This is a genomic window from Dysgonomonas sp. PF1-14 (assembly GCF_029892965.1).
Taxonomy (GTDB): Bacteria; Bacteroidota; Bacteroidia; order Bacteroidales; family Dysgonomonadaceae; genus Dysgonomonas.
Map to the genome: position 1 here is coordinate 168,288 of NZ_JARXWN010000003.1, position 57,671 is coordinate 225,958.

The 57,671-nt window shown below is 40.6% G+C and carries 55 protein-coding genes and 1 pseudogene (2 of these 56 cut by a window edge); 14 read left to right on the top strand and 42 right to left on the bottom strand.

Annotated elements, in window-relative coordinates; genetic code table 11:
* A protein-coding gene (locus M2448_RS05160; protein ID WP_280645570.1) for an outer membrane beta-barrel protein crosses the window boundary here: on the bottom strand, positions 1-115 show its beginning. The gene continues 359 nt to the left of window position 1, outside the view; 115 of the gene's 474 nt are visible here — the first part of the coding sequence; its start codon is at positions 113-115; its stop codon lies off the left edge, out of view.
* A 267-nt stretch (positions 116-382) separates the two neighbouring features.
* Between M2448_RS05160 and M2448_RS05165 the strand changes: the two genes are divergently transcribed.
* Positions 383-724, top strand: coding sequence for a CidA/LrgA family protein (locus M2448_RS05165; protein WP_280645580.1), 342 nt, complete (start codon positions 383-385; stop codon positions 722-724).
* Positions 721-1,422: an LrgB family protein gene (locus M2448_RS05170; protein WP_280645569.1), complete on the top strand. Its 702-nt coding sequence runs from the start codon at positions 721-723 to the stop codon at positions 1,420-1,422. The genes M2448_RS05165 and M2448_RS05170 overlap by 4 nt, the downstream gene beginning before the upstream one ends.
* Here the strand turns inward: M2448_RS05170 and M2448_RS05175 are convergent.
* From M2448_RS05175 to M2448_RS05205, 7 genes are all read right to left on the bottom strand, one after another.
* Entirely contained in the window at positions 1,419-2,228 is an 810-nt protein-coding gene (locus M2448_RS05175; protein WP_280645568.1) for a hypothetical protein, read from the bottom strand. The two genes, M2448_RS05170 and M2448_RS05175, sit on opposite strands and share 4 nt — an antisense overlap.
* Positions 2,229-2,322: 94 nt before the next feature.
* On the bottom strand, positions 2,323-3,204 hold the full coding sequence (folD, locus tag M2448_RS05180) for a bifunctional methylenetetrahydrofolate dehydrogenase/methenyltetrahydrofolate cyclohydrolase FolD (RefSeq protein WP_280645567.1): 882 nt from the start codon (positions 3,202-3,204) through the stop codon (positions 2,323-2,325).
* Between the two features lie 104 nt (positions 3,205-3,308).
* Complete coding sequence (locus tag M2448_RS05185) at positions 3,309-4,421, bottom strand: Mrp/NBP35 family ATP-binding protein (protein ID WP_280645566.1); 1,113 nt, start codon at positions 4,419-4,421, stop codon at positions 3,309-3,311.
* Between the two features lie 153 nt (positions 4,422-4,574).
* Positions 4,575-5,321 (bottom strand): tRNA (guanosine(46)-N7)-methyltransferase TrmB, encoded by a 747-nt coding sequence (trmB, locus tag M2448_RS05190; protein WP_280645565.1) that lies wholly within the window; start codon positions 5,319-5,321, stop codon positions 4,575-4,577.
* Positions 5,322-5,514: 193 nt separating this feature from the next.
* Positions 5,515-7,338 carry an ABC transporter ATP-binding protein gene (locus tag M2448_RS05195; protein ID WP_280645564.1) on the bottom strand — a complete coding sequence of 608 codons (1,824 nt, stop codon included), beginning with the start codon at positions 7,336-7,338 and terminating at the stop codon, positions 5,515-5,517.
* Positions 7,339-7,560: 222 nt separating this feature from the next.
* Positions 7,561-8,319, bottom strand: coding sequence for a LytTR family DNA-binding domain-containing protein (locus M2448_RS05200; protein WP_280645563.1), 759 nt, complete (start codon positions 8,317-8,319; stop codon positions 7,561-7,563).
* Positions 8,316-10,124 carry a histidine kinase gene (locus M2448_RS05205; protein ID WP_280645562.1) on the bottom strand — a complete coding sequence of 603 codons (1,809 nt, stop codon included), beginning with the start codon at positions 10,122-10,124 and terminating at the stop codon, positions 8,316-8,318. The genes M2448_RS05200 and M2448_RS05205 overlap by 4 nt, the downstream gene beginning before the upstream one ends.
* 156 nt (positions 10,125-10,280) lie before the next feature.
* Between M2448_RS05205 and M2448_RS05210 the strand changes: the two genes are divergently transcribed.
* From M2448_RS05210 to rsmG, 4 genes are all read left to right on the top strand, one after another.
* Positions 10,281-11,456 carry a VWA domain-containing protein gene (locus tag M2448_RS05210; protein ID WP_280645561.1) on the top strand — a complete coding sequence of 392 codons (1,176 nt, stop codon included), beginning with the start codon at positions 10,281-10,283 and terminating at the stop codon, positions 11,454-11,456.
* An 18-nt stretch (positions 11,457-11,474) separates the two neighbouring features.
* The gene (locus tag M2448_RS05215; protein ID WP_280645560.1) at positions 11,475-12,437 is read left to right on the top strand and encodes an SIMPL domain-containing protein; all 963 of its coding nucleotides are present in this window, start codon (positions 11,475-11,477) and stop codon (positions 12,435-12,437) included.
* 167 nt (positions 12,438-12,604) lie between these two features.
* A complete protein-coding gene (locus M2448_RS05220) occupies positions 12,605-13,450 on the top strand; it encodes a DUF3298 and DUF4163 domain-containing protein (protein WP_280645559.1) in 846 nt (281 codons plus the stop codon).
* Positions 13,451-13,457: 7 nt separating this feature from the next.
* Positions 13,458-14,078 carry a 16S rRNA (guanine(527)-N(7))-methyltransferase RsmG gene (gene rsmG, locus M2448_RS05225; protein ID WP_280645579.1) on the top strand — a complete coding sequence of 207 codons (621 nt, stop codon included), beginning with the start codon at positions 13,458-13,460 and terminating at the stop codon, positions 14,076-14,078.
* 194 nt (positions 14,079-14,272) lie between these two features.
* Here the strand turns inward: rsmG and rplT are convergent, their stop codons facing one another.
* From rplT to def (M2448_RS05295), 14 genes and pseudogenes are all read right to left on the bottom strand, one after another.
* Entirely contained in the window at positions 14,273-14,617 is a 345-nt protein-coding gene (gene rplT / locus M2448_RS05230; RefSeq protein ID WP_006798843.1) for a 50S ribosomal protein L20, read from the bottom strand.
* 108 nt (positions 14,618-14,725) lie between these two features.
* Entirely contained in the window at positions 14,726-14,923 is a 198-nt protein-coding gene (gene rpmI, locus M2448_RS05235) for a 50S ribosomal protein L35 (RefSeq protein ID WP_280645558.1), read from the bottom strand.
* A gap of 51 nt (positions 14,924-14,974) precedes the next feature.
* Positions 14,975-15,616 carry a translation initiation factor IF-3 gene (infC, locus tag M2448_RS05240; protein ID WP_280645557.1) on the bottom strand — a complete coding sequence of 214 codons (642 nt, stop codon included), beginning with the start codon at positions 15,614-15,616 and terminating at the stop codon, positions 14,975-14,977.
* A 225-nt stretch (positions 15,617-15,841) separates the two neighbouring features.
* Positions 15,842-15,988 (bottom strand): hypothetical protein, encoded by a 147-nt coding sequence (locus M2448_RS05245; protein ID WP_280645556.1) that lies wholly within the window; start codon positions 15,986-15,988, stop codon positions 15,842-15,844.
* Positions 15,989-16,194: 206 nt separating this feature from the next.
* Entirely contained in the window at positions 16,195-18,147 is a 1,953-nt protein-coding gene (gene thrS / locus M2448_RS05250) for a threonine--tRNA ligase (protein WP_280645555.1), read from the bottom strand.
* Positions 18,148-19,108: 961 nt separating this feature from the next.
* Entirely contained in the window at positions 19,109-21,157 is a 2,049-nt protein-coding gene (locus M2448_RS05255) for a tetratricopeptide repeat protein (RefSeq protein ID WP_280645554.1), read from the bottom strand.
* A gap of 96 nt (positions 21,158-21,253) precedes the next feature.
* Positions 21,254-23,671, bottom strand: coding sequence for a tyrosine-protein kinase family protein (locus M2448_RS05260; RefSeq protein WP_280645553.1), 2,418 nt, complete (start codon positions 23,669-23,671; stop codon positions 21,254-21,256).
* 30 nt (positions 23,672-23,701) lie between these two features.
* Positions 23,702-24,448 (bottom strand): polysaccharide biosynthesis/export family protein, encoded by a 747-nt coding sequence (locus tag M2448_RS05265; protein WP_280645552.1) that lies wholly within the window; start codon positions 24,446-24,448, stop codon positions 23,702-23,704.
* An 85-nt stretch (positions 24,449-24,533) separates the two neighbouring features.
* The gene (locus tag M2448_RS05270) at positions 24,534-25,343 is read right to left on the bottom strand and encodes a polysaccharide biosynthesis/export family protein (RefSeq protein WP_280645551.1); all 810 of its coding nucleotides are present in this window, start codon (positions 25,341-25,343) and stop codon (positions 24,534-24,536) included.
* Positions 25,344-25,359: 16 nt separating this feature from the next.
* Positions 25,360-25,923: a peptide deformylase gene (def, locus tag M2448_RS05275; protein WP_280645550.1), complete on the bottom strand. Its 564-nt coding sequence runs from the start codon at positions 25,921-25,923 to the stop codon at positions 25,360-25,362.
* A gap of 7 nt (positions 25,924-25,930) precedes the next feature.
* A complete protein-coding gene (ruvX, locus tag M2448_RS05280) occupies positions 25,931-26,356 on the bottom strand; it encodes a Holliday junction resolvase RuvX (protein WP_280645549.1) in 426 nt (141 codons plus the stop codon).
* 240 nt (positions 26,357-26,596) lie between these two features.
* Positions 26,597-27,352: pseudogene (gene lptB, locus M2448_RS05285) on the bottom strand (LPS export ABC transporter ATP-binding protein); the annotation flags it as partial.
* Positions 27,353-27,424: 72 nt separating this feature from the next.
* Positions 27,425-28,444: a branched-chain amino acid aminotransferase gene (locus M2448_RS05290; protein WP_280645548.1), complete on the bottom strand. Its 1,020-nt coding sequence runs from the start codon at positions 28,442-28,444 to the stop codon at positions 27,425-27,427.
* 110 nt (positions 28,445-28,554) lie between these two features.
* Complete coding sequence (gene def, locus M2448_RS05295) at positions 28,555-29,145, bottom strand: peptide deformylase (protein ID WP_280645547.1); 591 nt, start codon at positions 29,143-29,145, stop codon at positions 28,555-28,557.
* A gap of 176 nt (positions 29,146-29,321) precedes the next feature.
* Between def (M2448_RS05295) and M2448_RS05300 the strand changes: the two genes are divergently transcribed.
* From M2448_RS05300 to M2448_RS05310, 3 genes are read left to right on the top strand one after another with little or no spacing between them, the layout of a single operon-like run.
* Complete coding sequence (locus M2448_RS05300) at positions 29,322-29,810, top strand: sigma-70 family RNA polymerase sigma factor (protein WP_280645546.1); 489 nt, start codon at positions 29,322-29,324, stop codon at positions 29,808-29,810.
* Between the two features lie 5 nt (positions 29,811-29,815).
* The gene (locus M2448_RS05305; protein WP_280645545.1) at positions 29,816-30,397 is read left to right on the top strand and encodes a hypothetical protein; all 582 of its coding nucleotides are present in this window, start codon (positions 29,816-29,818) and stop codon (positions 30,395-30,397) included.
* 20 nt (positions 30,398-30,417) lie between these two features.
* Complete coding sequence (locus tag M2448_RS05310; protein ID WP_280645544.1) at positions 30,418-31,344, top strand: TraB/GumN family protein; 927 nt, start codon at positions 30,418-30,420, stop codon at positions 31,342-31,344.
* Here M2448_RS05310 and M2448_RS05315 read toward each other — a convergent pair.
* Genes M2448_RS05315 through M2448_RS05325 form a run of 3 tightly spaced genes read right to left on the bottom strand, consistent with a single transcriptional unit; the run spans position 31,337 to position 34,742 of the window.
* Positions 31,337-31,747 (bottom strand): DUF2752 domain-containing protein, encoded by a 411-nt coding sequence (locus M2448_RS05315; RefSeq protein ID WP_280645543.1) that lies wholly within the window; start codon positions 31,745-31,747, stop codon positions 31,337-31,339. The genes M2448_RS05310 and M2448_RS05315 overlap by 8 nt on opposite strands.
* Before the next feature lie 3 nt (positions 31,748-31,750).
* A complete protein-coding gene (locus tag M2448_RS05320; protein WP_280645542.1) occupies positions 31,751-32,332 on the bottom strand; it encodes a CD225/dispanin family protein in 582 nt (193 codons plus the stop codon).
* 28 nt (positions 32,333-32,360) lie between these two features.
* Positions 32,361-34,742, bottom strand: coding sequence for a transglycosylase domain-containing protein (locus tag M2448_RS05325; RefSeq protein ID WP_280645541.1), 2,382 nt, complete (start codon positions 34,740-34,742; stop codon positions 32,361-32,363).
* A gap of 657 nt (positions 34,743-35,399) precedes the next feature.
* On the opposite strand from M2448_RS05325, the gene M2448_RS05330 reads away from it, so the two are divergent.
* Positions 35,400-37,067 carry a nucleoside kinase gene (locus M2448_RS05330; RefSeq protein ID WP_280645540.1) on the top strand — a complete coding sequence of 556 codons (1,668 nt, stop codon included), beginning with the start codon at positions 35,400-35,402 and terminating at the stop codon, positions 37,065-37,067.
* Between the two features lie 34 nt (positions 37,068-37,101).
* Here M2448_RS05330 and rnc read toward each other — a convergent pair whose 3' ends face one another.
* From rnc to M2448_RS05345, 3 genes are all read right to left on the bottom strand, one after another.
* Positions 37,102-37,884 carry a ribonuclease III gene (rnc, locus tag M2448_RS05335; RefSeq protein WP_280645539.1) on the bottom strand — a complete coding sequence of 261 codons (783 nt, stop codon included), beginning with the start codon at positions 37,882-37,884 and terminating at the stop codon, positions 37,102-37,104.
* A gap of 66 nt (positions 37,885-37,950) precedes the next feature.
* Positions 37,951-39,213: a beta-ketoacyl-ACP synthase II gene (fabF, locus tag M2448_RS05340; protein ID WP_280645538.1), complete on the bottom strand. Its 1,263-nt coding sequence runs from the start codon at positions 39,211-39,213 to the stop codon at positions 37,951-37,953.
* A gap of 21 nt (positions 39,214-39,234) precedes the next feature.
* Complete coding sequence (locus M2448_RS05345) at positions 39,235-39,471, bottom strand: acyl carrier protein (RefSeq protein WP_280645537.1); 237 nt, start codon at positions 39,469-39,471, stop codon at positions 39,235-39,237.
* 154 nt (positions 39,472-39,625) lie between these two features.
* Here M2448_RS05345 and purN point away from each other — a divergent pair, with 154 nt between their 5' ends.
* Positions 39,626-40,192 (top strand): phosphoribosylglycinamide formyltransferase, encoded by a 567-nt coding sequence (gene purN / locus M2448_RS05350; RefSeq protein ID WP_280645536.1) that lies wholly within the window; start codon positions 39,626-39,628, stop codon positions 40,190-40,192.
* Positions 40,193-40,203: 11 nt separating this feature from the next.
* On the opposite strand, the gene M2448_RS05355 is transcribed toward purN, so the two are convergent.
* The 14 genes from M2448_RS05355 to M2448_RS05420 all read right to left on the bottom strand — a co-directional run bounded on the left by M2448_RS05355 (position 40,204) and on the right by M2448_RS05420 (position 54,866).
* Complete coding sequence (locus M2448_RS05355; RefSeq protein ID WP_280645535.1) at positions 40,204-41,580, bottom strand: hypothetical protein; 1,377 nt, start codon at positions 41,578-41,580, stop codon at positions 40,204-40,206.
* 498 nt (positions 41,581-42,078) lie between these two features.
* Positions 42,079-43,116 (bottom strand): aspartate--ammonia ligase, encoded by a 1,038-nt coding sequence (asnA, locus tag M2448_RS05360; protein WP_280645534.1) that lies wholly within the window; start codon positions 43,114-43,116, stop codon positions 42,079-42,081.
* 164 nt (positions 43,117-43,280) lie between these two features.
* A complete protein-coding gene (locus M2448_RS05365) occupies positions 43,281-43,733 on the bottom strand; it encodes a copper resistance protein NlpE (RefSeq protein WP_280645533.1) in 453 nt (150 codons plus the stop codon).
* Positions 43,734-43,738: 5 nt separating this feature from the next.
* On the bottom strand, positions 43,739-44,053 hold the full coding sequence (locus M2448_RS05370; protein WP_280645532.1) for a heavy metal-associated domain-containing protein: 315 nt from the start codon (positions 44,051-44,053) through the stop codon (positions 43,739-43,741).
* 265 nt (positions 44,054-44,318) lie between these two features.
* A complete protein-coding gene (gene gcvP, locus M2448_RS05375; protein ID WP_280645531.1) occupies positions 44,319-47,171 on the bottom strand; it encodes an aminomethyl-transferring glycine dehydrogenase in 2,853 nt (950 codons plus the stop codon).
* Positions 47,172-47,183: 12 nt separating this feature from the next.
* A complete protein-coding gene (locus tag M2448_RS05380; protein ID WP_280645529.1) occupies positions 47,184-47,825 on the bottom strand; it encodes an MBL fold metallo-hydrolase in 642 nt (213 codons plus the stop codon).
* 153 nt (positions 47,826-47,978) lie between these two features.
* Positions 47,979-48,629, bottom strand: coding sequence for an NAD(P)H-binding protein (locus M2448_RS05385; RefSeq protein ID WP_280645528.1), 651 nt, complete (start codon positions 48,627-48,629; stop codon positions 47,979-47,981).
* Positions 48,630-48,693: 64 nt separating this feature from the next.
* Positions 48,694-49,104, bottom strand: a complete 411-nt coding sequence (locus M2448_RS05390) for an Rrf2 family transcriptional regulator (RefSeq protein ID WP_280645527.1) — start codon at positions 49,102-49,104, stop codon at positions 48,694-48,696.
* A gap of 234 nt (positions 49,105-49,338) precedes the next feature.
* On the bottom strand, positions 49,339-49,584 hold the full coding sequence (locus M2448_RS05395) for a hypothetical protein (RefSeq protein WP_280645526.1): 246 nt from the start codon (positions 49,582-49,584) through the stop codon (positions 49,339-49,341).
* 243 nt (positions 49,585-49,827) lie between these two features.
* On the bottom strand, positions 49,828-50,640 hold the full coding sequence (locus tag M2448_RS05400) for a UDP-2,3-diacylglucosamine diphosphatase (RefSeq protein WP_280645525.1): 813 nt from the start codon (positions 50,638-50,640) through the stop codon (positions 49,828-49,830).
* A 14-nt stretch (positions 50,641-50,654) separates the two neighbouring features.
* Positions 50,655-50,969, bottom strand: coding sequence for an iron-sulfur cluster assembly protein (locus tag M2448_RS05405; protein ID WP_280645524.1), 315 nt, complete (start codon positions 50,967-50,969; stop codon positions 50,655-50,657).
* Between the two features lie 101 nt (positions 50,970-51,070).
* Positions 51,071-51,769: a DNA repair protein RadC gene (radC, locus tag M2448_RS05410; RefSeq protein ID WP_280645523.1), complete on the bottom strand. Its 699-nt coding sequence runs from the start codon at positions 51,767-51,769 to the stop codon at positions 51,071-51,073.
* Between the two features lie 235 nt (positions 51,770-52,004).
* Positions 52,005-52,571, bottom strand: coding sequence for an elongation factor P (gene efp, locus M2448_RS05415; protein ID WP_280645522.1), 567 nt, complete (start codon positions 52,569-52,571; stop codon positions 52,005-52,007).
* Positions 52,572-52,718: 147 nt separating this feature from the next.
* Entirely contained in the window at positions 52,719-54,866 is a 2,148-nt protein-coding gene (locus M2448_RS05420) for a M3 family metallopeptidase (RefSeq protein ID WP_280645521.1), read from the bottom strand.
* 267 nt (positions 54,867-55,133) lie between these two features.
* On the opposite strand from M2448_RS05420, the gene M2448_RS05425 reads away from it, so the two are divergent.
* From M2448_RS05425 to M2448_RS05435, 3 genes are all read left to right on the top strand, one after another.
* Positions 55,134-55,538, top strand: a complete 405-nt coding sequence (locus M2448_RS05425; protein WP_280645520.1) for a hypothetical protein — start codon at positions 55,134-55,136, stop codon at positions 55,536-55,538.
* An 8-nt stretch (positions 55,539-55,546) separates the two neighbouring features.
* Positions 55,547-55,993 (top strand): YhcH/YjgK/YiaL family protein, encoded by a 447-nt coding sequence (locus M2448_RS05430; RefSeq protein ID WP_280645519.1) that lies wholly within the window; start codon positions 55,547-55,549, stop codon positions 55,991-55,993.
* Between the two features lie 90 nt (positions 55,994-56,083).
* On the top strand, positions 56,084-57,671 hold the 5' portion of the coding sequence (locus M2448_RS05435; RefSeq protein ID WP_280645518.1) for an alpha amylase C-terminal domain-containing protein. The gene runs 419 nt beyond the window's last position; the window shows 1,588 of its 2,007 coding nt (coding positions 1-1,588); it begins with the start codon at positions 56,084-56,086; the stop codon falls past the right edge of the window.

Genomic DNA, 57,671 nt, shown 5'->3' on the forward strand with positions numbered 1-57,671 from the left:
ATCTTTCGGCCTCTGTCTGATAGCCGATTTTTGGAAGGATTACCTTCTCTCCTTTCTGCGCATAAACACCTAACGATAGTGTAATAAGCATAATGCTTAATAATACTTTTTTCATACTTTATTTATTTAATAGATTTGTTCTTCTCTCTTTCCCTGTCATTATTGTATTATGTAGCTTCATTCATTAAACATATTAATAAAAGATAATGTTCTGTGTTTTCCGCATCTTTATTGAAAATTACCCTGCTTTATTATCTGTTCCTTGCAACTTATGATTAACTTTGCATCGAGTTAATTAGAAGGTTGTCATTGTGAGTAAATAGGTTGAAAATCATGAGGATTAGCAGCGATTTGTCTCACGCAAAAAATTGCACTTATGAAAATGGTAAAAGGGATATTTATCATTCTCTTATTTTATTTCTTAGGTGAAGCCATAAGCTACTTTATCGACGGGTTCGTTCCCGGAAATATCATTGGAATGATATTGCTCTTCCTTAGTCTTTATTTCAAAGTTTTTGATCCCGACAGAGTTAAAGATGTCGCCAATGCGTTTACCCGCAATATGGCTATATTCTTTATACCAGCCGGAGCCGGTTTACTCGGGTCTTACGGGCTCATAAGTAAGTTCTGGATGTCGATACTTATTGTATGTTCGGTAAGTACCGTATTGGTTATTGCTGTAGTCGCCATTATCCAGCAACAAATGGAAGGGAAGCGCAAATGAGAGCATTGTTCGAATCTACGGAGTTTATCCTGTTGCTTGTATTCGGCAGCTACCTCTTCGGGCAATGGGTGTTTAAGAAGACAAAGCTGGGGTTGTTACACCCCCTTATTATCGCAATTGCAGTGATTATCGCATTTCTGAAAATATCGGGAGTAAGCTACGAAACATTCGAGCAAGGTAGCCGCTTTGTCAGCTTTATGCTCGGGCCTTCGGTCGTGGCTCTGGGCTATGTTCTCTATGAGCAGTTGGAATACCTGAAAGGGAATGTAATGTCTATTCTTACCTCCATGTTTATAGGGAGTGTGGTTGGTATCATCAGCGTTATCATATTAGCGAAAATGACCGGAGCCGACGAGGTTCTTATTATGAGCCTCGAACCCAAATCGGTAACTACGCCTATTGCGATGAGCATAGCTCAGCAGTCGGGCGGGAATGTCTCACTGACAGCAGTCATCGTATTGTTCTGCGGTATCTTCGGCAGTATTGTAGGTCCCCCGATCCTTAGCCTGCTTGGCATAAAAAGCAGTGTTGCCAAAGGTCTGGCAATGGGGGCTTCGGCACACGGTGTAGGTACAGCCAAAGCAATGGAGATGGGAGTGATAGAAGGTGCGTTGAGCGGACTTGCCATCGGGTTGATGGGGGTAATGACGGCTCTGCTTATCCCTATTGTTCACCGACTGATAGAATCTGTATTCTAAGGATTCTGGGCGGTTACTCTCTTTCGTTTTGTGTCTGTGTAGTTCGCTATAACGATTTCTATTACAGGTAGTAACATAACCAGTAGAAACAAGAGAATTATTTTTTGTTTAAAGTCTCCAGTAATCACCTTTATGTGTTTTTCCATGAGTGAAGTTAATTCACTATCATCCGACAGGTTTTCCAATCTTGCATTTACCAATTCTGTTATCATTGCTTTGTCGATGAACAAAAGCCTCTGGTCGATTCTGTCTGTCAGATAAGTTACAGCTTGTTTTCTTATCCGCTCGGTTTCCTGTGGATAGTCGGTCATATAGCGGTTGAGCATTGCCGTAAATTCGCTGTCCGGAGATCTTGAGTCTTGCAGCAGATTGTCTATGAGGTTTCCGGCAAGTGCTGAAATATGATCGGGAACATTATTGCCCGTCAGTTCTTTATATCTTTCCTTTGCAATTTTTGTTACTTCTGTTTTCAGGTAATCATCGAAAACGGTATTCGCATTACCTATATATTGTGGAACATTCTGAATCAGTTGTGTTTCACAATTGTGCAAGCCAGCCCATTGTGCACTGCAAAATCCTGTAAATATGGGAAAGAATAGCATATAGAAATATGACAAGTATTTAAGAAAAGTATTTCTACGGCGTACCAGAATTTTCTTGCGTAACAACAATTCAATAATCAGTGCAACCACAAAACCGGTTACGCCGCCTATGATAGCCCATTTAATAACTATATGGGTATCTATATACTGCGATAATATATCCCAATATTCGAAAATGTCAGCAAATGAAAAGTTTAAATCCATATATATCTTGATTCTGTTATATAGATAAAGATAGGCTAAAAAAGTAAAAGGATAATCAGTCAGACTATCCTTTTGCCTTTTTGCATATAATTTGCTATTTGTATATTTCTTTCTTTCCTGCCAATAAGGTGTTCTTCATCAGTGAAATAATTGTCATCGGTCCAACACCTCCCGGAACAGGAGTAATGAATGCAGCTTTAGGTGCTACTTCGTCAAAAGCTACATCGCCTTTCAGCCTGAAGCCCGATTTTGTTTCAGTCGATGGTACACGGGTAGTACCCACATCTATTATCACAGCACCTTCTTTTACCATGTCGCCTTTCAGAAATTCGGGAACACCCAGTGCCGCGATGATAATATCGGCAGTCAGGCATATTTCCTTAATATCAGGAGTACGGCTGTGGCATACCGTTACAGTGGCATCACCCGGATAGCCTTTTTGCATCATCAGATTGGCAACAGGTTTGCCTACAATGTTACTGCGTCCGAGTACAACACAGTGCTTTCCTTGTGTAGGGATATTGTAGCGTTTGAGCAGTTCAAGTATTCCCGCAGGAGTGGCCGAAATAAAGCAAGGCAGCCCGATAGACATACGTCCTACATTGATAGGGTGGAAACCGTCCACATCTTTGCGATAGTCGATAGCCTCTATTACCTTCTGTTCCGATATATGTTTAGGTAAGGGTAGTTGTACGATAAAACCATCTATGTCTGCATCATTGTTCAGCTTCTCCACACAGGCAAGTAATTCTTCTTCACTGATGCTATCATCGAAGCGTATAAGTGACGATCTGAAGCCGACCTCCTCACAAGTCTTGACTTTGCTGGCCACATAAGTCTCACTACCCCCATCGTGTCCGACAAGTACAGCTGCCAGATGAGGCGTTTTTCCGCCCGATGCTTTGATGTTAGCTACTTCTTCTGCTATTTCTACTTTCATTTGTGCCGAGATGGCTTTTCCGTCGATCAGTTGCATAGATATGAATTATAAGTTATGAATTATAAATTATGAGTTGCAGGTTATGAATTATAAATTATGAATGTTAACAACAAAAATTATTTATAATTCACAACTCATAATTACTTATTATGTACTTCTACTTTTTGAGTTGGTGCTAATTCTGCATTCCGTTTGCTCACCGAGTTGATGAAGTTATCTGCCAGATGGGCGAAAGCCATTCCTGTTATTGTATTCTCGTTAAGGGCTACAGGAACACCTTTGTCGCCACCTTCGCAAATACTTTGTACAATCGGTATCTGTCCGAGCAGCGGTACATTCATATCCTCAGCAAGGTCTTTGGCTCCGTCTTTACCGAAAATGTAATATTTGTTTTCCGGTAGTTCGGCAGGGGTAAACCAAGCCATATTTTCTACCAGTCCGAGTATTGGCACATTCACCTTGTCGTTCATAAACATATTGATACCCTTGCGTGCGTCGGCAAGTGCTACCTGCTGAGGTGTACTTACTACAACTGCTCCTGTAATAGCCAGTGTTTGTACCAATGTGAGGTGTATATCGCTTGTGCCAGGAGGAAAGTCGATCAGGAAATAATCCAGTTCACCCCAGTTGGCATCGGCAATCAGTTGCTTCAGTGCATTTCCCGCCATCGCTCCACGCCATACCACAGCATCGTCCTTGTTAACAAAGAATCCGATAGAAAGCATCTTCACTCCATATTTTTCTACAGGGATAATGTATTCTTTTCCGTCTATCGGCTCCAGATATGGGCGAGCTTCTTCCTCATCGAACATTTTAGGCAGTGATGGGCCAAATATATCGGCATCGAGTAATCCTACCTTGTAGCCTTTATTGGCTAGTGCTACAGCCAGGTTGACCGATACGGTACTTTTGCCTACACCTCCCTTACCGGATGATATGGCGATAATATTTTTCACCTGTGGCAGCAATTTTGCCGGCTTAGCCTGTTCCACCTGTGGTGTTTTTACTTCGATATTACCTTTGATCTCGATGTTGGGATCGGCATAGGTAAGGATTGCCGTTTCGGCTGCTTTTACCAGCGATTTGATAAAAGGGTCGTTCGCTTTCTCGAAAAGTAAAGACAAACTCACTCTCATTCCTTCTATGTGGATGTCGTCGGATACCATACCCATTTCCACAATGTCTTTTCCCGTACCGGGATAACGCACGTTACGAAGTGCGTCCAAAATTAGTTTAGGATATATATTAGCCATTTCTCTTTAGTTAAAAGTTGACAAACTTGACATATTTTTCATTATTTCGATTCTGTTCCTTTTTATAAAAGGTAACAAAGGTAACACCTCTGTAATAGTTTTTCTTGTTAATTGCTAACTGTTGACTGTTAACTGTTATATTGATAAAGTTTTTCAATTCTGATTCAACATATTACTACGCCCAAAGCTGCGGTAATCGTCTTTTTCTATCTCTATATCGGGTTCTGTCCAGTTCCTTTCAGGACATTCAAACTTTATATACTTGATATTTAAACCGCGTGCAAGCCATTGTTGTTCATAGAACGTCTGTATTTTCAGAATATCATCTGCCAGTCCCGAATGATATAGGTCATCAGTTTGGAACAATACCGGCAAATTATTCTCTTTGACCATCTCACAAGTATAAGTGTACATAAAGTTGCTGTCTGTTTTGAGATGGATAATGCCGTTTTCGGCAAGTATCTGCCTGTACAGTTTCATAAAACGAGTCGATGTCATTCGCTTATTCGTCTTATTCATCTGCGGATCGGGGAAAGTGATCCATATCTCGGCTATCTCTCCTTGTCCGAAAAAGTGGGTGATCAGCTCTATATGTGTGCGTAGGAAAGCTACATTTGTCATTTTCTCTTCAAATGATTGTTTCGCTCCTGTCCACATTCTTGCCCCCTTTATATCAATGCCGATAAAGTTCTTTTCAGGAAACAGCTTTGCCAGTCCTACCGTATATTCACCTTTTCCGCAACCTAGTTCCAGTACTATTGGATTATCATTTTTGAAAAACAGTTCGTTCCATTTGCCTTTCATTCCGAAGCCTTTCTCCTGCAATGCAGCAAAAGGGTATTGGAATACATGCGGGTATTCCTCCATGTTGGCAAATTTGGCAAGTTTATTTTTTCCCATATATTTATATCCCACCCCGACCCTCCCCAATAGGGAGGGTGTCACAAAGTGAGTATTTTTTAATCTCTTTCATTCCTTAAAAAGTGAGATGCAAAGAGGATAATTATTAATAATGTTACTATTCATTCTCTTATAGTGGCTTTGCTTCTCCCCTCTCTATTGGGGAGGGTCGGGGTGGGGTGGCTGTCAACTATTAGAATTGTTGCATATCACACAACTTACGGTAATAACCATTCATGTTATACAACTCATCGTGATGTCCTCTTTCTACGATCTCGCCTTCGTGCATCACACATATTTCATCTGCATTCTTGATAGTAGACAAGCGGTGCGCAATGACAAGTGTGGTACGGTCTTTCATCAGGCGTTCCAGCGCGTCCTGTACCAGACGTTCCGACTCGGTGTCGAGAGCTGATGTTGCCTCATCGAGAATCAATATCTGTGGATTTTTCAGAATAGCACGGGCAATACTTACCCGCTGACGTTGTCCGCCGGATAGCTTGCCGCCCCTGTCGCCGATATTGGTGTCGTATCCATTGTCGGTATCCATAATAAAATCATGAGCATTAGCTACTTTTGCAGCTTCTATCACCTGCTCTTTTGTAGCACCCTCTACACCAAAAGATATATTGTTGAAGAAAGTGTCATTAAAGAGTATTGCTTCCTGATTTACATTCCCCATCAGGGTACGGACATCATGTACTTTTGCATCCTTAATGTTTATATCGTCGATATAGATACCTCCGCCATTGACATCGTAGAAGCGCGGAAGAAGGTCTGCCATTGTCGATTTTCCCGATCCCGATTGTCCTACAAGTGCAATTGTTTTTCCTTTCGGAATAGTAAGGCTTACGTCCTTTATTACCCAGTTGGTTTCGTATTTGAACTCAACATTGCGGTACGTAATTTCTTTATTGAATGTAAGTCGTTTTGGATTTTCAGGATCTTTAATGTTATTCTCAGCCAGTAGTATTTTGTCGATACGTTCTACCGAAGCCATACCTTTCTGTATTGCATATATCGATTTCGATAAATCTTTTGCCGGATTGATGATCAGATAAAATATTGTAAGATAGTATATAAAACTCGCCCCTGTCATACTGCTGTTGTTGTCGATGATGAGTGTTCCTCCAAACCAAAGAACAAGAACAATTGTAATAGTTCCCAAAAATTCACTCATTGGGTGAGCCATTTGCTGGCGGCGGGCTATACGGTTCGACATATCGCGGAAGATATTGCTTGCTTTGTCGAAACGATCGGTCATTTTTTGCTCAGCATTGAATGCCTTGATGATACGCAAGCCACTCAGTGTTTCTTCTATTTGCGACATCAGTTGTCCCCAGAAGTTTTGGGCTTCTACCGACTTGCGTTTGAGGCTTTTCCCCACTTTCCCCATAATATATCCCGATATTGGAAGCAGGACAAATACAAATAATGTGAGTTGCCAGCTGATAATCAGCATCGCAGTAAGATAAACCAAAATCATGATGGGATTTTTACTTACCATATCGAGTGAACTCATTACCGAGCTTTCTACTTCACCCACATCTCCCGTCATGCGGGCAATGATATCACCTTTTCTCTCATTAGAGAAAAAGCCTAAGGGTAGAGATAGTATTTTGTCATTTATCTGTTTTCGTATATCGCGGACAACTCCGGTGCGTACATCTATGATAAAGTATCCGCTAAGATATGTTGTCAGTGTTTTAAGCCCGGTCATTACAGTAAGAGCTAGTCCGATAAGGAGCAGTACCAATCCGCCTGAATGAGTTTCCATAATCTGGTTCAGATAAAAATACGCATTGTTCTTTAATGCTCCGAAATCGAAGTAATTTGCCATTGGCGTATATTCATAAACTTTCTTATCCACTTTGAATAATATCTCCAGTATGGGTATGATCAGGGCAAATGAAAATACGTTGAGGATAGCACTCAGTATATTGAAAAATATATTCAGCCCTACTTGTTTCTTGTATGGGGGAATAAATCGCCTGATCAGTGTAATAAAATCCTTCATTAGACGGTGTTTGGTAAATAAAAGCACAGCCGGAGAAGAGGTTGTGCCGAAAACGGCCGCAAGTTAGCCATAATTCTTCTTTTAATAAATACCTTTCTTTATTAAATGAGACAGACAGGGGTTTTTTCTCAAATTTTAAGTAACTGTTTAAAGAGTATGTGTGCTTAAGTGACACAAATTATAGCTGTTGTATTTGCCAAAGTAATAAAAAGGTCTGAGGCTTTAGTTTTTAAACAATCTCAAAAACTCGTCTTTATAACTAGATGAAACTTCTATTTCGGTTCCGTCTGTCAGCGTGATGTATCCTCCCGAATTTTTATGATATGAAACTACATGGTCGACATTTATAATATGCGATTTGTGCACACGCAGGAAAGGGTAGGGCAGTATTTCGCTGAAGTGTTTCAGAAAACGGCAAACCATTTTCTTTGTCTTGTTTTTCAGGTATATATCTGTAAAATTACCATTCCCTTGCAGACGCATAATATCTTCCATTCTCACAACCTCGAAACCTTCGAGTGTAGGCAGTATTACCTGTTGCTTTTCTGGCTTGTTCTCTCTGAAATTCTCCACTAGTATTTTGTTGCGGTTGAAAATCTCTTTATTGATGATATGTTGTTGTACCTTGTTTACAGCGAGGATAAGTTCTTCGATGCTTATGGGTTTCAACAGATAATAAGCTGCACTTTGGTTGAGTGCCCTTAATGAATATTCGGAAAATGCTGTGACAAAAATCGTTTCAAAATACAGATCTTTACATCCTTCGAGCACGTCGAAAGCATTACCGAACGGCATTTCTACATCAAGGAATACGAGTTGTGGCTCTACCTCATGCAATAGAGGGATGGCTTCCTTGCAATTGTGAGCCTCACCGACGATCTCTATCTGAGGACAATACTTCGTCAGATAGTTTTTCAGGGCTTCGCGTGCTGCCGATTCGTCCTCTAATATTACACTTTTTATTCTTTGTAGGGTATTCATAGCATGTTCTTATTCATTACCGGAAAACTTAAGACAACGATTACGCCTGTCCTTGTGCCACCTTCTTTTTCGGAAATATCTATTGAAATATTTGTCCCGTACAGACTGTTGAGAAGTTTAATACGTTCGTGCGTATTATTCAGGCCTCGCGAATTATGTTCACGTTGGTGTTTGGTCTTTAGCTCCTGGCTTTTCTTTAATCCGATACCGTTGTCTTCTATAACTATCAGCAGTTCATTCCTTCTTGTTTCTACTGTTAATGTAAGGAACCCTTTTGTGTCCTTGTATCGTAGTCCGTGCCAGATGGCATTTTCCAGTTGTGGCTGTATCAGCATATTCGGGATGAATGTGGCATCGGGGTCTATAGTTTCGTCAATGTCTATGCGGAAATCGAATTTATCGTGGAAGCGCATATGCTCGAGGTCGAGGTATTCCTTTATCTGTTCCATTTCGGCAGATAGCGATACGAAGTCTTTATTGGAATTTTCCATTATATTGCGCATCAGCTTGGAGTAAGACGACAGGTATTTGTTTGCTTCCAGTTCATTATTTTGTGCGATAAACTGATTCACGCTGTTCAGACTGTTGAATATAAAGTGCGGATTCATTTCGCGGCGCAGTGATTGCAATGCTATCCGCTTATTCTTTTTCTTGATGGAATACAAAGCTTTTGCTATCAGTAGCAGGAATATAAGGATAAGTATGATTACTGCAATAAGCACGTAGTTGAATGTATTCTGCTTTGTTATCAGTTCATCCTTTAGTGCCCGTTCCTTTTCCAGCTGCAATATTTTTTCTTCCTGCACCTGAAAGAATTTCTCATCTATCAGGGTGCTGTCACCTTTGACCAGATTCTCGAGCTTGCCTACAAAATCAGCATATGCCTCAAGCGCCTTTTGTGGCTGCTTTATCCGTTTGTACTGTTCTACCAATAGTTCTAGACTGTTTTTTGCATCCAGTGTCTGCCCCTTGTCTATAGCTATAGAATAGGCTTCCTGCAACACTGAAATGCCTTCCTCTTGCTTATTAGCTTCAATATAGTTGGTCGACAGGGTTTGTAATTGTTTTATTTCCGTTTTGGTGTCGTTCAGCTTACGCGCATCGGCTATCAGGTCTTTGTTGATTTCTATTGCTTTATCGAGCTGTTTGCTTTCGGCATAAACACTAGCTATATCCATTTTTATCTGATTAGCTAGTTCGGGGCGGTCTTTTACTTCTCCCAATGCCACGTTATAATTATAGATGGCTTCATCCGGCTTATTCATATCCCGATACGCTCCTGCCATTTGTTGACGGGCTTCAACGATTCCTTTCGTATCATTCGTATTATTGAAATAATCCAGATTCTGTTGTATATACTCAGTCTGAGCTTGTGGATTGCTAAAGTTGAGAACACGTTGAGCATCATTTTCATTTACGGCACCAAGTGTTTTTCCTTTTTGAAGCTTACTTGCTGACTTATAGTTCCTGAAGGCGGCGTCCAACTTGTTTTGCGCTTCCTGTGCCTTTGCCAGTTCGCGGTCTACACGAGCTATCTTTTCTGTGTCTTTTAGTTTTTCATAGAGCTTTCTCGCTCTATTCAGATAATCTTCGGCTTTTGCGTGTTCCCCCTTAGCAGACAGGTCTTTTGCCAGTTTCTCATAACTTTCGGCTACCGCTTCGTCCGATTCGCCTCTCTCTATAGCATCCGAAACCTGTTGCAGGCTCTCTTTTTCTACAGCTCTACTCCCAACTACGGCTTGCCCCCAACAGGTTGATGCTGTGAGGCAGAACAAGAGTATGAGGATATATTTGAGACGTATCATCGCTAACGGTTTATTTGAGAATGTAAAGTAAATACTTTTAAAATATTTATACCGAATGTTTCACCAACTGAAAACAGTGGTTCACCCATTCTTCCCTGAAAATCAATTTTTAACACTATACATTTGAACTGGCAACCAATAAAAATACAACAAAATATGAAAAGGTTAATATTATTAGGCTCAATATTGTTTGCTTTTGCAACAGTGGCCTTCAGTAACACACACGCAGCAGTAACGGATAATAGTAAAGTTGTGAAAGAGACAACACATAACGTGAGGACGCCTGAGACAAAAATACAGGTGGCGATTCTCCTCGATACATCGAGCAGTATGGACGGACTGATAGAGCAGACAAAAGCCCGCCTGTGGAATATCGTAAATACGCTGACTACCTTGAAGTTTAACGGTAAAACACCACGTATAGAGATCGCTATATATGAGTATGGGAACAACAATATACCGTCATCAGCTGACTACATACGCCAGGTTACGCCACTAACGTCCGATCTGGATTTGATATCCGAAAAGCTATTCGCACTAACTACCTATGGTGGTGATGAATATTGTGGGACTGTGATAGACAGAGCTGTGAGGAGATTAGACTGGGGAAACAGCCGTTCGGATATGAAGCTGATTTACATAGCAGGTAACGAGCCTTTCACACAGGGGAATATCTCTTATAAAACGGCAATAGCCAATGCTTTGGAAAAAGGTGTCTATGTACATACCATTCATTGCGGACGTCAAAGTGAAGGTATAGAAGGCAAATGGCGCGATGGTGCTGTAAGGGGCAAAGGTAAGTTCTTCAATATAGATCATAATGTGCGAATTCGTCACTACGATACGCCGTATGATGACAGGATAGGTTTATGCAATGAGCGACTAAATGCTACTTATATCGGTTACGGCAGTATGGGATATGCCCGTAAAGATAATCAGGCAAGACAAGACCGGAATGCGAAAGGTATCTCTAATGCTAATATGGCGGAACGAGCTGTGAGCAAGCTAAGCGCTGTTTACGATAACAGTTCGTGGGACTTGGTAGACAGGGTGAAGAATGATAAGAACGCTTGGGCTGAAATCGAACAATCGGAACTGCCCAAAGAACTACAAAATAAGTCGAAAGAAGACTTACAAAAGCTAATCTCAGAAAAAGAAGCTGAAAGAACGGCTATTCAGAAAGAAATAAATGAATTGGCAAAAAAGCGTCAGCAATATATCGATGAGCAGAAGAAAAAGGAAGGAGACGCCACAGGCGACGATCTGGGTAAGGCGATCAATGAATCTATTCTGGCTCTGGCACAGGAAAAAGGATATACCATTGGTAATTAATAGTAAAATGCAATGGCTATGAAAAAATACGGTTTCTTATCAGTATTCTTATTATTCTTCATTATTGAAATATCTGCTCAGGCAGCATTGGGAAACTATATGTACAATAATCAGCAGGACTTATCTGTGCCCGGCAGATATCAGGGTGTGATTGGCAATGCTGTTATTGCAAACGATAATGAAATATTGGCGCAGGTGAGCGGATTAATGAATGTAGTTGCTGATAGTTATGTCGCTGTATTCAATGTAGTTCAGGTAGGGGAGACTTTTACCGATGTAGACGGTATGATGAACGAACGCATACAGATATTTAAAAGTAAGCTGAGCGGACAGGGTATAGGAAATGAAAATGTAAAGATAGATTTGCTGTCATTTGTTCCCAGATACGACGTTCAGTCAGAATCTAAAATATTCAGTAAGTCGTATAATGAGATCCCTTCCGGATATGAGATGCAAAAGAACGTGTCGGTATTATTTACCGAGTCATCTCAGATAGATATGATTACAACAGCAGCCTTAGAGTCGGAAATATATGATATTGTGAAAGTTGATTACTATATCGACAATATGCAGCAACTTCGTGACAGTCTGCGTCAGAAGTGTATCGAAGAACTAAAGAAGAAAGCAGCGACTTATGAATCAATCGGTATCAAGCTGGATTCGATGGAAAAGACTGTGTCAGATAATTTTGCGACAATATACCCTCCATCTCGTTACAATACTTATCAGGCATTCTCCCGTCCGTCACTCAATGTGGCTAAGAAAAAAACGATTATCGAAACTTCGAAGATTACAACCCGCTACTATCAGCCGTTAGAGTATAACAACTATGATATTGTCATAAACCCTGTTGTAACTGAGCCTGTTGTACAATTGTTATATAGTATTGTAATGAAATATAAACGTGGAGATAAAGAGAAGAACGCAATATATAATATTATAACGCCTTCGGGTGATGTGAAGCAATTACAATTAAAATAGGATTCGTTTTGTTTTAGGGGCTATCGCTTGTTTCTGAGGGCGATAGCTTCTTTGTTTTTTATGTGTGAATATTCATATACTTTTTGTGGCAGAAAATTGTTTAATATAAAAATGGCATTCTTTCTTTTTATCGTATATTTGTATTTATATAAAAAGACAACGTACACATGAAAATCATTCTGCTAAAACTAACTATTGTCGTTTGCTTCCTGTCTGTCTTTCAGGCATGTAAGACAGATAAGCCGGTTCATTTGTCTAACGATATTGCATATGACTCTATCTCGGTGTCGCAGGTCTATCATCTGGACAATGATTCTACCAAACCTTCATGTTCACTCAAAGTTCGTTATATATATCCTGTAAAATACGCTGACACTATTATGTTGGCTAAAGTGCAGGGAGAGTTGAATTTTGTGTTGATGGAAGATGAGAAATATGAGAAAATGAGTCCGACAGATGGGGTAAATAATTATGTCACCGATTATATCCAAAATTATAAACGGGATGCCAAAGAGCAGTTCCCTGATTGGGAAAACTCAGGAGATTCGGAAGACTACTTCTCCTATTATAAAACCCTTGATAGTAAAGTCCTCTATGACATGTCGGGAATATTGTCTTATCAGGTGTCTTCTATGGATTACAAAGGAGGGGCTAATTCATCTACAGCCTATCGCAATGTAGTGATCGATCTTAAGACCGGTAATATGCTGAATGAGCAGGATATTTTCAAGTCGGACTATAAAAAGCCGCTGAATACTCTTCTGGTACACAAAATTGTAGAACAGAATAAGGTGCAAAAGCCGGACGATCTGCTCGAATTTGGTTATTGGGGAATAGAAGACGTATCGTCCAATAATAACTTTTACGTAGATGATAAAGGTATCACTTATATTATCAATCCGGGAGAATATTCCGCGCCATCACTGGGTGAAATAAATATATTCCTGTCGTATGCCGAAGTTGAGAATATACTGAAAGACGATTCTCCGATCTCTGTTCTTTTCAAGAAGTAATATGAATATAGATATAATACTCAAATATTTCCCTGATATCACAGACGAGCAGAAAGCTCAGTTCGGTGCTTTGTATGACTTGTATGCCGACTGGAATTCTAAAATAAATGTCATTTCACGCAAGGATATAGAGAATCTCTATACACACCATGTACTTCATTCGCTTGCCATTGCAAAGCTTATACAGTTTACCGATGGCAGTCAGATAATGGATGTAGGTACAGGGGGCGGATTTCCCGGTGTGCCGCTTGCTATCTTGTTTCCTGAATGTAAGTTTTTGCTTGTAGACAGCATTGGCAAAAAAGTAAGAGTGGCTACAGAGGTGTCGAATGCCATCGGGTTGAAAAATGTAGAATTCCGTCATTGCAGGGCAGAGGAAGTAAAAGAAAAATTCGACTTTGTAGTTAGCCGTGCCGTAATGCCCTTACCCGATCTGGTAAAAATCGTTCGTAAAAACATATCGAAAGAGCAGCGCAATTCCTTGCCTAATGGAATTATCTGCCTCAAGGGTGGAAACCTTGATAGTGAGATGAACCCATTCAAAAAAACAGCAGAAGCCGATGACCTGTCCATGTTTTTTGAAGAAGAATATTTTAAGACAAAGAAAATAGTTTATGTGCTGATTTAGTGATCAGCATATTTTGTTAGACAGCAGTCAGTCCAAAGTTGTCTGGCTCATATCTTTCCTCAGTTGCTGATAATATTCCTTACAGGTTTATCTCTCGCGGATTATATATCTAAAGATAAATAAAATGAATTTTGATAACAAAACAAGAAAGCAATCCCATTTGAGATTGCTTTCTTACTCTATCATAAAGATATTTATTTCACTTTATCTACGATTGCTTTGAACGCTTCCGGATGGTTCATTGCAAGGTCGGCTAGGACTTTGCGGTTGATCTCAACTCCGTTTTTGTGAAGGGCTCCCATCAAGCGAGAGTAAGACATCCCTTCAAGGCGTGCAGCAGCATTGATACGTTGTATCCACAATGCACGGAAATTACGTTTTTTAGCACGACGGTCACGGAAAGCATAGGTAAGACCTTTTTCCCATGTGTTTTTGGCTACTGTCCACACGTTCTTACGAGCTCCGTAGTAACCTCTTGTTAGTTTAAGTACTTTTTTTCTGCGGTTGCGCGATGCAACATGATTGACTGATCTTGGCATAATTTTACGATGTTTTGAATGTTAGCGGTTTTCTTTCTCAAAAACACTTTGGTGCATATACATCCGGTTAATAAATCTTTTAAACTTGCTTTGTTAAACGAAAATCAATTATTTCATTCCCAATAATTGTTTCACATTCTTCTCATCCACTTTGCTTACAGTAGAGGTATGAGTAAGATTTCTTTTTTGCTTTTTCGTTTTCTTAGTCAAGATGTGACTTTTGAAAGCATGTTTTCTTTTGATTTTTCCTGTTCCGGTAAGGGCGAACCTCTTTTTGGCACCGGAATTAGTCTTCTTTTTTGGCATCTCAGTTAATTAATTAAATTATTAAACACGAACTACAATCTATAGTAATTGTTATTCTTCTTCTTTACTTTCGTCCTGATTATCGTCACCCTGCTTCTTCTCCAAAGTCTTTTTCTCTACATCTTTCGGTTTTGCCGGTACAGGTTTTGGTGCAGCTGCTTTTTTAGGAGACATCATCATTATCATCCTTTTACCTTCCAGTGCAGGAAGCTGGTCTACTTTACCATAGTCTTCAAGCTCTGTGGCAAAACGAAGCAATAATACTTCTCCCTGCTCCTTGAACAATATGGAACGACCTTTAAAAAACACATAGGCTTTAAGCTTAGCTCCTTCTTCAAGGAAACTTTTTGCATGTTTCAGCTTAAAATTGAAATCGTGGTCATCGGTCTGCGGTCCGAAACGAATTTCTTTCACAACCACTTTCACCGATTTAGCTTTAGCCTCTTTCTGTTTTTTCTTTTGCTGATAAAGGAATTTTTGATAATCCATTATTTTACACACAGGAGGTACAGCAGTCGGTGATATTTCGACCAGATCGAGTTCGAGTTCGTCAGCCATACGCAAAGCTTCCTGTATGGTATAAACTCCCTGCTCAATATTATCGCCCACAAGACGAACCTCTCTTGAACGGATATTACCGTTGATTCTGTGTAAATCTTCTTTCTTTTGTTGATTAAATCTGTTGTTCCTCATTCACAAACTGTTAGAATTCCTTGTATTTTTTAATTTATACTTTTATTTATAATTAAAGCCGGCTGCAAAGGTAATAAAAAAACTTATCGAATGTATATAAACTTCCCTATCTTTTTAATTCAAAGGGGAATGCCCTCGTTTTTAACCACCTAAGCGTATCTTATTATTATCTTGTTTTTTACAATATGAGAATGACTGATTTGGGTTAGGGATATAAGAAAATAATTATTTATATTCTATCACATTTACCAAATCCAACGCTTTTAAATCCACATCAATTATCTGTCGAGGATTTGATATCTGACTGATTCTGCTTTCTGCTATATTCGACATGGAGATAACTACCAGCCCGTTATCCAAAGCGATTTCCATAAATTTAAGGAAATCTGAAAATATTTATCGGCAGTACTAATGTCCCCTCATTTTGCAGATCGGGAACGATATCAGAGAAAAAACTCCTGTCGTCAAAGAGATGTAATGTATTCCAGTCGCTCATTGCTTGCAAAGTATTAAGGATAGAAAAGCCCTCTTTTTAATTCGAGAGGGCTTTTCGGTATAATGCTTTCTTTATAATCAAATTACGCCTTATGCTCCCACGCATTCATCATTTTTTCCATTTCTTCGTTCAGCTGAGCGGCAAAATTGGTAAATTTCATAGAACCCTTATCGCCTTCGCCCTGCTTTCTCACAGAAACTTCCTCTGTTTCAGCTTCTTTCTCTCCTACAATCAGCAAATAAGGTATTCTTTTCAATTCGTTATCGCGAATCTTACGTCCTATTTTCTCGTTACGGTCGTCTACCTGCGCGCTGATGTCATGCTGTTTGAAATAACTTGCGACACGATGTGCATAATCGTTGAACTTCTCGCTGATAGGCAGAATCACCACCTGATCGGGAGCCAGCCACAACGGGAATTTACCGGCTGTATGCTCGATAAGAACCGCAATAAAGCGCTCCATAGAACCAAACGGTGCGCGGTGAATCATTACCGGACGGTGCTTTTGGTTGTCGGCTCCGGTATATTCCAGTTCGAAACGCTCAGGCAGGTTATAATCGACCTGAATAGTTCCCAACTGCCAACGGCGACCAAGTGCATCTTTTACCATAAAGTCGAGCTTAGGCCCGTAAAATGCAGCTTCGCCAAGTTCTACTTTGGCTGGCAGACCTTTTTCGGCACAAGCTTCGATGATGGCACGTTCGGCCTTTTCCCAGTTTTCGTCACTACCGATGTATTTTTCCGGATTTGACGGATCGCGCAACGATATCTGAGCCTCAAAGTTCTCAAAGTCGAGAGCTTTGAATATAATGAACACAATATCCATCACTTTCAGAAACTCGTCTTTCAACTGCTCAGGCGTACAGAAAATATGCGCATCATCCTGAGTAAACCCGCGTACACGCGTCAATCCATGCAATTCGCCACTTTGCTCATAACGGTAAACAGTACCAAACTCGGCCATGCGCAAAGGCAGATCCCTGTATGAGCGTGGAACAATTTTGTATATCTCACAGTGGTGAGGGCAGTTCATCGGTTTCAGCAGAAACTCTTCACCTTCTTCGGGTGTATGTATAGGCTGAAATGAGTCTTTTCCGTATTTGGCATAGTGCCCCGATGTTACATACAACAGCTTGCTGCCGATATGCGGAGTCATTACTTGCTGATACTCGAATTTTTTCTGTATCTTTTTCAGGAAATCTTCCAGTTTAAGACGCAACTGTGTACCGCGTGGAAGCCACAACGGAAGCCCTTTTCCTACATTTTCGGAGAAAGCGAACAATTCCAGCTCTTTACCGATTTTGCGATGGTCGCGTTTTTTGGCTTCTTCCAGCATTACCAGATAGTCATCGAGCATCTTCTTTTTAGGGAAAGTGATACCGTAAAGACGTGTCAGTTGTTTACGTTTTTCGTCGCCACGCCAGTATGCACCTGCAGCGCTAAGTATCTTAACGGCTTTGATGTATGATGTATTCGGCAAGTGAGGTCCGCGACACAGGTCGGTAAATACCCCCTGTGTATATGTTGTAATCGTTCCGTCTTCAAGATCGTTTATAAGTTCGACCTTATAATTCTCGTGACGGGCATCGAATAGTTGAATTGCATCGGATTTAGATATACTCTGACGTCTGATCTCTTCTTTATTAGCAATCAGTTCCATCATTTTAGCTTCGATTTTCGGAAAATCTGCATCTTTTACAGGAGTATCCCCAAAGTCGATATCGTAGTAAAATCCGTTCTCTATTGCAGGTCCTATCCCAAATTTAGCATGCGGGTACAGTATCTGTACGGCCTCTGCCATAAGGTGAGCTGAAGAGTGCCAATAGGCATGTTTACCGTCTTCATCTTCCCATTTCAGCAGTTCGATCGTCGCATCTTCTTCGATAGGTCTGGTCAGATCCCAGACTTGTCCGTTAACTTTAGCGGCGAGGACTTCCTGCGCCAGACGCTGACTGATGCTTTCGGCTACTTGCATCGAAGTGGTTCCTTTAGCGAATTCCCGCACAGAACCATCGGGAAATGTAATTTTTATCATCTTTTTCGATATTTAATTATATAGCTCCTACAAACAAGCTATTTTTTCAACTTGCAAAAATAGTGAATTTTTATGGACTAATTGATTTTAAGCAATGAATTTGCAAAGGAGATACATGAAAATAATTTTAACTAAAATGTAACGAAAGTAACGCTTTCCCATTGTTTTTAGTTTTCATTACTTTTCTTCTACTATTCTCTTTTTGTATCCTTCTTTTAAACATTCTTTTCAACCAGTTGCCTCCACTTTTAAGTGGGGGGAATAAGGCTGATCATTTCGGAATGGCTTTAGCCAAAACAGATTTGACTAAAGTCTTTTTAAGCATTACTTCCAACCCACGCCTTAAAAGACGTGGCAATTCGTAGGACAGCCCTGCCGGATAAAGCAGGAGGATGCTGAAATTTTAACTAAAATGTAACGAATGTAATGGAATTGCACTGTTTTTACTTTTCATTACTTTATTCTCTCTGTCACTCTGGCCGGAAGGAAGAGTCTCTTGAATTCCTACAGGCTTGCATCTCTTTCCTTTGCGTCTTTGCATCTTTGCGAGAAAAACATTTTAACTAAAATGTAACAAAGGTAACAGATTTGCACTATTTTGATTTCTGTTACTTTCTATTCTCTCTGTCATTGACTATGCTCTTGCTCCGCCGAACACTGTTTCGTCCCTACAGCACTGAACACGACAATAAATATTATGTATTACTTAATACAAAATAAGATTGCCAATAGAATCTATAATAAAATATTTTGGTAAAATTTAAACAGACTCTTACATTCCTTACACTTTTTGCATTGTTTTCGCTCGCCGATTTATCAATTAGCTCCGCTGAATGTTATTTCAAAGATCGCTTTTTGCTAACTGTTGACTGATACTGTTTACTGAATATATCTTATAGATAAAGCATTTACAAATTAATGAAAGCTCTTAGTCCCATCTCAAAGCAGAAATAGGAAATAATTACTCCGTCATTCTCTTTATTATACTATATGCTTCCACTACTCCCATCTCGCCGGCTTTACGCATATCGTCGAGTGCACGATCTTTATCCTTTATTTGGAAACGACTCAAACCTCTGTTATAATACGCTTCTGCAAACTCAGGGTCGCGTCGCAAAGCTTCGTTATAATCAAGGATTGCCGTACGGTAATCGTTCTGCATGTAACGAATCTCAGCCCTGTTGTAATAGGCATAGATAAATTCAGGATTCAATTCTATTACTTTATTGTAGTTTTTAATAATAATATCATAGTCATACTTTATCGCATCGAGCATTGTAGTGCCTACGGGTAAAGTCGTATCTTTCTTAGGGGTACTCAATCCTGGCAGGTCTGTCTGTTCCGGTTTCTTTTCATATTCGGAGAAGTTTTCTTTCAGTTCCAGTTGCTTGGTATATACTATTGCCAGATTGAAATAGGCAAGTGTGTATTTAGGATCGAGACTGATAACTTTATTGAAATCATCTATCGAAGCTGCAAAGTCCTGCACAAGCATATAATCCATAGCGCGCGCATAATAGAGGTCGGCATTGGATGGGTTTTCCACTATATGTTTGGACAGGTCGTCTATAGACCTGAAATGCTCCTGTATTTGGAATTCGTTGAGTGCGGCTTCACTGTTGGTTATCCGCAGCTTTTTAGGCAGCACCGATTTTTTATTTAGCACATCAACCAACTGGCTATAGTACACAAAACGGCGTATATCGTTAGGTTTTTCGTAGTACGACACTACGAATTTAGGCTCAAGTTCAAGCTTGATCTGCTTGTTTTGTACCCGTCCTCTTGTACTGCTGCTATATTTGCTTTTTTCTTCTTCCGTTTTGTCGGCAACCATCAACAAGTTAAACTTGTCCATGTCTTTGTCTGATTTCTCTCTGGTCTTCGTCTGGTCTTCTTCCACTTTACCCGATGCCAACTCGCGGTTCTTTCTCGATTCTTCGTTACGGGCATAGTTGAAGTCACGTTCGGCACCTTTCAGGTCGTTCTGCTTACGTTTGATATCGGAACGGGCATAAAAACCATGATAGAACTCAGGATATTCGGCCAATACGGTATTCATATCTTCCAACGCTCCTCTGTAATCACCGATATTATTCTTGATCAGTGCCCTGTTGAAATATGCGATATAGTTGGTAGGTTCATATTTCAACACTACATCGAAGTCCGATATAGCACGGTTGTCGTCTCCGACCTGTGACCTGAGCAATCCGCGATTGAAGCGTGCAATGATATTGTTCGCATCCAGATCTATAACTTTGTCGTAGTCGGCCATTGCTCCACGCAGATCGTTCTTTGAGTAGCGAACCAAACCACGATTAATATAATTTCCGGTCTGAATAGGATCGAGGCGAATAGCTTCATCCAGATCGGCCATCGCCTTGTCATAATCTTTCTTGTAATAATGCAGTAATCCACGCATAGAATATGACTGTGGCAGGTATTTATCCAGTTTGATCGCCTGATCGAAGTTGTTGAATGCCTGTACTGTATCTCCTTTTTCCTGATACAATGCTCCTCTTGTCAAGAAACCTTGTGTGTAATTAGGGTTGACTCTCAAAAGTGTGTTTAAGTATTCTTCGGCTTTCTCGTATTCTTTCTTTTGTATATTGACGATCCCCGAATTTATAAGGGCAAATTTATCGTTAGGAAAAGCATCTAGCGTCACTTTATAATCTTCGAGCGCCCCATCATAATTATTCTGGTTCTGACGTGCATCAGCCCTCAACTGATATACTTTCGACATAAATGGGTTTCTTTCCAGTGCAAGTGTACAGTCGTCTTCTGTTCCTTTAAAATCGTCCAAAAAGTATTTGGCTATAGCACGATAGAAATAAGGCTCAGCCAGATATGGCTTTGCTTTTATCGCCTGATTGAAATACTGGATAGCCAGCACATAATCTTCGTAGTACAAGGCATTACGCCCGATCATTATAACCCGTTCTGTATTGACCTGAGCTGTAGACAGCAAGCAGTTGAATAATACGAATATAAAAAGGAGGAATTTCTTCACGTTGTGTATTATTAATTATATGACAGGCAAATATATGAATAATACGTTAACAAAAAAGAAGAGAGGCTTTGTGAGCCTCTCTTTTTAATATATTTTTTAGTTTTCAAAATAGTCGTCGTGGTAGTAGGAATTCTTCTTGAGGTAATAGGTTTTATCTCCATAGTAGCGAGATGTTCCGTAATACCCTTCACGTCCTTTCACGTCATTGAATACCAGTGCAATATTATTCACGCCATCTTGTTTCAACTGGGTGATAACGCTCTTGAAGAACGACCTGTTAGTCTTAGCTCTGCGGACAACAAACAGAGTTGTATCTGCCAGCTCGGATAATATATACGCATCGGAAACGAGACCTACCGGGCTACAGTCCACAATTACATAATCGTACACTTCTTTCAGATGTGCCAACAGTTCTTTTGTCTTCTCTGTTTTGATCAATTCACTCGGATTAGGAGGCAATGTGCCGGCAGGAATAATGTCGAATCCGTAGTCTGGGTGAGCTATCGTGATCTCATCAAGTGTCACCTGTCCGATCAGATAATTGGATACACCTTTTGTGGCATCTACCTGCAATGTTTTAGCTACAGAAGGACGCCTCAAGTCTAAGTCGATAATTACCACCTTCTTGCCCATTAGCTGATAGACGGATGCTATATTGGTAGCAATAAATGTTTTTCCGTCGGCAGGCTCTGTAGATGTTACCAATACTGTTATCTTACTTTCGCGCTGAGCCATATATTCTATACGTACACGCATGTTGCGGAACGATTCGGCAAAACTGGATTTAGGATAGTTCTTGACCAAGACGACACCATCATTCAATTTTTTAGAAATATTCTCTATAGTACCGATAACAGGGAATCCCGATATTTTCTCACATTCTTCTTTTGTCATGATCGAGAAGTTCAATACTTCTTCTTTCAATATGACAAAGCAAAGTGGAATGATCAATCCTATTATAAAGAAGTACATATAATTTTTGTTTTTCACGTCTCCGTTGAAGGCTCCTCCCATCTGACGGGGCTCTTCCCATACAAAGTTATCCGGCGTATTGGATGCCTTTTGTATTTCGGCTTCGCGCTTTCTCTGAGTCAGGTATTGCTGATAGACTTCGTTCAGACGGTTTTCTCTCTGAAATTTGATGAAGTCGCGTTCCTGAGGCGGCAGATTATCCATTTTGGCCTCAAGCACCATATATTTCCTCACCAGTCCGTCTTTCTGATCCTGAAGATTTACCTGTAGTATCTGTACTTCCTGCAATATCTGCTTTCTGTAATCGTTGAGTTCATCTATCACTTTATTATACAACGGGTTCTTTGCTCCCAGATTTTTAGCTTTATCCAGCACATCGTTGTATTTCTTTATAGTTTCGCTAAGCTTCATATTCCTCACATTCAAGGTAAGAGGATCTATCAGTTCTTCGCTTTGCATAATATTGCTTTTGATGGCCTCAGTCAATGCCAAAACAGAACGTTCACGTACAGCAAGGGCATCTTTTTCCCTGTTGGCACTATCCAGATCTACTTTCAGTGATTGGGATGTTATGTCATATACACCTGTAGCTCTTTGGAAATCCTCTAATTTAAGACGCGAGATATCGAGTGAGTCATTGATGAGTTGCAACTGGTTATCGAGGAATGTAATCGTACGTTCTGCCTGCTCATTTTTCAGTGTCAGATTGTAATTTTGGAATTCATCAAGCAAGACTCCCATATAGTCTATGTCTCTGGCTGGATTAGATCCTGCCATAGATATATTCAGTATAGTAGAATTGTCGTTTTGAAGGGACGGGCTGACACGTCCGTTAAACATACCGATCAACTCATTATTTGACAATAATTTGAAGTTGATAGATTGTATGTCGGGCTTAAATTCTCCCTGTAGGTCAGGTCTGAAAGCTTTGGTTTTTACCAGTTTCAACTTTAAAAAATTGGTTTCTATCTCCTGATCGAATGGCGCTGCAATTGTTACTTTATCGTCTTTATCGGGATCGGGTTTGTAGCTTACTTCGCATCTATCTTTATCTACATACGCTATTTCATACACATAACGATAGGCCTCATCCGATTTAATTTCAATGTCCTGAACCCTCACCGGCGTATCGGAATAAAGGTTTATCACCTTGAAACGTGTCTTAATGAAGTAATCCACCCTCATTTTTTCAGGCAGATTCTCTACTGTACGTTCGGTAAGACCATAAGACCGTAAGACGATCATCTGATTTTCGGTATTACGCAACAGACTGGCTGTAGGTATGGCACCCGAGACAACACTGGACGAGTTATTGTCCTGAAGAATCATGACAGCCTGAATCATAAAGGCCGGAACCCATTTTTTATTTTTTATATAGGCATAAGTCAGGCATAAAGCGATAGAAATGACAAAGAGGTACCAATATTTCAGTATCCTGTAAAACCACAGGACGAAATCGAAAGAAATGGTCGTTTTCGATTTTACCTCCTCGAAATAAGGATCGTTATCTGCTACTCTATTGTTTTTATTTTCAATATCCATAATCGAAATTTACTGCTGCTTACTTTCTTTTTACCAACCGTTATATAATATAGAATACAGGAAGAATGTTAAAGGTCCTGATACCATAGATACAAATGCTCCCATCGAGTCTATACTGAAAAAGGCATTTTTGTTAGTAGGGAAATATATCACATCATTGGGTTGTATATAATAAAATTCAGACTGAATCACATCCTGCGAGCGAAGATCAAAGGTCTTTATTGCTGTATTTCCATCGGCATTTTTTCTTACGATGCTTACACGTGTAAGATCCATTGTGCCGGTAGTCTGCTGAGATATAGCCAATGCCTGATAGATGGTAAGGTTATCTTTATAGACCCGGTAAGACCCTCGCTTATCGTTTGCGTAAATGTAGAAAAAATTGTTTGCAATGGAAACTTTTACCTGTACATCTTTTACCGATTCCTGCATTACTTCCTGAATAACTTCCTCTGCTTCCTGTACTGTGAGCCCTGCAACCTTAGCTGTGCCGAAGAAAGGAAGCACTACTGTGCTGTCTTCGTATATAGTATAGGTTTTCAGTGCATTCTGATTGGAAGATAAGACTGTATTGAAAGTAGAGACAAGTTCCAGATCACTGGACGAAATAGCACAGGTTATCATATCTCCCACTACCAGCTTGTATTCTTTAAATTCCTGTAAAGGGTATTGTTTATTGATTACCTGCATGTAGTTGATCTCTTGGCTGGATATACAAGAAGAGAAAAGGCCTAGTGAGGCAATACCAATCAGCAAGTAATAGTAAATGTATTTCATTCGTATTCTTTTAAATTTGCCTGAGCATATAGGACCTCCATATTCACAGCATTTCTGAGTTTTATTATGTATATGTTCCATATGTCTAAAACGCTCTAAGTATAACAACGATTACACTACCGACAGAAAGCAATAATCCCAATAGCGCGGGGAAGTTTGCAGTCGAACCGAAAAATTTCTTCGATGTTTGTGGTATATACAATACATCGTTAGGCTGTATGTAGTAAAATTCGGTATCGATAATATCTTTACTTCTCAGGTCGAATGTCTTAGATACAGACCCTTTTGCATTTTGCCTGATGATAGTAACCTTAGACCTGTCACCATAAGGACCTATTGTACTGGCAATAGCTAAAGCCTGAAAAATAGTCATAGACGTACTGGTCATAGTGATTCTGTTTGCTCCCGTTTCACCCAGAACGCTAAAATATCTGTTAGCAAGAGTTACGTCGGCTGTAGTACCCTCCGAGAAAGTATTCAGCTTTTCACTGATTATATTTTTTGCCTGCAACATTGTAAGTCCTTGCACATATACTTTCCCTATGTATGGGAATGTTATTGATCCGTCGGCATATACAGTAACAGGCGCTATGTAATCTGTATTTTCCAGATTCCTTATTTGTGAACCGGTACTCACATCTGTAGATTCGTTTAGTCCCCTGTACGACAAACGGGGTGTGTATCCGGCAAACATACGGGATACTTCCGGATCCCACGCATATACGACAATACTCAACTGGTCTCCGGGAATGATCTTATATTCTTCGGCCTTTACTGTTAATTGAGGGTAGTTCAGCTTTATATCTTGTAGCAAGTCCGTTTCCCTGTTGGTTACGCAAGAACTAAAAGCATAAACACAAACGAGTATTAAAAATATCTTTATTACGTTTTTCATAAATATATCCGGTTTCTCAAATTTTACCTTCCAGCGCTTTTACTTTATACCGGCAATTTGTTCTTCCCTTAATAAGGTTGTTCAGCTTACTCTTGATTAACTGCTTGCGGATGCCGGAAATTTTATCCACAAATAGTTTTCCTTCTATATGGTCGTATTCATGCTGAATACAACGTGCAAAGAATGCGTCGTATGTTTCATCATGAGAAACAAAGTTTTCGTCGAAATATTGTATGCGAACTGCCTCTTCTCTATCTACATTTTCGTTTATCCCGGGAATGCTAAGGCAACCTTCTTCCATTTTTACAATCTCACCCGTATATTCAACGATGCGCGGGTTGATAAATACTTTCTTGAATCCGCTGTATTTAGGATCGTCTTCTGCCAAAGCTTCAAGGTCGATAACAAAAAGCCGTATATCCAAGCCTATCTGGGGAGCTGCAAGCCCTACGCCATCGGCATTGTACATCGTCTCAAACATGTTATCTATGAGTTTTTTCAGATCGGGATAGTCGGCAGTTATTTCCTTAGTTGGCTTTCTAAGGATCGGCTGTCCATACAAGTATATAGGTAGTATCATATTCTATTCATTTGTTTTGTAAACGTAAGCTTTCCATGTAGCTTTGCAAAATGATGACCGCACTTACTTCATCTACCAGCGCTTTGTTTTGCCTGTCTTTTTTCTTCAATCCGGCATCAATTATCGCTTTCTGAGCTAAGGCTGATGTAAAACGCTCGTCATATAGTTCTATCGGGATATTGGGGTAAAGCGTTTGTAGTTTCTTCACAAAGGGGCGAATATGCTTCATGTTTTCTGAATATTCGTTATTCATCTGCTTTGGCAAGCCTACAATGATCTTTTCTACGTCCTCTCTTTCCAGATAGGTTTTCAGATAATCGAACAGAGTATGGGTAGCAACAGTCGTTAAACCGTTCGCTATGATTTTCAGTATATCGGAGACAGCTAAGCCAGTGCGTTTTGTCCCATAATCTATTGCTAAAAATCGTCCCATATTAACTAATGTGCAAAGGTAGATAAAAAATATTTATTTATCTTCACTATAATACAGTTAAATAGCATTATTTACGGCTGATGAACCTGAAACGCCTGATTGTCCGATTATAATTTCGATAGTTTGTGTATTCTTTATTATATTTTACAAGTGGCTCATGAAATCGGAAGCCAGATCAATAATGTCCGTTGCGCCACCTGAGCCGAAATCGTCATCGTCTTTATCTTTAAGATATTCAAAGTTGCGCCGTTTAAGTTCAAAATCTCTACCCAGATATTTTTCTCTCACAATTTCGTTTTCAGCAAGTTCCTGCGCAGTTCCCTGAAACAAAACTTTTCCTTCGAACAGCAGATAGGCTCGGTCGGTAATACTGAGCGTTTCGTCCACATTGTGGTCTGTAATAAGTATCCCGATATTTTTATATTTCAGCTTTGCTACAATCTCCTGGATATCCTGTACGGCAATAGGGTCTACTCCGGCAAACGGTTCATCGAGCATGATAAATTTGGGGTCGATAGCCAGGCATCGGGCAATTTCGGAACGACGTCGTTCACCTCCCGACAGGCGGTCTCCAAGATTTTTACGAACCTTGTGTAACCCGAATTCGTCAATCAGGCTTTCAAGTTTTTCTTTCTGGTACTCTTTCGATGTTTTTGTCATTTCCAGTACCGAACGGATATTGTCTTCTACCGTCATTTTACGGAAAATAGAAGCTTCCTGCGCCAGATAGCCAATCCCGTTTTGTGCACGTTTATAAACAGGGAATTTTGTAATCTCCTGCTCGTTCAGGAAGATCTTTCCTTCGTTAGGTATTACAAGCCCTACGGTCATATAGAACGTTGTGGTCTTACCCGCACCGTTAGGTCCGAGTAATCCCACAATTTCTCCTTGCTTCACATCTATTGAGACGTGATTTACAACTGTTCTCGACTTATATCTTTTTACCAGATTTTCGGTGCGCAGCACCATTCTTCCGTTTGATTGTACTTGCTCCATATATAAAAAATTAGGTACCCTAACCCCCGAAGGGGGAACTAGCCTCCCCCTTGGGGAGGTTGGAGGGGCTTATTAGTCGAGAATAGTCACCCAGCCATGTGTGTCGGGCTCGTCTCCCAGCTGTATCGCTCTCAGCTTATTATACAATTTTGTACTGACAGGACCTGCATTACCGTCTTTAGATATCACATAAGATTTGTTTTCATCTATATCGTCTACCCGCAGTATAGGGCTGATGACAGCAGCAGTACCTACCTGTCCGGCCTCTTCGAATGTTGCTAGTTCCTCTTCGGCTACCGGACGGCGCTCTACCTTCATTCCCAGATCTTCAGCAAGCTGTATCAGACTCTTATTCGTTATCGATGGCAGAATAGATGAAGATGCCGGTGTGATATATGTATTGTTCTTAATACCGAAGAAATTGGCAGGGCCGCATTCGTCCAGATATTTCTTTTCTTTTGCATCAAGGTATAACACAGCAGAATAGCCCATTTTGTGTGCTTTGTCTCCTGCCACAAGGCTGGCAGCATAGTTACCACCTATCTTTATAGTACCTGTACCCAGAGGTGCGGCACGGTCGTATCCGCGAAGTATGGCAACCGGCGTAGGCTTAAATCCTTCTTTGAAGTAAGGGCCTACCGGTGTCACAAATACAACAAACAGGTATTCGCTTGCAGGTTTCACCCCTACCTGTGCCCCTGTGCCTATCAGCAAAGGACGTATATACAACGATGCTCCGCTACCATAAGGCGGCACAAAGCGTTCGTTCAGTTTGATCGCTTTCAATACTGTTTCTTCAAAAACTTCTACCGGAAGTTCGGCCATCATAATTCCATGACACGACGACTGCATACGCAAGGCATTGTCTCTCATCCTGAAAACACGTATCTTCCCGTCTTTCCCCCTGAAAGCTTTCAACCCTTCAAATGCTTCCTGCCCGTAATGCAAACAGGTTGCAGCCATATGAATGTCGATATACTCAGATGTTGTCTCGGTTGGTGTACCCCATTTTCCATCTTTATAATAACTTCTTACATTGTAATCTGTCTTCATATATCCGAATGACAGATTTGACCAGTCTATTGCACTCATAATCAGTAAAAGTTTTATCAGTAGTATTATTAAATAGTTTAATTATTACAAAAGTACTATTTTAGTTGATATAAGAATATTTTTTCTGTAGTTTATCGTTCAATAGGATTTTATTCGCAAAGCCTGTCGAAGAAGAGCGTGCCTTGCAGATGGTCAAATTCGTGTTGAAAAATAATTCCTGTAAAATCAGATTGGCGCGAACTTCCGGAAAGGCGCTCTTTGATAAAATCACCTTTCTGGTCATAATATTCTACATCTATCCATTCATATCGCATTGTATTGCCCGACATATCGGGTACCGAAAGGCAGCCATCACCTTCAAAACATATCATATTTTCAGAATGGTCTGTTATACGTGGGTTTATTGCCACCTGTACCGGAATATCCGGTTTGTCGATACGCATAAACAAAAACAGATTGCGTCCTATACCTACCTGAGGTGCTGCAATGCCCACGCCCGACTCTTCGGCCAGAGTAAGTTGCAGGCGGTGTATAAAGAATTGCAGGTCTTTATCTGTCGCTATATTTTTTACATCAATATCAATCGCTTTCTTTCTCAGGAAAAGCGAATCTTCTTCACTTGTAGTCAGCAATACCCTGTATGGAGTATTTTCATCACCATTATTTATTAAAAGTTTTTCTTTATCAGTCATATATTTTACAGAATTACACGCAGACAAGCTGACAAATAATATCAGCATATAAATTATTCTTTTCACTGCAATTTGATTGAGATTCAATACAAAGATAATTCTTTTAGTGATAAATCATATCCACAAAAAGGTGAATGAAAAGGAAGAAAACAGAAAAATTGCTTTAATTTGTGACAAAACCGTCAAAGTTGCGACATATATAATTAAAAGAAAGGTAGCGCAGAATGAAACAAGCACAGAAAGGGGATGCACAATTTCTGGAAATGATACGTCAGAACGAAGGTATTATTTACAAGATCACCTCTTTCTATACCGACAAGGATCATCCGATAAGTGATCTTTATCAGGAGGTTGTACTCAATCTGTGGAAGGCATTCCCGTCATTCAGGGGTGAAAGTAAATACTCTACATGGATATACAGAATCGCACTGAACACCTGTGTTTCGTTTTTTCGCAGGAGCAAGCGGGATGTAACCTATGTGGATATTACGATGGACATACCCGAAACAGTGGAGACAAATGAAGACATACAGGAATTATATAAACTTATTAATCGATTGGGTAAAATAGAACGTGCTTTAGTATTGCTCTATCTCGATGACAAATCGTACAAAGAGATAGCCGAGATTACCGGGCTTAGCGTAACCAATGTTGCTACCAAGCTGAGCAGGATAAAGGATAAACTAAAGCAAATGTCTAACGAACAAAACTAACCATTATGGATCTGGATAATATAAAAAAGACATGGCAGGAAACGGAAATCAAGCCGGATATAGGTGACGATAAAATACAAAAAATGATTTCCAATGAAGGCAAAAGTGCTTTCAACAGCCTGCTGAAAGTAGAGAAATTTGCCCTATTCCTGATGATACCATGTCTGGCAATCGGGGTGTTAGTTTCTTGTTGCATGCACCTGCTATTTGGCATCTTCTATTCAGTATTAGTTGTTGGCGGTGCTTTCTGGCAAATGTATAAAATAAAATTCCTAAAACAAATTGACTTATCAGCTATGGGTATCCTTGATGTTTCCAAAGAGATAACAAGGTATAAAAAATATATTGTCAAGGAAATAATCTGCGGTCTCATACTCGTACTCCCTCTCTTTTTTATGTACACTTACTTCGTGCTGCCATCCATGTATCCGGCACTAAGCAGTCCGGTAAAACTAGCAATGCTGATAACTGGCATAGGTGGTACCATAATTATCTGCTACTTCGTGTACAAGTACTTGTACATCAAGAATATCCGTAAAGTAGAGATGTTGGTAAAAGAAAACGAAGAATTCGATAAAGAAATGTAACTAACCCAAATAGAAGAAAAATGAAAGCAATCACAACACTTATCATAGGCACATTGTTGGCAATGATATCTTTACTGACTGTATCGGCACAAGGCGGCACGCCCGAAAGCTATACAGGCTCATTACTCTGGAAAGTTTCCGGAAACGGGCTCACGTCCCCGTCTTATATACTTGGCACACATCATTTGGTTCATATCAGTTTTGTAAATGAAATTAGTGGATTGAAGGATGCCATGGAAAGCACAGAACAAACTGTCGGTGAAGTAGTGATGTCGAATATGGCAACTATGCAGCAAAAGGTATTAGAAAACGCCAAGCTGCCTGAAGGTGAAACCTATCAGAACCTTCTGTCGGAAGCCGACTATAAGAAACTGGATGAGGGGCTTATAGCTCTTGTAACAGCGGGGCTTGCACAGTATGGGCACTTTAAGCCGGGAATGTTGTCAATGTTTTACAGCACTATCCTGTATTCAAAACTTTATCCAGAGTTCAATCCGGCATCGCACGAAGCAATCGACGCCTATTTGCAACGCATAGCAACAGAAAAGGGTAAGCCGGTATTAGGTATGGAAACTATAGAAGACCAGGTGTATGCACTTTTCGATGCCGAGCCCCTGAAAACCCAGGCAGAGGACTTGGTTTGTATGGTGAGCAATGGTGAGAATTCGAAAGAGCAACTAGATCAATTGAACGCGTTTTACAAAGCGGCAGACCTGACGGGAATGTACAATCTTGCGTATAATAATCCGGATGATCCGTGCCCTTCGACCGAAATAAGAAAGAATGTCATGATGAAAGACAGGAATGATAGATGGATAGAAAAGCTTCCTGCCATAATGAAAGAAAAATCGAGTCTGATAGCTGCCGGCGCTCTGCATCTGGCAGGCGAAGAAGGTCTCTTGTACCAATTGGCTAAGCTGGGATATACCGTAGAACCTGTCAGATAAGGTTACGCCCGATCCAGAATGCGATAATTATAATAAGAACAGCATAAATAGCACTCTTTCCGTAGAGTGCTTTTCTTATTTTAGGATATTTCTGTTTTCCTCCAAAATATTCGAGCCAGAGACAGACCAAAATATATGGTATGGATATAATCAGTAGCGGATTACTTGTAAAAGCTTTATGAAGATCGAAATGCACAAGATGATGTATTGCCCGCTGCGAACCGCAACCGGGACATTCGAATCCCGTTAAGGTATGAAACGGACAACGGGGGAAAAAGCCGGATTCTTCGGGGCTGAACAAGTAATAAACTAACCCGCCAACAAATAACACAATCAGGATTACAAATAATCGTGTTATATACTTCGACCTGTCTGATGATTTCTCGGAATTGGGATAGCACATATGTCACCCTGCAATGAAGTATAAAAGCACTATAAATACATAAAAGAGAACATAGCACGCAGGCAGGAACAGGATTCCCGCAAGTGCCCAGACCTTAGCCCGCTCCGAAGCATGAACAGCTCCCTTATAATCTTTCTGATGATACAGGCTTTCTACCTTAGAAGCATAAAATATGCCGACAACACTTATCGGGGAACAACAGAATATAGATAATAGTATGGACTCGAGCAGCCAGTTTTTAGGCATAGGTAGTATATCGTTCCACTTATTATCATCATCTATGCTTTGCTGTGGACGGATTGCTGTAGGCTGAGGTCTGCTCATTGTAGGAACAGGTGCTTGCGGCCTATGGTTACTTTCTTCAGAAACATTAATCCGTATAGTTTCGGTCTTCTCTTGTGGAATGGAAAGACTGGAGTCGAATAAAAAAGCCAATTCTTCCACATTTCCGGCTTCGTCCCAATCGGCGAGTCCCGAACGCCAGACTTTTGTTTCGGGACGTATTTTCTTCGTCAACAATTCTTTCAGGCTGAACGGCCCTTGTTGCTGTTTAGATATATCGTCTATGTAATAGTATTTGATCATGCAGGTTAAGAAGTAGGGTAGAGCATGGCTATTGGAACATATTATCTATACCTACATTCTTATCATCGTCGGGCGCATCGTCAACTTCCTCCGTCCGGTCACATACACCGTAACCACTCAGTACGGGGAATCGTTCTGCCTGGCTATAACCAAGACTTTTATCTGCAAATACTTTCTTATAGAACAAGCCTACAATAGGCAATGCAGAACTTGCACCCTGTCCGTTAGCCATACTGTCGAAGTGAATAGTACGCTCGTCTCCGCCTACCCAGCATCCTGCCGAAATACTAGGAGTGAATCCCATAAACCAGCCGTCGGTATTATCGTTTGTCGTACCTGTTTTCGCACCCATAGGTGCTGTGACGCCATAGCGTCTGATACGTCCGCCGGTTCCGCCATTAGTTACACCTTGTAGCATATCTATCATCTTCACATACGAAGATTCACTGAATACTTCTTGTAGCCTTGGCGAAAAATTTGCTATTATATTTCCGTACTGGTCTTCTATATGAGTAACATACAATGGATCTACACGTACCCCTTTATTTGCAAAAGAAGTATAAGCCGCTGTCATTTCGGCTACTGTAACCTCCGGCGTACCTAACGACATAGACACAACCGGCTCGATACGTCCTGTAAGCCCGAATGAATGCAGCATGCGCACAAATGTATAAGGAGATGTTCGGCTCATCAGATAGGCAGTCACCATATTGTCTGAATTCTGTAATCCCCACTTTATCGAGACGCTTTCACCGACTTTAGAGGCTTTCAGTCCTCTCGGAGTCCACACTCGTCCGTTTTCCTGTACGATGCTTTGTTGTGCATATACCATTTCGTCACATGGCGTCATCCCTTCTTCCATAGCCAGAGTGTACAGGTACGGCTTGATGGTAGAACCTACCTGCCTGCGCCCCATATTCACCATATCGTATTGGAAAAATGCATAATCGATACCACCCACATAGGCTTTTACAAAACCATTGTGTGTGTCCATTGCCATAAAGCCTGCACGAAGTATAGACTTATGGTAGCGGATAGAATCTAATGGCGTCATTACCGTATCTACCGGGCCACGCCACGAAAAGACCTTCATCTCGACAGGTTGCTTAAAGGTTTTTTCTATCTCTTTTTCCGATACACCGGCCTTCTTCATAGTCTTGTATCTGTCAGAGTTCTTCATGGCACGAGTTAGCTTCTCTTCTATTTTATTCCGTTCCGAGTAAGCATACGGAGCATAAGCACGACCTTTCTTTTCCTTGTCGAACTTAGGCTGCATTTCTTTACTCATATGCTCGGTCATGGCTTCTTCACCATACTTTTGCATACGCGAGTCTATTGTAGTATATATTTTAAGCCCATCGGTATAGAGACTATAGCTCGAGCCGTCGGTTTTCTTGTTTTTGGAGCACCATCCATATAGTGGGTTAGACTCCCAGTTAAGCGAATCTGACGTGTACTGATCCATCTGCCATGAAGCGTAGTTCGATTTTGTCGGTTTCTTTGCACTCATAATTATACGCAGATACTCTCTGAAATAAGGGGCAAGCCCGTCTTTATGGTCACCTCTTCTGAAATCTAAAACTAATGGAGTTTCTTTTAATGAATCAAATTCTTGTCTGTTGATATAATTATATTTGAGCATTTGCCCGAGAACGACATTCCTACGATGTTTAGAATCATTCGGATTACCTTTAGGGTTGTATGACGATGGATTCTTACACATTCCTACCAATGTTGCAGCTTCCTCTATCTTTAAATCTTTAGGAGTCTTGCCGAAATACACCTGTGATGCTGACTTTATACCTACGGCATTGTGCAAAAAATCAAATTGATTAAGGTATAGGTTTATGATTTCTTCTTTTGTATAATAATGCTCCAACTTCACTGCAATCACCCATTCTATTGGTTTACGCAGGAATACACGTACCACCCAGTTTTCAGCAGGAGGCGAATATAACTGTTTTGCTAATTGTTGGGTAATTGTACTACCTCCTCCGGCGCTTTTATCAAACAGCAAACCTCGTTTGATAATAGCACGTCCCAAAGCATAGGCGTCTATTCCCGAATGCTCGTAATATCGGGCATCTTCGGTTGCCACCAGTGCTTCTACCAGATAAGGAGACAAGTCGCTGTAATCGGAAAATATACGGTTGTTCTTAACCTGCGAATATGTACCCAGTTGTTTGCCATCAGAAGAATATACCTGAGACGCATATTTATCTATCGGGTTCTCTAGGTCTTCTACATTAGGCATATACCCGATTACACCTAAACTAATAAGTGCAAAAATAATCGTAATCACAGCTATGGCTCCACCAAAGGCAATCCATAGCGCTTTTACTATTTTTTGAGGTGCATACTTGCTGAAAAAACCTTTCTTTTTCGATTTCGTTTTAGTCTTTTTATCCATAAGTATAAAGTGTGTCGCGCTGCAAATTTAAGCAAAACGTTTCAATAATGTAGATAAAAAAACTTAAATGCCTGAGATGGGCTTTTTTGATAATGCCTATTGTCTTTGTACTGCTTAACAAGATTTGTTTACAGGTCTGTTTTTATACAAATACAACTGTTTACTTGTCTGTCTAAAAATAATAAGTTCTACGAATTGCCACGTCTCTTAAAAGCGGGTTGGAAGTAATACCTAAAAGACTTTAGTCGAATCTGTTTTGGCTAAAGCCATTTCAGAATAATCAACCTTATTCCTCCACTTAAAACTGGAGGCAATTGATTTAAAGGAAATTAGAATTTAACAACCCTGCTCATAAGGGATACCTCTACAGAAAAAAATAACAATTAAAAAAAAATAGTGTGGAAAGCGTCAACTTTACATACGCTGTGCTCCTGTGATTGATAATTGATTCGCCTTCGCTTCGTCGAACGTTGTTTGTCAAATTTTTGCTAACTGTTAACTGTAATGTTTGTTAGTTTTTCGTTAAAAAAATATATAATTACTAACATGAAACTCTATCTGAAAACAGAAGCCGAAAGAAATGGCTATATTTATGAAAAGGACAAACTTGTCACTTCTTTCTTAATGAAATGGACTAAACTAATGTAAAATATTCATATGGATAATAAAATCACTATTCACTGCACAAACACAGGTGTTTATAAAGATTTTCAGGCAGGAACCAGTTTAATAGAAGTATTAAAGGCATTCGATATTCAGGCTAAATCGAAAATCGTAGCTGCAAGAGTAAACAACAAAACAGAACCGCTCGATTACAGGGCATACCATAACAAAAGCGTACAATTTGTAGACCTTACAGAGCCTACAGGAATGAGGACGTATGTGCGTTCATTATGTTTTCTATTGGCAAAGGCTGTTGCTGAACTGCACCCCGATGCCGAATTCTATATAGAACACCCTATTTCGCTTGGCTATTATTGTAGAATCAGCAAAGTAGACAAAATAGATGAGAGTACAATAAAGGCTATAAAGGCAAAAATACAGGAATACATAGATGCCGATATGCCTTTTGAAGGGATAGAAGAGGAGACGACAAAGGTAGTACAGATGTTCAAAGACAGAGGATTTGAAGACAAAGCAATTCTGCTGGAGACATCGGGCGAGCTGTACTCGCGGTATTACAGGATGGATAATACAGTTGATTATTTCTACGGATGCCTGGTGCCATCTTCTGGCTATATACATCTGTATGAACTTGAACTTTATAATGGCGGCTTATTGCTCCGCATCCCGAATCGCTCCAACCCAGTGGAATTGGAACCCGTAATTCCACAACCACAGATGTATAATGTATATAATGAACATTTGAAATTCCTGAACATTATCGGACTGGACAATGTAGGTGACATGAACAAGGCTAATCAGATGGGTAAAATGCCGGATGTGATAAAGATATCGGAAGCCTATCAGGAAAAGACCATAGCCAATATTGCTGAACAGATAGCAGCCAGAGCAGAAAATGGAGTGCGTGTAGTACTTATTTCCGGTCCATCGTCGTCGGGCAAGACTACTTTCAGAATGAGACTGGAAGTACAGATGATGGTAAATCTGATAAAACCGGTAGGCTTGTCGCTTGACAATTATTTTGTTGACAGAGATATGACACCTCTCGATGAAGATGGTGGATTTGATTTCGAATCGCTATATGCACTGGATATTCCGAAATTCAATGAAGACCTTGAAGCTTTGCTCAGAGGTGAGGAAATTTCGTTACCGACCTTCAATTTCACTACAGGGAAACGTGAATACAGAGGGGATACATTGAAACTCGAAGACCAGTCAATACTGGTGATAGAAGGTATTCATGGGCTGAATCCGGAGCTGACATCTGGAATACCTGATTATCAGAAATTTAAGATATATGTGTCGGCTCTTACAACAATCTCACTGGATAACCACAACTGGATACCGACAACCGATAATAGGTTGTTACGCAGATTGATACGCGATTATCGCTACCGTAATTATTCGGCTATAGACACTATATCGCGCTGGCCTAGCGTACGCAAAGGGGAGGACAAATGGATATTCCCATATCAGGAGAATGCCGATGTGATGTTCAATTCGGCAATGATGTACGAATTTGCTGCATTGCGCCGTTATGCCGAGCCTATCTTATCGCAGGTGCCCAACAGCGCTCCCGAGTATGCCGAAGCGCATCGCCTATTGAAGTTTCTTAAATACTTCAACTATATAAATGATAAGGAATTGCCACCGACATCGCTATTACGTGAATTCTTGGGCGGAAGCAGTTTCAAATATTAAAGGATAGAATAGATAGAGGTTATGGATATAGCCTCTATTTTGTTTCATCAGTAGTCGGAGCTATATTTTCTCCATTACCGGCATAAGTGTCATTCTGCAACTGCTGATGTTGTTCGTGCAACTCGAATACCTGATTGCGGAAATTGTCATTACAATGCAGTTTATTATAAGCTTCTTTAGCAGCCTTTTGTTGCGATTCCTTTTTGGAATAGCCTGTGCCGATTCCGGCCTGTAAGCCTAAAATGGAAACTGATGTTTTGAATATAGGAGTATTGGCTTCATTGACAAAACTATCTATCAGATCGAAACTGACAGATATCTTCTGCTTCTGGCTCCACTCAATGAGGCGCGACTTGAAATTAGCCTCAAGTTCAGCGACAGTGTCTATGTTGAGATGCTGCTGTATTAGTTTTTCAAATACAAACCGTTTTGCTGCACGATAACCCTGATCGAGATAGATAGCCCCAATCAGTGCTTCCAGTGCATTGCCATACATATGAGTATTGGGAGTAGTACTTCGGGTAGACGTTTTCACAAGCTTATCTATACCGAGTTCGAGAGCCAGCCTGTTCAGCGTATCACGCTGTACGATCTTCGACCGCATATTGGTCAGGAAGCCTTCTTTCTTGTACTCGAATTCTTTGAATACAATATCGGCTACAATGGCATCCAGTATCGCATCTCCCAGAAACTCGAGACGTTCATTGTTTATCCATCTGCCATCTTTCATTTTTATAGAAGACGACTTATGCAACAATGCCTGTTCGTACAGGGTTATATTGAAAGGATGAAATCCGAGTATTTTGTAAAAAGACATATAAGGCTCCTTCCTTTTCTTGGGAAGAAGCCTTATACCTCGATATATCTTTTTAAGCACGGTGACTTATTTCTTAAACTTCTTTACAATTACACAAGCATTGTGTCCTCCAAAACCGAATGTGTTGGAAAGAGCCACATTAACTGTTCTCTTCTGAGCTTTGTTGAAAGTCAGGTTTAGCTTATAGTCAATTTCCGGATCTTCGTCTCCTTCAGTGAAGTTAATAGTAGGAGGGATGATATCGTTTTGTACAGCCAATATACAGAACATCGCTTCCAAAGCTCCGGCAGCACCTAACAGGTGACCTGTCATAGACTTTGTAGAACTGATATTCATATTATAAGCGTGGTCTCCAAATACTTCTTTGATAGCTTTTATCTCAGAAGGGTCACCAACCGGTGTAGAAGTACCATGTACATTGACATAATCCAGTTCGTTAGGACTCATGTGTGCATCTTGAAGTGCATTCTTCATCACAAGCTTAGCTCCCAAACCTTCGGGGTGAGACGCCGTAAGATGGTATGCATCTGCCGACATTCCTCCGCCGACTATTTCGGCATAGATTTTAGCTCCACGAGCTAAAGCATGTTCCAACTCTTCGAATATAAGACACGCAGATCCTTCACCGATCACAAATCCATCGCGGCTGGCACTAAACGGACGAGAAGCAGTCTGAGGTGAATCATTGCGTGTAGACAAAGCAGTCATAGCATTGAACCCACCAACACCGGATGCGGATATAGCCGCTTCGGCACCGCCTACAACCATTACATCTGCCTTGCCTAAACGAATGTGGTCGAAAGCCGAGATGGCACTATGTGTAGATGAAGCACAGGCTGATACAGTTCCATAGTTAGGTCCACGCAATCCATGACGGATAGAGATCAGTCCGGCAGCAATGTCCGAAATCATTTTGGGAATGAAGAACGGATTGAATTTTGGTCCCATGTCTTCGTGTGTAAAGTAGTATCCAACCTCTTCTTCAAAAGTTTTGATACCGCCGATACCGGCTGACATGATAACACCGATTCTGTCACAGTTCTCTTTTTCAAAATCGAGACCTGAATCCGCAATAGCTTCTTCCGACGAACCTATAGCAAGCTGTGTATATCTGTCACATTTACGAAGTTCTTTACGATCCATATACTTCGACGGATCATAGTCTTTTACTTCGCATGCGAATTGTGTTTTGAATTTTGACGCGTCAAAATGAGTAATAGGTCCAGCCCCACTCATTCCTGCTAAGGCATTTTCCCATGTAGTTTTTACATCGTTGCCGAGAGGAGTTACCGAGCCTAGACCTGTTACTACTACTCTTTTTAATTCCATAAGTTAATGTAGGAAAAAAGATTATTTTGCATTTGCTTCAATATAAGAGACAGCGTCTCCTACTGTAGCGATTTTTTCAGTTTGATCATCTGGAATAGAAATACCGAATTCTTTTTCAAATTCCATGATTAACTCTACTGTATCAAGTGAATCTGCACCTAAATCGTTTGTAAAGCTGGCAGTATCAGTTACTTCAGACTCTTCAACACCTAACTTATCAACAATTATTGCTTTCACTCTTGATGCTACTTCTGACATAATTTCTAGTTTTGATTAATAATAAATTTTTATTTTTAATTTTGTCGGTGCAAAGTAACAGTTTTTTATACATACGAAACAAATATTTTGTTGATAAAATAGTTAAAATTGCACATTTTTTTTGTTTGTGTGCAGAAATATATATTTATACTAAATGATAAAATTAGCCATTTTTGCCTCCGGGTCAGGCTCTAACGCCGAAAATATAATAGAGTATTTCAGAGGAGACAACTCCGTTACAATACCACTTATTGTATCGAACAAAGAAGATGCTTATGTCCATCAAAGAGCTAAAAAGCTGAATGTAGAATCAGTTACTTTCTCAAAGAATGACTTTTATAGTAGTGATAAAGTTTTGGAATTTTTACAACAGAAAGGTATAGATTTTATCATATTAGCCGGATTCTTATTAAAGGTATCGGCTAGTCTTCTGACTGCGTATCCCGACAGAATAATCAATATACATCCTGCCTTATTACCCAAATACGGCGGTAAAGGAATGTACGGTGACAATGTCCATAAAGCTGTGGTGGCTGCCGGTGAAACCGAATCGGGGATCACAATACACTATGTGAATGAAAACTATGACGAGGGTGCCATCATATTTCAGGCGAAGTGTCCGGTATTAGCGGACGACACCTACGAGGATGTAGCTAGCAAAGTGCATGCATTGGAGTACATACACTTCCCTAAGGTTATAGAAGCACTATTGAAAGGATAAATTTTCCCTTATTACTCCATCTCTGCTTCATCGTACTGGCTCTGTTCTCTTTCCTTGATAGCTCTTACGGATCTTTTGGATTTATTGGAACTTGGCTCAGCTTTTTTCTTTTCTACCTTAGGTTCTTGTTTCTTTACTGTCTGCACAGGGGTAGACTGCTTCTGCACAGGTTCGGTATTTTGTTCGCTTTTTCTTACAACTGGTATCGAACGCTGAGCCGGCGTTGTAGTTGTTGTTACGGTACCTGACGACTCAATAGGCTCTTCGATTTTGACTCTCTGGTTATTTATCGTTCTTGACACTACTCGGGTTCTGAACGGATTATTTTCTGCCGGAGCAGTTGTTGTTGCCGGAGTTAACGTTGCAGCCGGAACTGTGGTTTGGGTAGCCGGAGTTTCAACAGGTGTTGTGACAGGAATTACAACCTGCTCTTTTTCCTGTGGTACATCTATATTTTGTTTTTTAATTATCTCTTTTGCAGACTCCTTCTGTTTTGTGCTCTTCTTTACGACAGCATCATTAGACTTACTGTCCTTACCTTTTCCTTTCCTTACAACCGGAAGTGGTTTCAAGTCCGCTTTTTTCTTCTCTTTCAATACTGTCTTCAACTCTTTCGTTTCAGTAGAAGGTGTTGAAGGAACTTTAGTCGCTGATGAAGATACAGGCGGAGCAATAACAGTTGTTGAAGGCTCCCCTCCATATATATATTCGTAAGCCTGATCGGTTGGGATTTTTATTCTGTTAAGAGCCCTGTCTGTTACTGTGTACCAGATTTCGCCATTAGGATTGCCCGATGCCGTTTCAGTCGCTATAATATCACGTTTTACTATTTCCGAAGGGTATAGTTGTACAGCAATAGCAGATGGTACTTCTACGCCATTTATATAATAAGTAGGCTTGTCCCCATATTTAACATACATAAGGGCTAACTCTTCTGCTGTCAGTTCTTTCTCTTTTTTTATTATTCCTTTAGCTATTGTTTGTGCCTCTTTTTCTACTTTGCGACGATCCCTGTTTCGCTTGGCTATCCAGAAAGCGAGGGATTCATTGTTTTCATTATTGGCTTTTCGCTCTTCTTCTACTTTCAGTAAAAGATCGTTTATATCGAGTGCCGCTTCTTCAAGACTATTATAATTGGAACTTATCTCAGAAAATATAGAGTCTGCTTCGCCTCTTCCCGAACGAAAGAGGAATTTAGAATATTCATCATCGAGTCCGCTGCCTACAGTATTTACCACTTTGGTAACTTCGCCTGTAGTAACCTTATATGTTTTCTTGCCAATCTGTTCCGCTTCCCTTTTGGTTACGGGCTTTAGTCGCTGACCAACAGCAAACAACGGGAACAGCAGCATAAGGGATAGCAATATTATATATTTGCTTGTATTCATTTGTGTTTGTTTTTTAGAAGTTTTCAGTTTCTATACAATGAGCCTAATTTATATATTTGGCAAATATACAAGTTTTTTCTTGAAAGATATTTGTACTTACAAAATTTAGCATAAATAGAGTGTCTTTTTGAGCTTTCCAAACCTTACAGGGATATCTATATTTAAATTCTTTAAATAAAAAGGTATTCTAATGATTGTTTCTCTATAGAAAAACCAACCATTTTCAATAATAAAAAAGAGCGTCTTATAACGCTCTTTTTTACTCATTATCTATCCTCGTCTTATTTCTATATATGCTTAGAGTCTGTTTAAATTTGACCGAAAATATTTCATATAGCTGTTTCTGATTATTCTTTGGCTCTTATTTTCATCTTTCTTCTCTATTTTCTACTTTTCACTTTTCACTTTTGCTTTAGCCCGCCAAACCTGCGAATAAAAAGAAAAAAATATATTTGAAATAATACAAAATAAGATTGCCAATCAAATTTAAACAGTTACTTATATCAACGGCATACCCAAACTCTCTGCTTCTACACGCATTTGTGGAGGCCATATGCCGGCTTGGATCTCTCCGATATGCCCCTTACGCAGATAAAACATACACAGTCGCGACTGTCCGATACCACCTCCTATAGACTGAGGCAATTCACCATCGAGCAGACGTTTATGGAAGTATAATTCCTTGCGATCTTCCAAACCTGTTATTTTGAGTTGTTCAAGCAGCACTTCCCTGTTTACGCGAATGCCCATCGAAGATAGCTCTACGGCCTGTCCTAATACCGGATTCCAGACAATAAGGTCTCCGTTTAGCCCTTTATAGCCATTTTCGGACCGGGTAGTCCAGTCGTCATAATCGGGAGCACGTCCATCGTGAGGTTTGCCGTCACTCAGTTTTCCGCCGATGCCTATAATAAATACTGCACCGTATTCTTTTGCTATTTTATTTTCCCGCTCTTTTTCCGTCAATCCCGGGTATTTCTGTAATAATTCTTCTGAATGTATAAATGTGATTTCGCATGGTAATATGGGTGTTATAGCCGGAAATATTTCATAAACCAGATATTCAGTCCGTACTAAAGCTGCATATATGCGCCTTACTACTTCTTTTAGAAATTCTATGTCACGATTGTTGGGCGACATCACCATTTCCCAATCCCATTGGTCTACATAGAGCGAGTGCAGGTTGCCCAGTTCTTCATCGGCACGTATAGCATTCATATCGGTATAGATACCGAAACCTTCGTTTATATGATAGTCGGCTAGGGTCAGGCGTTTCCACTTAGCCAGAGAGTGGACGATTTCGGCACGCTCGTCGCCCATATCTTTTATCGGGAAATTCACTGCGCGCTCCACACCGTTCAGATCATCATTTATACCCATTCCTTTCAGTACAAACAATGGTGCCGTTACACGTCTGAGCCTGAGCTCCGAAGATAAGTTCTGCTGAAAGAAGTCTTTGATTTGTTTTATCCCCATCTCCGTTTGCTGGAGATCGAGTATAGCATGGTATCCTTCCGGTCTGATTAAATAACTCATTATTATATATTATATCAATTTCATATCAAATAATACGCAAAGTTAGTTTTAAAACATTAATATGAAAACATTCTAGGGTAAAAGTTTGCATTTTGATTTTAAAGTCTCCATCAAAAAAGCCTTCTGAATTTTCAGAAGGCTTTTTCTACGGATCAGATGTTCCGTTATTTTTTCAGAATATACAGGTCAGCCATATCTCCGGTAATTTTCTTACCCTCCATATCAAGCTGTGTCAGTGTGTTCTCTCCAACAAAATATTGGTTAGGAGCATCTTTAATACCATCCAGTATTACAGTATTGCCTTCAACATTCCATGTATATATACCTTTTTCTTCAATGTTTCCGCTTTCTTTACCTACATACTCGGTTTTCTTCGTATAGGTACTGTCTTCAAGCGTGATGGATACAATCATACCTTCCCCGCTTGCTGTAGGTATTTTTCCTACATATACACCTTTATAATCCAGCGAGTTTTTAGCATTATGACCGTCTTTTACATTTTTTGCAATTTCAGAGAATTCATCTACAGAAGCTTGTTCTTCCTGATTTTTCTGCGTATTGCCGCCGCAACTATATAAAAAAGCTGCCGCTGCAATAACCATTAATAACTTTTTCATTTTCCTTATTCTTTTTTGGGTTCGTTGTTGTGCACCTTAACCTCATAACCCAGCTTTTCGATAGCTGCTTTGAGATTGTCGGCCGTTGTCTGGCTTTTCTTAAATTCTATTTCCACAGTCTTTTTAGCCAGGTCTACTTTCATATCGGTTACGCCTTTCTCGAAGGCGATATTCTTTTCAATACGCTTTTGGCAGTTTTCGCAAGTCATCGACACATCAAAAACAACCTTTTCTTTGTCATTTACAGGCTTCTTATTTTGTGCCGACAGGCTCAATCCTGCTCCAAGCATCAATAAAACCGTAATTAAAAATACTCTCATATTCATAGTTTCCTTATTAAGTGTTATTAGTAACTGTTTAAATTTGACCGAAAATACTTCATATAACTGTTTCCGATTATTCTTTGGCTCTTATTTTTATTCTTTCTTCTCTATTTTCTACTTTTTACTCTTGGTTTAGCCCGCTAAACCTGCGAATAAAAAGAAAAATATATATTTGAAATAATACAAAATAAAATTGCCAATCAAATTTAAACAGTTACTTATAATAACATTATTCTTACAATAATGTTTGCAAAATTATAATTTATCCCATGTCGCACAAACATGTTATCAGATTTCTGTCGCCATAGGCATTATCTACACGCGCTACGTTTATCCAGAATTTATTCTGTTTTACAAATTCGAGCGGATAGGCAGCTTTCGAACGTGGATAAGCGTGGCCCCATTCGTCTGCACATATTTCGTACTCTGGGTGAGGAGCATTTACCAGCACATTATCTTCTTTGGTGTACGTGCCATTTTCTACCTCTTTTATTTCCTGCCATATCTGGTTCATTGTATCTACAAAACGATTGAGTTCAGCAAGGCTTTCGCTTTCGGTAGGCTCTATCATCAATGTACCATGTACGGGGAATGACAATGTAGGTGCATGGTAACCGTAATCCATCAGACGCTTAGCGATATCGGACTCAGTAATGCCTGAAGCGTCTTTTACCTTGCGGCACTCGAGTATCAGTTCGTGTCCTACTCTTCCGGTCGTACCTCTGTAAACTATACCGTAAGTGTCTTTGAAGCACTCGGCCAGATAATTTGCATTCAGTATTGCTATTTTAGTAGCGTGTGTCAGTCCTTCTCCGCCCATCATACGGATATATCCGTATGTGATTGGCAATATACCTGCACTACCGTAAGGCGAAGAAGCTACAGTATTTACTGTACTTCCGTCCAATTCTGGATGGTGAGGAAGGAACGGAACCAGATGTTCGGCTACGCAGATAGGGCCTTCGCCCGGACCGCCACCACCATGAGGTATGGCAAATGTCTTATGCAGATTGAGGTGACAAACGTCTGCACCGATAAAGCCCGGATTGGTAAGACCTACCTGAGCATTCATATTTGCGCCGTCCATATATACCTGTCCGCCACGCTCGTGTACCACCTTACACATTTCTTTGATCTCTTTCTCGAAGATTCCGTGTGTAGATGGATATGTAATCATGCAACCTGCCAGATTATCTTTGTGAAGGTCGGCTTTTGCCTGCAAGTCTTCGAGTACTACATTTCCTTGTGCATCACAATCTATGGTTACGGTTTCGTATCCGGCCTGTATAGCCGATGCCGGATTGGTGCCGTGAGCCGATGCCGGAATCAGTATTATATTGCGATGTCCTTGTCCGATGCTCTCCTGATATTTACGGATAGTCATCAGTCCTGCATATTCGCCTGCTGCACCTGAGTTCGGCTGAAAACTTATTCCTGCAAAACCGGTTATCTCTTTCAGGTATTCGCCCAGCTCGCCTATCAGTTCGGTATAACCCTGTGTCTGTGATTCGGGTGCAAACGGATGAATATTCTGGAACCCGCCCAGCCCTAATGGTAACATTTCCGAAGCGGCATTCAGCTTCATCGTACATGATCCTAAAGAAATCATAGAATGTGCCAATGATATATCTTTGCGGTCGAGACGTTTAATGTAGCGCATCAATTCAGTTTCAGTATGGTATAAATTGAATACTTCATGTTGCAGGTATTCGCTCTTGCGCAGGAAATTATCGGCAATGGTGTTTTTCTCCGGCAAATCGTCTATCATATACACTTTCATGCGTTCTACCGCCAGCGAGAACACAGCCAGTAATTCGTGTGCTTTGTACTCTGTAATGGTTTCGTCAATACTGATGCCTACTTCTCCTCCTTCGTAATAGCGAAGGTTGATATCGCGCATTTCTGCATTTTCACGTACTGTATATTGTGAAACACCGCTTGGCAGGGCAATTTTCAGTGTGTCGAAATATTGTTCGTTGAGCACTGTATAACCAAGTTCCTTCAATTCGTCTGCAATAAGAGCCGTAGCTGAATGAATACGCTTCGCTATTTTTTTCAACCCTTTTGGCCCATGATATACGGCATAGAAGCCCGCCATAGTGGCAAGCAATGCCTGAGCCGTACATATATTAGATGTTGCCTTTTCGCGTTTGATGTGTTGTTCGCGAGTCTGCAAAGCCATGCGGTAAGCTGCTTTTCCGTAAGCATCTTTCGAAACTCCGATAATACGTCCCGGAACATTACGTTTATAGTCTTCTTTTGTCGCGAAGAATCCGGCTGACGGCCCTCCATAGAACATAGGAATACCGAATCGCTGGCTGCTGCCGAATGCTATATCTGCACCCCATTCGCCCGGAGGCACAAGCAAAGTCAAAGCCATCAGGTCTGTAGCTACTGCTACTTTGCAATCAGCTTCGTGCACTTTCCGGGCAAAAGCTGTATAGTCTGTGATATTTCCGTTAGAATCCGGATATTGAATGATAGCTCCGAAAAATCCGTCTTTCATATCGACAGTACGATAGTCACCCACGACAACCGTTATGCCCTGTGGAGCCATACGCGTATTGATAACAGCTAATGTCTGAGGAAAAATATTCTTATCCACAAACAGCTTGTTTACTTCGTTTTTGATCTGATCGCGGCTGCGAAGCGCATACATCATTGTAGCTGCTTCTGCTCCGGCTGTAGCCTCATCGAGTAAAGAGCAGTTCGATAGTGCTAAACCTGTAAGGTCACTTACCATTGTCTGAAAGTTCATCAATGCCTCTAAGCGTCCTTGCGATATTTCTGCCTGATATGGTGTGTAAGAGGTGTACCATACCGGATTTTCGAATACATTGCGGAATATAGGAGCAGGACAAACGGTGTCGTACCAGCCCATACCGATATATGATGCGCATATACGGTTTTTCGATGCCATCAGGGCCATTTCTTCCGCATACTCATGCTCACTCAATGCTTCGGGAAGTTTCAGCCCGCCCTGTAGCCTTATGTTTTGCGGAATAGTCTGATCGATCAGTTCATCGAGGGATTTTACCCCGATTTTTTCCAACATTACTTTTTCGTCTTCTGCACTAATGCCAATGTGGCGATGTTGAAATCTCTCGCTTTTCATGTATTTATCGGTTTATTGTAAATAAAAATTACTTTTAATTTCGTCTTTTATGGTTGTTAACGGGCCATGTCCCGAATAGATTACCGTATCGCCGGGTAATGTCAATAGCTTTTCTTTGATACCGGTTATCAGTTGCTGATGATTTCCTCCGGCCAGATCGGTACGACCGACACTGCCTCTGAACAGCACATCACCGACAAATACACAGCCCGCATCCTGATTGTAGAATACGATACTGCCCGGAGAATGTCCCGGAATCTCGAGCACGATAAGATGCTGATTGCCGAAGCTTACCACATCGTTCTCGTTCAGGTATTTTCCTATTTTGGGTACTTGTCCGGCTTCGTTCTGAAACCCGAACATCTCTAATTGCTTTGGCAGTTGTTCCAACAGGAACTCATCACCTTTGTTAGCTTCTGCTTCGAGATGAAACTGCTCGTATATAAAGTTATTCCCGAATACATGATCGAAATGCAGATGTGTATTCAACAGATGCTTCACTACTAAATCATTGTCGAGGATAAAATTAAGAAGCAAGGCTTTTTCGTCTGGGAAGAAACATCCGGGATCTATGATAACGCATTCTTTGGTTTCGTCATACGCCACATAGGTATTTTCGCTAATCGGGTTAAACTCAAATATTTTTACATTCATATATTATCCAATAGCTTTCTGATAAAAAACGACCTAAAGATATAACTTTTTTCGACGTGAAACTAGCCAAATTCGGTTATAAGTTATGTTATAATTATACAAAAAGGCAGGATCAACGTATTGATCCTACCTCCCGATATAGATAGGAATAATTTAATATCCTGCTGTAAAGCGTTGGCGCGAGAACTTGTGGTTCTCCAATTCGTCTACCACAGCTATTGCCAAGTCTTCTACCGACAATGTAGATTCTCCGTCGGCTCCGAATACCGGTTCATCGGTGCCGGTACGATATTTTCCGGTACGCCCTATCTTGATTCCCTGATGCATATTGATAGCAGGCGAGAACATAGTCCAGTCCAATACTGTTTCTTTTTTCAGCACATCGAGGTAGTCGCGGGCTGCTGTAGCTCCGGGTTTGATACTTTCAGGGAAATCTTCTCCGTCTACTATCTGTTTGCCATTTATGTACAGGCTACCTGCTCCTCCGATAACGACATAGCGTTTTACTCCTGCTTCTTTCACCGCCTGCTGAATAGCTTCCGAACCTTTCATAAAGTCATCATAGATATTAGGATTCGACCAGCCTGCATTGAATGCACTTAATACTACATCATTTCCTTTTATCACTTCGGCCAAAGCCTTTGTATCGGTTACATCTACCGCTACAACTTTTGGTTTTCCGTCTTTTACCGGGATCTTTTCTACTGAACGGGCTAAAGCCGTTACTTCATAATTCCTACTTAACAATTCCTGTAATAGGTGTGAGCCAACGAATCCTGTTGCTCCGATTAATGCTACTTTCATATATTTTTGTTTTTATGGGTTATAACTGTATTGAAATAAGTTACAGTTTGTATTAAAAAAATAATTATTCAAATTTTCGGGTAAATTCAGCCAGTGTCTGCTCTCCCAACATGTTCAACATTGCATTTTCTGCTTCCATACTTAGTGCATGCAAATGATCGTTGATTTGCCGTCCGACAGGGCAAGCAGGATTGGGTGAAGCCAGTTCGTTTCCCAGCAGGCTTTGCGAACTTACTGTCCGGTAAATATCAGACAGATATATTTCATTCGCAGGTTTGGCAAGCATGCTGCCTCCGTTCTTTCCTTCCTTGCTTATGACGAATCCATGCTTACGAAGGTTCGACAATTCTTTTCGCACCAATACAGGATTGATGTTCATGCTGCCTGCCAGATAGTCGGAGGGCATCCATTCTCCGCTGTTGCCAGCCAGCAAAACAAGAACATGTATTGATATTGAAAATCTGCGATCGCTCATACTGTAATATTTTTTATTACAGTACAAAGGTAATGATATTTTTTATTCTACAAATAAAACAGCCGACAAATTGATTGTTTTTCTGATTTTAATAGAATGTCTATTATTTACAATCAGTAAGTTAATAATGCGAATCAGTGGTTGAAATTATATGTTCTATTATTTTCTACTGCGTGCAATCACATATTGCTTGCATTCCTTTTGGCCTAAGCCCCAAAAGGAATCAAAAAGTCTTTAGCGCCCCGCTTCATAGGACGACCCGTTAGAGGGCTCAAAGGCTAAACAAAAAAACTCGCTCATAACTTTTGCATAATACGAACCGATAGCTAAGCTCAAACACGTTTTTGTTTTACGCCTTTCTCTCCCTACGGGTACCCCGTCCATAAAGCTAACGGCGCGGGCTGACGCACGATCTGGAGACGGAGTAGCTCCCGGAGCTGTTTCGTGGGCAGAAGATTTTATCCCTTCACAAAATGGCATCCTTATCAGTCTCAACTGTGAGGACATAACGCGCTCTTTGACGACTATAGAGGCAAATGGCGGTAAAGTGATGATCTCGAAACAAAAATAGAGGCGGAGGGAAGAGGTTACTTCTGTGTCTTCTCTGACAGCGAGGGTAATCTTATCGGGTTGTATTCCGATAAATAATCCTGTACTGTAGATTTATAATGTATGAAAAGAGTGGTTGGTTTCTACTGTATAAGGATCAGCTACTCTCTGTGTTCATTCACCCTCGAATATTTCCAAAGAGAAATTGTTTCCGTCAAATACGCCATACGAGAAATAGTCGATCCAGTCTCCGAGAATAGCTATTCTGCTTGTGGATGATAACATCAGGTCGAGCATGATGTGCCGATGCCCGAATACAAAGAAGTTAATGCTGGGGGCTACACTGAGGTGCTTTTTCGCAAAGACTACCAGATGTTCTTTGTCTTCGCCGAAATATTCGGGAGTGGTATGCTTCACCCTGTTGTGGTGTGACCACCATTGGGCAAATCCTACTGTCCAGCGAGGATGGACAGCAGCATAGGCTATACGGCACAGTTTACTGTGGAATATACTGCGTAATATTTTGAAAGATGTAGAGTCGTCTCCCAAACCGTCGCCATGAGCCATGAAAAACTTTTTACCGTATATCTCTCTGATAAGCGGCTGTAAATGAATGGTCATTCCACACTCTTTACTGAGGTAGTCTGTAACCCATATATCGTGATTCCCGATGAAGAAATGTACTTCTATTCCCGCATCGGTGAGTTCTGCTATTTTCCCTAATACCCGAACGTAGCCACGCGGTACTACGTTTTTGTACTCGAACCAGTAATCGAAGATATCGCCCAGCAGATAAATGGCTTCGGCATCCTGCTTCACCATATCGAACCAGCGGCATAGCTTGCGTTCTACTTCATGCTGAGGTGGATAGCGGCCGTCTTTTATCTTGGCTGTAGGAAGTGCTATTACCTGGTGCTTGTCGACATTCTTGTTATGGAATGGCGAACCCAGATGAACATCAGACAGAAAATAGACTTTTTTTTCCACTTCGCTCACTTTTATTACAGGAAACCCAATTCAAGCTTAGCTTCTTCACTAAGCATGTCTTTGTTCCACTGAGGTTCAAAAGTAAGGTTGACGAGTACGTTGTTTACTCCTTGTACCGATTCTACTTTGTAGCGTACATCTTCGAGGATAAAATCTGCTGCCGGGCAATTAGGGGCGGTCAGCGTCATTGTGATGGTCACATTCTTATCATCGTCGACTTCTACTTCATAGATAAGACCGAGATCATATACATTGACAGGTATTTCGGGGTCGTAAACAGTCTTCAACATATTTACTATTTTTCCTTCCAGTTCTAATAAATCGCTCATATATAAACTTTTTTGTTTGTAATAAACACTTATCCGAAGATGATAGTTTATAACAGTTCTATATTGTGGAGCAAAAGTAGTGAAAAAAGATGAGAAAATAATTATAATCTGCCCTTGTCCAGATAACTATAGTAGGAATGATCGCAAACAATAATATGGTCGAGCAACTGTATCTCCATAATTTTTCCGGCTTCTTTCAGACGTTTGGTGATGTTGTCGTCATCTGTACTCGGACTACTGTTCCCCGATGGATGATTGTGGCAGAGTATGATAGCCGATGCCAGATTGTCTATCGCTTCTTTCATTATCATACGTATGTCTACAACTGTGCCACTGATTCCGCCTTTGCTTACCTGTATCTTTTTCAATACCCTATTTGCCCTGTTGAGTAATAATACCCATACTTCTTCGTGCCTGATGTCGGCCAGTACAGGATGAAGCAGCTGATAGGCGTCCTCACTCGATGTGATTTGTGGTTGTATAGCTATCTCCGATAATTTTCTGCGTTTACCCAACTCCATAGCCGCCGCTATGGTGATTGCTTTCGCTTCACCTATGCCGTTGAAATTCTTTATCAGGGTGTTGATTTCCTGTTTGCCCAATGTATTCAGATTATTGGAAACGCTATGCAGGATACGTTGTGCCAGTTCCACAGCCGTTTCGTTCTTGTTTCCCGAACCGATGAGAATACCGAGTAGTTCCGCATCGGAGAGGGCGGCAACTCCCTTCAGCAGCATCTTTTCGCGAGGGCGATCTTCTTCCGCCCAGTCTTTTATATTGAGTTTCGGTTTATTCTGCATCTCCTATCTGATTGTTAAAACTTGACAAAGTTGACACTTTTTTCTCATTTTTCGTATAATCGTAAGTAATATTTCTTTTGTTGGTTATGAAGTTAAGATAGCTCCTATATATATATAAGAGATAAAGTTGCCCCTGCTTATATCCTCATATTATAGATAAAATAAAACTAAAAGCATAAACGCGAAAAGCCAACCCCGAAAGGCTGGCTTCTTTTATCTTTGTACAACAGGGTCGTTATGCCTTTACGCGCTCTACATACGATCCGTCAGCTGTGCTGATTTTGATCTTATCACCTTCGTTGATGAAGAGTGGAACACGTACTTCTGCGCCCGTTTCTACAGTTGCAGGCTTCAATGCGTTAGTCGCTGTATCGCCTTTCAGTCCCGGCTCGGTATAAGTCACTTCCAGAATTACGTTCTGAGGCATTTCGGCAGTCAGTACGGTTTCAGTTTCGGCATGCACCTGTACTTCTACCATGTCACCCTCTTTGAGGAAAGCCACACCGGCTATCATGTCTCCGGCAAGAGAGATTTGCTCGAAAGTCTCAGTGTTCATGAAATTATATCCCATATCATCCTTATAAAGGAACTGATAAGGACGTCTTTCAATACGCACTTCGTCCAGTTTTACGCCTGCATTGAATGTTTTTTCTAATACGCGTCCGGTAGTAACGCTTCTCATTTTTGTGCGGACAAAAGCTGCTCCTTTACCCGGTTTTACATGTAAAAATTCGATAATAACATAGTATTGCCCATCTATGTCGATGCACATACCATTTCTTATATCTGCTGTAGTTGCCATTAAAATATATTTGTTTGTTTATAAAATTCTCGAGCTGCAAAGATAATAAAATACAATTATGAGTTATGAATTATAAGTTATAAGTTAGGCTTTTTTGGTAAAAACCACTTATCCTTAAATTCATAACTCATAATTTATAACTTATAACTATTTCACAAATCCTCTGTTTTTCAACAGATTTATTGGATTAGGTTCTGCTCCTCTGAATTTTTTATACAATGTCATCGGCTCGTCCGATCCGCCTTTCGACAGAACGTTTTCACGGAACGATTTAGCTGTTTCCTGATCGAATATGTTGCCTTTCTCTACAAAAGCCTGGAAAGCATCCGAATCGAGCACTTCCGACCACAGGTAGCTGTAATATCCCGACGAATAACCACCACTAAAGATGTGTTGGAAATATGTACTTCTGTAGCGAGGTATGATTTCATCTATCAGTCCTATTTCTTTCATGGCATCGGCTTCGAATTTGTCTACGTCCATATCTTTTACACCCTCTATATTTTTAGGATTGAAGTTAGGCGCAGCAGTCAGAGTGTACCATTTCATATCAAGCATCGCGGCAGCTACCAGTTCAGTAGTGCGGAAACCCTGATTGAAATAGCCTGCATTTTCTATCTTCTGTATTAGTTCGTCAGGTATAACTTCACCTGTTTCGTAGTGTTTTGCATACATTTTCAGCACTTCCGGTTCGAATGCCCAATGTTCCATTATCTGTGACGGAAGTTCTACGAAGTCGCGTACAACAGCAGTTCCGGATACGCCATAATAGTTACATTTAGAAAGTAGTCCGTGAAGTCCATGTCCGAACTCATGGAACATAGTTTCTACCTGATCGAGCGTCAACATGGCAGGTTTACCATCTGTCGGAGGGTTGTAGTTACCCACGTTGTAGATAAGCGGGTGAACGTAGTCTCCTTTGAATACTTCCTGTTTGCGGAAGCTGCTCATCCATGCACCCGGACGTTTTCCCTGACGAGCATAGTCGTCAAAATAGATGAGTCCTATAAGCGAACCGTCAGCATCGCTTACTTCGTATGCTTTTACATCCTGTTGGTACACAGGAACGTCTGTTCTTTGTTTGAATGTGATACCGTACAGTTTATTAGCAACAGCAAATACGCCTTCGCGTACATTGTCAGCTTTGAAGTATGGTTTCAACGCATCTTCGTCCAATGCATACTTTTCTTTACGTACTTTCTCTGCATAGTACCACCAGTCCCAAGATTCGATCTTTATGTCCTGTCCTTCTTTTTTAGCAATAGCTTGCAGGTCGGCAAGTTCTTTCTTAGCCTGAGGCAGGGCGTATTTCCAAATATTGTTCAACAGACCCATCACATTGCTTGGATTTTTAGCCATTGTCTCTTCAAGTACATAGTCGGCATGCGTATTATATCCGAGTATGTTGGCTCTTTCCAGTCTGAGACTTACTATTTTCTTGATATTGTCTTTGTTGTCAAATTCATTTCCGTTGTCACCACGCATGTACATAGCTTTGTATAGCTTTTCGCGCAGTTCGCGGTTGTCGGCATATTGAAGGAATGGTTCCCAGCTTGGTTTGCTCAGTCCAAATACCCATTTGCCTTCCAGCCCTTTGTCTTTTGCGGCTTTCGCTGCTGCAGCTATTATACCATCAGGCAAGCCGGCAAGGTCTTCTTTTTTGTCTATTACCAACTGATAATTATCAGTTTCTTTCAGCAGATTCTGGTTGAAACTCAACGAAGCAGAGCTTAGCTCTTTGTTTATTTCACGCAGACGAGCCTGTTTAGAACCGTCTAGCAATATACCTGAACGAACAAAGCCTTTGTATGTCTTGTTAAGCAACATTTTTTGTTCGGTAGTCAGTTTAGCTACACTGGTTGTGTCATCATGAACAGCTTTGATACGCTCAAACAGCTTCTCGTTGAAGTTGATATTGTCATAATGCTCGGTACGCATAGGGGTAATTTCTTTCTCTATGCTTTGGAATACGGAATCAGACATTGTTCCGGTCATAACGCTCAATACTGCACCGACCCTATCGAGCATTCTGCCCGATTCGTCCAATGCAACGACTGTATTTTCAAATGTTGGAGCTTCCGGGTTGTTTACAATGGAGTCTATCTCTGCATTGTGACGTGCCATGCCCTCTTTGAATGCAGGGAGGAAGTGTTCTGCTTTTATCTGGTCGAATGGAGGAACACCGTTAGGTGTACTAAATTCGGAGAAAAAAGGATTGTCCGTTCCTTTATTACTTGTGGAATTACAAGAATAAATCATAATTAATAAACTAATAATAAACAGTAACTTTCTCATACGATAAAGTAATAGATTTAAATTAAAGAAAATGAATCAATTTAGGACAAATGTAAGTAAAATTTGCTCTTTGTTGAAATAATTGGACGAGTATATGGTGAAAAATCGCTTCGAAATGCTATTGAACATAGAAAAAGGTTATTTGTTTGTTGAGTAGCATGTAACATCATCATTCAGCTGATATAACTTCACCGGATATGAAAAATGAAAGAATAGGCGGATATTCCGATTAATTTTCTTAAACTTGTGAAAGCAATTTTTTAGATTATGAATAAAATATTTAGAAAACAGAATCTGCTGTATATCTTTTTGTTAGTAACCGTTGCTATATTTACTCAATGTGGTGGCAGTGTAGATAGTCAGCTCGAAAAGCTGGCAAAAGAATCGAACGAAAGAGGTCCGAGAATGTTGGATCAGTGGACACGACTCGACAGATGCGAAGCTGTTAAAGGGAAGTCAATCAGGTATTATCATACGGTGTCAGGTATAGAAGTTACTGATACTACTTTGTTCAAGACTAATCTGAAACCTCAGATAGTGAGAACTACAAAAACAAGCCCCGATTCGCGTTTTTTCAGAGATAATGAAGTTTCTATGCAATATATATACAATGATAGCAACGGAAAATACCTTTTCTCGGTATTGGTAGCACCCGAAGATTATAAAAATTAAAATATACTATGATTTTAGACAGTTTAAAAAATGCAGAGGCTTATTACAGTTTGCACCCTCTGTTCAAAGAAGCATTTGAGTACATCAAATCTGTAGACTTTTCGAAAGTAGAAGCCGGCAAGACTGAGCTAAGGGGTAAAATCCTGTTTGTTGGCGTTACCGACAGCGATATGAAGACCGAAGAAGATGCCAAAATGGAAGTTCATAACAAATATATCGACATTCAGTTGCCGATCAGTAAGCCTGAAACTTACGGATGGAAAGCCCGCGCAGAATTAAAAGAGGAGCGCGACGCATTCAATGAAGAAAAAGATATACAATTCTTTTACGATAAAGGCACTACTCTTGTGACTGCCGTACCCGGCGATTTCGCTATTTTCTTTCCGCAAGACGGGCATGCTCCGTGCATAGGGGAAGGAAAAGTACGCAAGGTAGTAGTGAAAATAAAACTATAAAACTAATTATAAATGATGAATTGCGAAGCAATCTCCTTTACCAGTTTTCAAATTCATAACTTATAATTCATAACTCATAATTCTTATCTTATGCTTAAACTGATAAAAAATGACCCATGGCTTAAACCCTATGCGGAAGCTATCGAAGGACGTTACAATTATGTACAGAAAAGAGAGTCTGAATTAACAAATAACGGAAAGATTTCCCTTTCGGAGTTTGCATCGGGCCATCTTTATTTCGGTTTGCATAAGACTGCCCGTATGTGGGTTTTCAGAGAATGGGCACCCAATGCGACAGCTATATATATGGTCGGAGATTTTAACGGCTGGCAGAAACAGGACGAATATAAGCTGAATCCGAAAGATGGCGGCGAATGGGAATTGAAATTGCCCCATAGCAAGATGAAGCATGGCGATCTGTTCAAACTTATTGTCTGTTGGGACGGAGGAGAAGGCGAACGCATACCTGCATGGGCTACGCGTGTAGTGCAGGATGAGCAGACTAAAATATTCAGCGCTCAGGTGTGGGACCCGAAAGAACCCTATCAGTTCCGAAAGAAAACTTTTAAACCAAAAACTGATCCGCTACTGATCTACGAATGTCATATAGGTATGGCGGCAGAGCAGGAAAAGGTAGGCACATATGAAGAGTTCAGAATTAATATTCTGCCCCGCATAAAGGACGACGGTTACAATGCTATACAGATAATGGCTATTCAGGAGCATCCGTATTACGGATCGTTCGGGTATCATGTGTCCAGCTTTTTTGCGGCGTCATCCCGTTTCGGGACGCCCGACGAACTAAAACATCTGATAGACGATGCACACGAGTTGGGGCTGGCCGTAATTATGGATATTGTACACTCTCATGCTGTGAAAAATGAGACAGAAGGTCTTGGACGTTTCGACGGTTCCTATTCCCAGTATTTCCATGAAGGCAGCAGGCGCGAACATCCGGCTTGGGATTCTCTTATTTTCAATTATGGTAAGAGTGAAGTGATACACTTCCTGCTGTCGAACTGTAAATTCTGGCTCGAAGAATATAAATTCGACGGTTTCCGATTCGATGGAGTAACTTCCATGCTGTACTATAGTCATGGATTAGGAGATAATTTCTCCGGTTATCCCGATTATTATAATGGCAACGAAGACGAAGACGCTATCTCCTACCTGACATTAGCCAATAAGCTTATTCATGAGGTAAACCCGAAAGCAATTACCATTGCCGAAGAGGTGAGTGGTATGCCCGGACTGGCTACTAAGATAAAGGACGGCGGCTACGGCTTCGATTACCGCATGGCGATGAATGTTCCCGACTATTGGATCAAGATAATAAAAGAAAGAAAAGACGAAGACTGGCATCCTACAGGCATTCTTTGGGAACTGACTAACCGACGCGAAGATGAGAAAACGATCACTTATGCCGAAAGTCACGATCAGGCTTTGGTAGGCGACAAAACAATTATATTCCGGTTGATAGATGCCGATATGTATTGGTATATGTCGAAGCATTACGGCAGTTCGTACATGACGGACAGAGGTATTGCCTTACATAAGATGATCCGTCTGGTAACGGCATCCACCATGAACGGTGGCTATCTCAACTTTATGGGAAATGAGTTCGGACATCCCGAGTGGGTTGATTTTCCGCGCGAAGGTAACGGATGGTCGTATAAAT

What these genes read in the sequence shown, in the direction of transcription:
- M2448_RS05205 (WP_280645562.1), bottom strand. Translation starts at nt 10,124, where the DNA reads ATGATACGTCTCAAATATATCCTCATACTCTTGTTCTGCCTCACAGCA.
- M2448_RS05365 (WP_280645533.1), bottom strand. Translation starts at nt 43,733, where the DNA reads ATGAAAAAGTTATTAATGGTTATTGCAGCGGCAGCTTTTTTATATAGT.
- M2448_RS05390 (WP_280645527.1), bottom strand. Translation starts at nt 49,104, where the DNA reads ATGAGCGATCGCAGATTTTCAATATCAATACATGTTCTTGTTTTGCTG.
- M2448_RS05220 (WP_280645559.1), top strand. Translation starts at nt 12,605, where the DNA reads ATGAAAATCATTCTGCTAAAACTAACTATTGTCGTTTGCTTCCTGTCT.
- def (WP_280645550.1), bottom strand. Translation starts at nt 25,923, where the DNA reads ATGATACTACCTATATACTTGTATGGACAGCCGATCCTTAGAAAGCCA.
- M2448_RS05270 (WP_280645551.1), bottom strand. Translation starts at nt 25,343, where the DNA reads ATGAAAAACGTAATAAAGATATTTTTAATACTCGTTTGTGTTTATGCT.
- M2448_RS05165 (WP_280645580.1), top strand. Translation starts at nt 383, where the DNA reads ATGGTAAAAGGGATATTTATCATTCTCTTATTTTATTTCTTAGGTGAA.
- M2448_RS05370 (WP_280645532.1), bottom strand. Translation starts at nt 44,053, where the DNA reads ATGAGAGTATTTTTAATTACGGTTTTATTGATGCTTGGAGCAGGATTG.
- gcvP (WP_280645531.1), bottom strand. Translation starts at nt 47,171, where the DNA reads ATGAAAAGCGAGAGATTTCAACATCGCCACATTGGCATTAGTGCAGAA.
- M2448_RS05430 (WP_280645519.1), top strand. Translation starts at nt 55,547, where the DNA reads ATGATTTTAGACAGTTTAAAAAATGCAGAGGCTTATTACAGTTTGCAC.
- M2448_RS05195 (WP_280645564.1), bottom strand. Translation starts at nt 7,338, where the DNA reads ATGAAGGATTTTATTACACTGATCAGGCGATTTATTCCCCCATACAAG.
- M2448_RS05385 (WP_280645528.1), bottom strand. Translation starts at nt 48,629, where the DNA reads ATGAAAGTAGCATTAATCGGAGCAACAGGATTCGTTGGCTCACACCTA.
- M2448_RS05315 (WP_280645543.1), bottom strand. Translation starts at nt 31,747, where the DNA reads ATGTGCTATCCCAATTCCGAGAAATCATCAGACAGGTCGAAGTATATA.
- rnc (WP_280645539.1), bottom strand. Translation starts at nt 37,884, where the DNA reads ATGTCTTTTTACAAAATACTCGGATTTCATCCTTTCAATATAACCCTG.
- M2448_RS05185 (WP_280645566.1), bottom strand. Translation starts at nt 4,421, where the DNA reads ATGGCTAATATATATCCTAAACTAATTTTGGACGCACTTCGTAACGTG.
- M2448_RS05395 (WP_280645526.1), bottom strand. Translation starts at nt 49,584, where the DNA reads ATGCCATTTTGTGAAGGGATAAAATCTTCTGCCCACGAAACAGCTCCG.
- radC (WP_280645523.1), bottom strand. Translation starts at nt 51,769, where the DNA reads ATGCAGAATAAACCGAAACTCAATATAAAAGACTGGGCGGAAGAAGAT.
- folD (WP_280645567.1), bottom strand. Translation starts at nt 3,204, where the DNA reads ATGCAACTGATCGACGGAAAAGCCATCTCGGCACAAATGAAAGTAGAA.
- ruvX (WP_280645549.1), bottom strand. Translation starts at nt 26,356, where the DNA reads ATGGGACGATTTTTAGCAATAGATTATGGGACAAAACGCACTGGCTTA.
- M2448_RS05215 (WP_280645560.1), top strand. Translation starts at nt 11,475, where the DNA reads ATGAAAAAATACGGTTTCTTATCAGTATTCTTATTATTCTTCATTATT.
- M2448_RS05310 (WP_280645544.1), top strand. Translation starts at nt 30,418, where the DNA reads ATGAAAGCAATCACAACACTTATCATAGGCACATTGTTGGCAATGATA.
- M2448_RS05210 (WP_280645561.1), top strand. Translation starts at nt 10,281, where the DNA reads ATGAAAAGGTTAATATTATTAGGCTCAATATTGTTTGCTTTTGCAACA.
- M2448_RS05175 (WP_280645568.1), bottom strand. Translation starts at nt 2,228, where the DNA reads ATGGATTTAAACTTTTCATTTGCTGACATTTTCGAATATTGGGATATA.
- M2448_RS05425 (WP_280645520.1), top strand. Translation starts at nt 55,134, where the DNA reads ATGAATAAAATATTTAGAAAACAGAATCTGCTGTATATCTTTTTGTTA.
- M2448_RS05290 (WP_280645548.1), bottom strand. Translation starts at nt 28,444, where the DNA reads ATGAGTGCAATAGACTGGTCAAATCTGTCATTCGGATATATGAAGACA.
- infC (WP_280645557.1), bottom strand. Translation starts at nt 15,616, where the DNA reads ATGAGGAACAACAGATTTAATCAACAAAAGAAAGAAGATTTACACAGA.
- M2448_RS05420 (WP_280645521.1), bottom strand. Translation starts at nt 54,866, where the DNA reads ATGAGAAAGTTACTGTTTATTATTAGTTTATTAATTATGATTTATTCT.
- rpmI (WP_280645558.1), bottom strand. Translation starts at nt 14,923, where the DNA reads ATGCCAAAAAAGAAGACTAATTCCGGTGCCAAAAAGAGGTTCGCCCTT.
- M2448_RS05305 (WP_280645545.1), top strand. Translation starts at nt 29,816, where the DNA reads ATGGATCTGGATAATATAAAAAAGACATGGCAGGAAACGGAAATCAAG.
- M2448_RS05265 (WP_280645552.1), bottom strand. Translation starts at nt 24,448, where the DNA reads ATGAAATACATTTACTATTACTTGCTGATTGGTATTGCCTCACTAGGC.
- M2448_RS05405 (WP_280645524.1), bottom strand. Translation starts at nt 50,969, where the DNA reads ATGAGCGATTTATTAGAACTGGAAGGAAAAATAGTAAATATGTTGAAG.
- M2448_RS05170 (WP_280645569.1), top strand. Translation starts at nt 721, where the DNA reads ATGAGAGCATTGTTCGAATCTACGGAGTTTATCCTGTTGCTTGTATTC.
- M2448_RS05325 (WP_280645541.1), bottom strand. Translation starts at nt 34,742, where the DNA reads ATGGATAAAAAGACTAAAACGAAATCGAAAAAGAAAGGTTTTTTCAGC.
- M2448_RS05330 (WP_280645540.1), top strand. Translation starts at nt 35,400, where the DNA reads ATGGATAATAAAATCACTATTCACTGCACAAACACAGGTGTTTATAAA.
- M2448_RS05200 (WP_280645563.1), bottom strand. Translation starts at nt 8,319, where the DNA reads ATGAATACCCTACAAAGAATAAAAAGTGTAATATTAGAGGACGAATCG.
- efp (WP_280645522.1), bottom strand. Translation starts at nt 52,571, where the DNA reads ATGGCAACTACAGCAGATATAAGAAATGGTATGTGCATCGACATAGAT.
- def (WP_280645547.1), bottom strand. Translation starts at nt 29,145, where the DNA reads ATGCTGATATTATTTGTCAGCTTGTCTGCGTGTAATTCTGTAAAATAT.
- M2448_RS05355 (WP_280645535.1), bottom strand. Translation starts at nt 41,580, where the DNA reads ATGAATACAAGCAAATATATAATATTGCTATCCCTTATGCTGCTGTTC.
- fabF (WP_280645538.1), bottom strand. Translation starts at nt 39,213, where the DNA reads ATGGAATTAAAAAGAGTAGTAGTAACAGGTCTAGGCTCGGTAACTCCT.
- thrS (WP_280645555.1), bottom strand. Translation starts at nt 18,147, where the DNA reads ATGATAAAAATTACATTTCCCGATGGTTCTGTGCGGGAATTCGCTAAA.
- M2448_RS05260 (WP_280645553.1), bottom strand. Translation starts at nt 23,671, where the DNA reads ATGGATATTGAAAATAAAAACAATAGAGTAGCAGATAACGATCCTTAT.
- M2448_RS05320 (WP_280645542.1), bottom strand. Translation starts at nt 32,332, where the DNA reads ATGATCAAATACTATTACATAGACGATATATCTAAACAGCAACAAGGG.
- M2448_RS05300 (WP_280645546.1), top strand. Translation starts at nt 29,322, where the DNA reads ATGAAACAAGCACAGAAAGGGGATGCACAATTTCTGGAAATGATACGT.
- M2448_RS05380 (WP_280645529.1), bottom strand. Translation starts at nt 47,825, where the DNA reads ATGAATGTAAAAATATTTGAGTTTAACCCGATTAGCGAAAATACCTAT.
- purN (WP_280645536.1), top strand. Translation starts at nt 39,626, where the DNA reads ATGATAAAATTAGCCATTTTTGCCTCCGGGTCAGGCTCTAACGCCGAA.
- M2448_RS05245 (WP_280645556.1), bottom strand. Translation starts at nt 15,988, where the DNA reads ATGGAAATCGCTTTGGATAACGGGCTGGTAGTTATCTCCATGTCGAAT.
- trmB (WP_280645565.1), bottom strand. Translation starts at nt 5,321, where the DNA reads ATGGGAAAAAATAAACTTGCCAAATTTGCCAACATGGAGGAATACCCG.
- rplT (WP_006798843.1), bottom strand. Translation starts at nt 14,617, where the DNA reads ATGCCAAGATCAGTCAATCATGTTGCATCGCGCAACCGCAGAAAAAAA.
- asnA (WP_280645534.1), bottom strand. Translation starts at nt 43,116, where the DNA reads ATGAGTTATTTAATCAGACCGGAAGGATACCATGCTATACTCGATCTC.
- M2448_RS05345 (WP_280645537.1), bottom strand. Translation starts at nt 39,471, where the DNA reads ATGTCAGAAGTAGCATCAAGAGTGAAAGCAATAATTGTTGATAAGTTA.